This is a genomic window from Pseudomonas svalbardensis, from assembly GCF_030053115.1.
Lineage (GTDB): Bacteria > Pseudomonadota > Gammaproteobacteria > Pseudomonadales > Pseudomonadaceae > Aquipseudomonas > Aquipseudomonas svalbardensis.
The window spans coordinates 5,721,254-5,778,924 of sequence record NZ_CP125619.1 but is presented as its reverse complement, the minus strand read 5'-3'; the positions used below and the strand labels follow the sequence as shown (position 1 = coordinate 5,778,924).

Sequence of the window (57,671 nt, the reverse complement as noted above, 5' to 3'; positions counted from 1 at the left end):
AGGTCAACCACCGGATCTACGTCACCGATGCCAAGGGCGTTGTGGTGCTGGATTCGAGCGGTGTGGCAGTGGGGCAGGATTACTCGCGCTGGAACGACGTTTTACTGACCCTGCGGGGCGAATACGGCGCTCGTTCCAGCCGCAGCGATCCGGACGATCCGAACTCCTCAGTGATGCACGTCGGCGCCCCGATTCGCGACAACGGCCAGATTATCGGCGTGGTTACCGTCGCCAAACCCAACAGCTCGTTGCAGCCATACGTTGATCGCACTGAACGGCGATTGCTTGCCTGGGGCGCCGGGCTGATCGGCCTCGGTCTGCTGTTCGGCGCGTTGTTGTCGTGGTGGTTGAGCGCTGCGCTGCGACGGCTGACTGCTTACGCTCAGGCAGTCAGTGAAGGCCGGCGGGTCGAGGTTCCGCACTACCGTGGCGGCGAGCTGGAACTACTGGCGACGGCGGTGGAGCAGATGCGCACGCAGCTCGAAGGCAAAGCCTACGTCGAGCGTTACGTGCACACCTTGACCCACGAACTGAAAAGCCCGCTGGCGGCGATTCGCGGTGCGGCAGAGTTGCTGCAAGGCGAGATGCCGCTGGCCCAGCAGCAGCGTTTTGTCAGCAACATCGACAGCGAAAGCGCGCGGATGCAGCAGTTGATCGAGCGCCTGTTGAATCTGGCCCTGGTCGAGCAACGCCAAGGGCTGGAAGAGCGGGTGGCGGTGCCGCTGGCGAAGTTGGTGGATGAATTGCTGAGCGCTCAGGCGGCGCGCATCGAAGGCAAGCAGTTGCGCGTGGAACAAACCATTGCCGCGGATCTGGTGCTGACCGGTGAACCGTTCCTGTTGCGTCAGGCGCTGGGCAATCTGCTGGAGAACGCTTTGGATTTCACCCCGGCTCAGGGTTTGTTGCAATTCAGTGCCGAGCGTATTGGGGAGCAAGTTGAGTTCAGGCTGTTTAACCAGGCAGAAGCGATTCCCGACTATGCGCTGCCGCGATTGAGCGAGCGCTTTTACTCACTGCCGCGGCCGGACAGCGGGCGCAAGAGCACGGGGTTGGGGCTGAATTTTGTTGAAGAGGTGGTGAAGTTGCATGGTGGGTCATTGAACATCGGCAATGTTGACGGCGGTGTTCAAGTCAAATTGCGTATACCTGCTTAGAACCACCCCTCACCCCAACCCTCTCCCCAGAGGGGAGAGGGGAAAGGGAGCCGATCTCCATGGTTTTCAAATCCTGAGTTCGACTTGATATCTCAGGTCGCCAATTTTCTACATAACACATCGGTCAGTCCCCTCTACCCCTTGGGGAGAGGGCTAGGGTGAGGGGTGGTTCTCCCCGCTGAAACACTCTCCACAAAGTCTCCACATTCCTCCCACACACCCTCCACATACAAATCCCAGACTCTCCCCATCCAAACAGGGAGAGTCCCATGAACCGCAGCCTGACCATAAAACTCGGGGCAATTGCCCTTCTGATTCTGTTGTTGCTGATCCCGCTCCTGATGATTAACGGCGTGATCCAGGACCGCCAGCAACTGCGCGACGGTGTTCTCGAAGACATCGCCCGCAGTTCCAGCTACAGCCAGCAACTCAGCGGGCCGCTGATGGTGGTGCCGTATCGCAAAGTGGTGCGCACCTGGAAGCTCAACGAGAAAACCAACGAGCGTTACCAGGAAGTGGGTGAAGAGCGCGGCCGTTTGTATTTCCTCCCGGAACGCTTCGAACTCGACGGGCAGGTCCAGACTGAACTGCGGTCCCGGGGCATTTATGAGGCGCGTCTATTTCATGCGGACAACCGCATCAGCGGGCATTTCTCGCTCCCGGCTCAATTGGGTATCAAGGACGATTTCGCCGATTACCAGTTCGACCAGCCGTTTTTGGCGGTCGGGATCAGCGATATTCGCGGCATCGAAAACGCTCTGAAACTCGAACTCAATGGCCAGAAACTCGACTTCGTCCCCGGTAGTCAGGTGGGCTGGTTGGGGGAGGGCGTGCATGTCACCCTGCCGGCGCTCGACGCGAAGCAAGCCACGGAATTGGCCTTCGGTTTCGACCTGCGACTGCAAGGCACTGGCCAGTTGCAGATTCTTCCGGTGGGCAAGACCAGCAAGGTTTCGCTGGCCGCCAATTGGCCGCATCCGAGTTTCATCGGCAACTACCTGCCGGCCCAGCGTGAAGTCAGCGATCAGGGTTTCACCGCCAACTGGCAGACCTCGTTTTTCTCCACCAATTTGCAAGAGGCCTTGAGCAGCTGTGTGTCCGGCGGCGGTTGCGAAGCCTATACCGGCCGCAGTTTCGGGGTGAGCTTCATCGACCCGGTGGATCAGTACCTGAAGAGCGATCGGGCAATCAAGTATGCGTTGCTGTTTATCGTCCTAACCTTCGCCGGTTTCTTCCTCTTCGAAGTGCTGAAAAGCCTCGCGGTACACCCGGTGCAATACGCGCTGGTGGGCGTGGCCCTGGCGTTTTTCTATCTGCTGTTGCTGTCGCTGTCCGAGCACATCGGCTTTGCCCTGGCGTACCTGCTGTCGGCGGGCGGCTGTGTGTTGTTGATCGGTTTTTATGTCTGCCATGTACTGCGCAGCGTGCGTCACGGCTTGAGTTTTTCGGCGGGATTGGCGGCGTTGTATGGCTTGCTCTATGGCTTGCTCTATGGCTTGCTCAGTGCAGAGGATTACGCGTTGTTGATGGGTTCGCTGCTGTTGTTCGGGTTGTTGGGCGTGTTTATGGTGCTGACCCGCAAGCTGGACTGGTATGGGATTGGGCAGAAGTCGGCGAAGCCGTTGGTGTTTGATATGGGAGCGGTGGAATGAGCCGGTCGTTGGGGTTGCGCGAGGATCAGCGGGAGGGAGAGGTGTTGGCGACGCGGATTGCGGTGTTGTTTCCGTTAGATCCGGTGTGGTGCCATCGCGAGCAGGCTCGCTCCCACAAGGGATCTCCAGTGAACACAGGGCTTGTGCAAATCGAAGATCAAATGTGGGAGCGAGCCTGCTCGCGAAGAGGCCCTGACAGCCAGCGAAGTTCTAAACCTTCGGCATAGTCGCCAGCATTGAAGGCCGCTGACTCACCTCGAAGTACCAGTTCGCCAGCTTCGGGTTCGTCGTGCGCCATTCCAGATCCGGATGGCGCAAATCCAGGTAGCCCAACGCACAGGCAACGCTGATCGCCGCCACATCGAAATGGCTGGTCAGCTCGGCAATCGCGTCCACTTCCAGCAATGCCAGGCCGCGACGAATCTTCTCGCGCTGGCCATCGAGCCATGTGTCCCAGTGTTTTTCCGGGGCACGCAGGGCGACTTCATAACGAATCAGCACCGCAGCGTCCATGATCCCGTCGGCCAGGGAGGCCAGGGTCAGGCGCCGCCAGCGGGCCGAGCCGTCGCGCGGTATCAGCGGGTTGCCGACGTGCTGGTGGTCGAGGTAATCAAGGATCACCCGGCTGTCATGGATGACGTTGCCATCGGCCAGGCGCAAGGCCGGAATTTTACCCAGCGGATTGTCTTCGTTGAGTATCAGGTCCGGGCTGACCGGTGTGAGCACGCAGTCTTGCAGCGCCACGCGGTCCTGTTGACCGGTTTCATGCAGCAGCACCATGACTTTGCGAACGAAGGGCGACAACGGGTTGTGGAACAGGGTCATGCTGGGGGCGGACATGGCAGCGTCTCGGAGTGGGGGAGTGCTGGGCAGCATAGCGCGTGGATCCGGGAGCTCAAACGGTTGGCAATCGAACCCAAAGCGGATGTCGTCGTGTGATTGCAGCGATCTGTAGCCCTGTAGCAGCTGCCGAGCAGCGCGAGGCTGCGTTCGGCTCGGGCCGCGTTCGGACGCAGCGGCCGCAGTCCGGCAAACGCGATTTATCTGAAGCAACTCGATCGCATGATTCACGACTGCTGCGCAGCCGGACGCAGCCTCGCGCTGCTCGGCAGCTGCTACAGGAGTCCGCCAATCGATTTGGATCAGCGGCGTAGCAGCAGGCCGCGCAGGGCAAGGGCGGCGGGAACGCCCAGGCCCAACCAGCTCAATGCGTCCCACACGCCATCGCCCAGTAGCGCGGCAAACAACCCCGCGGCACTGAGCAGGGCGATAACCGTGGGGGTGGAAAAGACCTTCCAGAAATTCGACTGCCGCGGCCTCATGCTGGACTCTCCGCGTTCTCGAGCACAGGTTTCGCAGCCTTGCGCCGCACCACCCACAGGTAAACCCCGCTACCGAGGACGATGATGGTCAGCCCATCCAGGATCGCCCAGAGGATCTTCATCGGCATGCCGCCGTAATCACCGAAGTGCAACGGTTGAGACATGCCCATGGCGTCCATGTACCACGGGCGTTCGGCCACGGCGGTGACTTGCAGGGTACTGGCGTCGATCAGCACCGGTGTCAGCAGGTGCGAGGTCAGGTGGGTGCTGCCTTTCATGAACACCGCGTAATGGTGTTCGCTGGAGAATCGTGTGCCGGGGAAGGCGATGAAGTCCGGCTGCATGCCCGGTGCGACTTCCTTGGCGATGTCGAGCAAGCGGGTCGCGGGCGCCAGTTCTGTCAGTGGCGGCGCATCGCGGTACGGCGCGACCATCGCGCTCAGGCTGTCGTTGCGCCACGCGGCGATCAGCAGGTCGGCGCAAGCGCTGATGACGCCGGTGACGCCGACCACCAAGGCCCAGGTCAGCGTCACCACACCGATCAGGTTATGCAGATCGAGCCAACGCAGGCGGGTGGATTTGTCCTGGCGCACGGTGGCGAATTTCAAACGCCGCATGAACGGCAGGTACAACACCGTCCCGGACACGATAGCCACCACGAACAGAATGCCCATGAACGCCAGCAGCAACTTGCCCGGCAGACCGGCGAACATGTCCACGTGCAGGCGCAACATGATCATCATGAAGCCGCCATTGGCCGACGGCATCTCCAGCGCTTCGCCGGTGCGGGCGTCGAGCATGAAGGTGTGAGACGAATTCGGTTCAGTGCCGGCGGTGGCCGCCATGATCGTAATCGCGGCGTTGGGCTCGTCTTCATCGAAGCCGAAATACTGCATGACCTCACCGGGACGATGCTTTTCAGCCGCCTGCACCAACTGCTGCAAATTCAGCAGCGGGGTGTCCGCCGGCATCTCCTTCAATTCAGCGGCATCGCCCAGCAAGTGGTCGATCTCGTGATGGAAGATCAATGGCAGGCCGGTCAGCGCGAGCATCAGTAGGAACACGGTGCAGATCAGGCTGGTCCAGGTATGGACGAAGGACCAGCGGCGAATTGTTTTGCTTTTCATTTCATAGCCTTCAGAAATACCAAAGCCGTCCTCGAAGGACGGCCTGGATATCAGGTGTGTCAGATCAAGCCGTTACCACTTGTAGCCGACGCTGGCCATTACGTTGCGACGGTCGCCGTAATAGCAGTAAAAACCGTCGCAGGTCGAAATGTATTCTTTATCGAACACGTTGTTGGCATTGACGCTGAGACTCACACCCTTGAGCGTATTGTTCAGGCGGCCCAGGTCGTAATGGACTGCCGCGTCATAGACGGTGTAGGAACTGCTATGGCCATCTGATGGATCGCGTACGAAGCCCATGCTGCCGATGGCGATATTGTCGGTTTCGCCGATATAGCGCACGCCGGAGCCGATTCCAAAGCCATCCAGAATACCTGTATGCCACGTGTAATCAGCCCATGCAGAAGCCTGGTTTTCTGGGGTCAGTGGTAGTGGGCGGTTTTTATCCAGAGGGTCGGTGACTTTAGTCATCTTGCTGTTGGCGTAGGTGTACGCGGCCGTCAATTTCAAGTTCTCGTTGACGTTACCGGTAGCTTCCAACTCGAACCCGCGCACATTGGCCTCACCCAGTGGGCGAGATACACCGAGGGTGTCACTGAGTACGATGTCTTTGCGGGTCAGGTCATAGGCAGCTGCGGTGAACAGGATGTCGCTGCCCGGAGGCTGGTACTTGATACCGACCTCATATTGTTTGCCAGTGCCTGGACGGAAAGCCGCGCCATTGGCACCACCGGCTTCTGCCTGGAAGGATTCGGCGTAGGAGATGTAAGGTGTAAAGCCGGAGTCGAACACGTAACTAAGCGCCGCGTTGCCGGTGAAGGCGGTGTCGTCGCGAGTGTCCTTTGCATCGTTCATGTTGTAGAAGGTCGTGTCGGTGTGCAGCCAGTCCTGACGGCCGCCCAACGTCAGGCGCCAATTATCCAGGTCCATCTGGTCCTGGAAGTACAGGCCGGTGTCATGGGTCTTCTGGTTGTAATCATTGAACGCGGTGTAGCTGACGTTGCTAAAGTCCTGGCCGTAAATCGGGTTGATGATATTGCTGGTCGGCGCACTGCCAAACAGCCATTTGTAATTGGTGTTGACGCGCTGGTGGTCCAGGCCCAGCAACACTGTGTGCTTGATCGAACCCGTGTCGAAATCCGCCTGGAAATTGTTATCGACGGCGAACTGACTGATGTCTTCGTTGACGACGTTGGCACCTCGGGCCAGGGTACCGTCGTCACTGACCGAACCGAAAAAGCCGCCTGCGGTGATGCCTTGGAAGGACAGGTCGCTCTTGGTGTAGCGCAGGTTCTGACGGAACTGCCAGACATCGTTCATCCGGTGCTCAAAGGCATATCCCAACGCGTAATAGGTCTTGTCGTAGAACTCCCACTCCGGATCACCGAGATTCTTGTGGTACTTCACTTCGCCTGCAGGCGTTGAAAGTTTGGTGCCTTGTAAAGGAAGGAACTGGCTGGTGATGCCTGTGTCGTCACGGTTGAACTGACTCAGGAGCGTCAGTTTGGTGTCGGGATCAATGTTCCATGTCAGGCTGGGGGCGATGTTGTAACGCTTGTCGTCGTTGTGCTCGATGGCTGTGTTGCTGTCCCGCACCACGCCGCTGACACGGTAAAGAAAGCGCCCTTCATCATCGATGGGGCCGGTGCTGTCGAAGCTGATCTGCTTGCGCTGATAGCTGCCGATCTGCAATTGCACTTCGTTGCTGGCAATGTCTTCAGGGCGGCGGCTGACCATATCGATCAAACCACCAGGAGGCGTCTGGCCATAGACCGACGACGCAGGGCCGCGCAGCAAGGCGACACGTTCCAGATCCCAGGTTTCCATCTTCGGCATGGTATAGGTGCCCTTGGGTAGGGGCAGTCCATCGAGGTATTGGGTGGGCTCAAATCCACGAACCTTCAACCACTCGGCGCGGCTATCGCTGCCGTAGCTGCTGGCTACGACGCCGGGCATGTAACGTACTGCGTCATCCAGGTTTTGTACGGCGCGGTCTTGCATCTGTTCACGGGTTGCAACAGAAATTGACCGCGGTGCCTCCGTCAGTGCCGTATCGGTTTTAGTCCCGGCTGCCGTACGTTTGGCGAGGTAACCTTCCACCGGTCCCCAGGCACTTTCGGTGTTTTCCACGCCAATGACGGCGGTTTCCGGCAGGGCCATTACGCCTTCGGGCACGGCCACCAGGCTATAAGTGCCAGCGCTGCTTTGTTCCAGTTGCAGACCGCTGCCGCGCAAGGCTTCGCGCAGGGCGCCGGCTGCGTCGAATTGGCCTTTGACCGGCGCCGAGGTTTTGCCCGCCGCCAGTGAAGGATTCAACGACAGCGCCAGGCCGGCCTGGCTGGCGATCTGGTTCAGGGTGCTGGCCAATGGCGCGGCCGGCAGGTTGTAGGCGCGAACGCTGGACGCCTGTTCAGCGGCGATCAGCTGATTGCTGGCCAGAGGGGCACAAAGGGCAATGGCAATCGCCAGCAAACTGGGGCGCAACAAGGTGTCTAGAGAACGGGACATACAGCGGCTCCTGAATGGAAATATTTCTCAATTGCCTAGGTGCCGAACGAGAATTCAAAAGTGATAGGGCTGATTGAAAATAATTTCGATTCAGTAAACAAGTGGTTATGGATTGTCAGATGTCATCAGGTTTGTGGTGAAGCCGATGACCCCTTCGCGAGCAGGCGTCTTACCTGGCTCAACATCACTTGGCTTCAGCCTTCGTCACCGTTACCCACCACGGCGTGTGCTGTTCGATCTGCACCGGCAGGGTCGGCAGCAGGGCGCTCAGGGCCAGATCGGTGTCATGCAGCGGGAAGCTGCCGGTGATGCGCAGGTCGGCGATTTCAGGTGCAACACCCAAATGCCCGCGTCGATAACGACCGAGTTCATGAACCAGGTCCTCCAGCCGCGTGTTGTCCACCACCAGCATGCCGCGGGTCCAGGCATCGGCGCCGAGGTTGAGCGCGACGATCGGCCCGAGGCCATTGCTGCGCATCAGGACTTGCTGGCCTTCACGCAGAATCTGCTCTTCAGGGCTCGACTCGGGGTGGGCCGCCACCGCCGATTTCAGCACGCTCAGGCGCGTGCCTTCTTCTTCGCGCTTGATCAGGAACCTTGTCCCTAACGCGCGCATGCTGCCTTCGCGGGTTTCGACGATAAATGGCCGAGCGTCTCCATGGCCGGTTTCGACGAGGATTTCCCCTTCCTGGAGGATGATCAGCCGTTGTTTTTCATCGAAACGCACATCCACGGCACTGTGGGTGTTGAGGTTGATCAGCGTGCCGTCGGTCAGGCGCAGGGTGCGTTGCTCACCGGTGGCGGTGCGCTGGTCGGCCAGCCAATAGTCGATCGGCAGATAACGATCACCGGCGAACAACGCCAACCCGATCACCGCGACGATACTAGCCATGCCGCTGCCGAGTTTGCGCACGCGCCGGCGAATGCTTTCGCGCGATTGCAGCAACGCGGTGCGTGCCGGGCCGCTGGCAACGCTGAAGCGCTGGTCGAGCATGCCCAGTTGGCGCCAGGCCCGCGCATGCTCTTCGTGGGCGGCGTGCCATTTGGCGAACTCTTCGCGTTCCACCGGGTTGCCGGCGTCCAGGGACAACTGCCAGGCAATCGCGGCATCCAGCACCTGCGCCGAGACGGGTTTGGAGCTGATCGGACTCATACCGGCTCACCGTACAGCGCGATGTAGCACTGACGAATGCCCTGGGTCAGGTATTGACGCACCCGCGGCACTGACACGCCCAGGCGCTCGGCGATTTCGGTGTGGCCGAGGCCGTCGAGACGGTTATAGAGAAACGCCGCCCGGGCTTTGCTAGAGAGCTTGCCGAGCAGGCGGTCGATGGCTTTGAGGTCTTCGAGGATCAGTTGCTGTTCTTCCACCGACGGTTGTTCACCTGCGGGGATCAGCATCAGTTCAGTGAGGTAGGCCTGTTCCAGCGCGGCGCGGCGGAAATAGTCGAACAGCAGGCCCTTGGCAATCGCCACCAGAAATGCGCGCGGCTCGCGCGGCTCCTTCAGTTCTTCACGACCCAGCAAACGCACGAAAGTGTCCTGGCTCAGGTCTTCGGCTCGTTGCGGACAGGCTACATTGCGTCGCAGCCAGGCCAATAGCCAACCGCGATGGTCGCGATACAACGCACCAACGAGCTCACTTTGAGGGCTTTGGACTGACGACACGCAGCATCACCGATTGGGAAGTGTTAACTAACGAGAATTGTTCGCGATTGCGGCAGAGGCGGGGGAGGTAAGCAATTGGCGCTGGTCGGGTTGGAATAACCAGTTTTTTTGACCCGCACGGATCTTGTAGCAGCTGCCGAAGGCTGCGTTCGGCTGCGCAGCAGTCGTAATATCAGTCACCGCGGTGCGTCAGGTGAATCTCGCGGGCAGAGTTGACGACTGCTGAGCAGCCGAACGCAGCCTTCGGTAGCGGCTACAAAGGATTGCGGTGGCTGTTAGAAAGAGGGCGCTCGCTGCCGTCGCTTCCACTGATTCATCCGCTGCTGCAAATTCAATGGGCTATGAATCTGCATCTGCCGCGCCCGGCTGAACAAAATCAACGCCAGTTCAGCGGTGGCCAACGCATCGGCACTGGCATTGTGGCGCTCGAACACTTCCAGTTTGAACCAGTCGATCCACTCATCCAGCCCGGCATCGCGAATGTGCGCCTGAGGGCAAAGCAGCGGCGCGATATCAGCTACATCCAGAAATGGATGCTGCAACTTGTAGCCCAGATGATCTTTCAAGGCGCGCCCGAGCATGTGCTGATCGAATGGCGCATGAAACGCCAGCACCGGACTGTCGCCAACAAACTCCATGAATTCGACCAGGGCCTGAGCAGGGTCGCTGCCAGCGGCAATCGCACTCGGCCCCAGGCCATGGATCAGCACGCTGGGAGCCAACTTCATGTCGGCACATTGCAACGTGCGTTCGAACTGCTGGCTGAAATCGATCGCCCCGTCCTCGATCACCACCGCGCCGATGGACAACACCCGGTCTTTGTTCAGGTTCAGCCCGGTGGTTTCCAGGTCTAGCACCACCCAGCGCTGTTCGCGCAGGCTGCATTCGCCAAGCTCTGCCGCCGAAGGCAAGCGTTGCAGACGTTGTTGAAGTTCGCCGGGAAGGCTCGGACCTGCCGGGCGCAGCCATGAAAACAGGCTCATAGCTGATACCGCAGGGCCAGGCTGCTTTGCAGGCGTTGTGCCTGGCGCAGGGATTCACGCAGGATCCGTCGATCCAGATGATTGAGGCTGTCTGGATCGACCCGGTTGGAGTAGGGCAAGTTCTCCCGGGTCTGTAGCTGATGTTGCTGCATGCGGGCTTGCTGGATGAAGTGATAGGCCTCTTCGTACGCCGCACCGTCCAGCCGTTCGATGACTTCTTTGTCCACCAGTTGGCGGAAGCGCTCCAGCGTGTTGTTCGCCTCGATCCCATGGGCCAACGCGAGCAGTCGGGCACCGTCGACAAACGGCGTCAGCCCCTGGATTTTCAAATCCAGAGTGGCTTTCTCGCCATTCTTGCGAGCCAGTACGAACTCACGGAAACGTCCTACGGGCGGACGGTTGCGCAGGGCGTTCTCGGCCATCATCCGTTGGAACAGTCGGTTGTCATTCACCTGATCGAGAATGCCCTGGCGCAGCTGCTCGCAGCCTTGCTCGTCGCCCCAGACCACGCGCAAGTCGAAATAGATGCTCGAACCCAACAGGTTCTCCGGCGTTGCCTCGCGGATAAACGCCGCAAAACGTCGCGACCATTCGGCCCGGGACAGACACAGCTCAGGGTTGCCGGCCATGATGTTGCCCTTGCACAGGGTGAAACCGCAGAGCGCCAGGCTCTGGTTGATCTGCTGGGCAATGGGCAGCAACTTGCCGCGAATCTCGGCGGCGTGGGCCGCGTCCCGGGCTTCGAACAGAATGCCGTTGTCCTGATCGGTGTGCAGCGTCTGCTCGCGTCGGCCTTCGCTACCGAAGCACAGCCAGCTGAACGGAATGCCGGGGTCACCTTTCTCGGCGAGGGTCAGTTCGATCACCCGGCACACGGTGTGGTCGTTGAGCAGGGTGATGATGTGCGTGATCTGGGTTGAAGAGGCGCCGTGGGCCAGCATGCGCTCCACCAGTTGGCCGATCTCGCCGCGCATCGCGACCAGATTTTCCACCTTCTGGGCGCTGCGGATAGTCCGCGCCAGATGCACCAGATCGACCCGTTGCAGGGAAAATAAGTCACGTTCCGAGACCACGCCGCACAGGCGATGGTCCTTGACCAGACAGACGTGGGCGATGTGCCGCTCGGTCATGGCAATTGCCGCATCGAAGGCGCTGTGGTCCGGCGACAGGTAAAACGGCGCCTGGGTCATGTGGCGCTCGATGGCTTCGTTGAAGTCGTTAGTGCCGTCGGCGACCACATGGCGCAGGTCGCGCAGGGTGAAAATCCCCAGCGGCGCTTTGTGTTCGTCGACCACCACAATGCTGCCGACCTGCTGCTCATGCATCAAGGTCACGGCTTCACGCAGTGGCGTGGTCGGGCTGCACGTCACCGGATGGCGCATGGCCAATTCGCCCAGGCGGGTATTGAGCGAGTATTGGGTGCCGAGGGTTTCCACGGCTTTTTGCTGGACTTGCTGGTTGACCTGATCCAGCAGGCTGCTCACGCCGCGTAGGGAAAAGTCGCGAAACGCGTTGGAAAGCGCGAACAGTTTGATGAACGCCTGCTTGTTCAGCTGTAGGCAAAAGGTGTCTTCGGAGGCCAGATGTTCGGTACGAGTCGCGCGCTCACCCAGCAGCGCGGCGAGGGGAAAACACTCGCCGGTGGTGATTTCGAAAGTGGTTTCGGTGCCGCCCTTGGCCGTGTGGGGCCGTTCACCCACGACCCGGCCTTGTTTGACGATGTAGAAATGTTCAACCGGACCGTCGGCGGGCTTGAGGATGCTCTCGCCGGGCGCATAAAAACGCAGTTGACACTGCTCGACCAGGTACGCCAGGTGGGCGTGTTCCATTTGATTGAAGGGCGGGAAGCGCTGAAGGAATTGCAAAGTGCCCTGGATATTCTGCAACACCGCGGTTTTCCCTGCCTGTGTGAAGGCGTCCGCTTTACTCATAACCATTACCGCAGTCTTTTTTGAATTGTTGTTGTCGGATGACTTAGCCATGGTCGGCCCCTGCGCGCAGGGTGCCCATTGGACGTAAGTCTAGGTAGGCAGTGAACCTGTCGGTATTTGGGAAATGTCTGACGCAACTGTGGGAAAAACCTCCTGCATTGGCTATAGGAAAACTTTCCGACGAAGTGCACATTGAAGGTCTGCTTAGCGATGTCTGACGGATGAGCTAGGGAATAGAAATGAAAACGTAGAGTAAGCCATGTCCGACCACGATATTTTGAGCGACGCCGAGCGCGAGGCGCTGAGTGCCGTCATGCAGGAACCTGACCTGCCGCCGCAGCGGGTGCTGATCGTCGACGACGATAAAGACGCGCGTGAGTTGCTGTCGGAGATTCTGGCGCTGGACGGGGTGCGCTGCATGACTGCCGCCAGTGGCGAAACTGCACTCAAGATGTTGGAGACGATGCCATCGATTGGCCTGGTGATTACCGATCTGCGGATGGGAAATGTCGATGGTCTGGACCTGATCCGTCAGGTCCGTGAATCGGTTCGGGCGGCAATGCCGATCATCATCGTTTCCGGTGACGCCGACGTGAAAGATGCGATCGCTGCGATGCACTTGAGTGTGGTCGACTTCCTCCTCAAGCCTGTCGATACCGGCAAGCTGTTGGCGCTGGTCAAGCATGAGCTGGGAATGGATGTGTAGGAACCGATTTGAAGCAAAAAAGCCCTGATCTTTCGATCAGGGCTTTTTTTTGTCCGGCGTCAGCGCTTAGTTACAGGCCATTGGCAGCCTTGAACTCGCGGCGACGACGGTGCAGGACCGGCTCGGTGTAGCCGTTCGGCTGCTTCGTGCCTTCGACCACCAGTTCGACCGCCGCCTGGAAGGCGATGTTGCTGTCGAAGTTCGGCGCCAATGGACGGTACAGCGGGTCATTGGCGTTTTGACGGTCAACCACTGGCGCCATGCGCTTGAGGCTTTCGATGACCTGATCTTCGGTGACGATGCCGTGACGCAGCCAGTTGGCGATGTGCTGGCTGGAAATACGCAGCGTCGCACGGTCTTCCATCAGGCCGACGTCGTTGATGTCCGGCACTTTCGAGCAACCGACGCCTTGGTCGATCCAGCGCACCACATAACCGAGAATGCCCTGGGCGTTGTTGTCCAGTTCGTTCTTGATCTGTTCCGCGGTCCAGTCTGGATTGACGGCCAACGGGATGGTCAGGATGTCATCCACCGAAGCGCGTGCACGTTTGGCCAGTTCGGCCTGACGGGCGAACACATCGACCTTGTGATAGTGCAGCGCATGCAGCGCAGCGGCGGTCGGCGATGGAACCCAGGCGGTGTTGGCACCGGCCATCGGGTGAGCGATTTTCTGTTCGAGCATCGCTGCCATCAGGTCCGGCATGGCCCACATGCCTTTACCGATCTGGGCGCGACCTTGCAGGCCGGTGCTCAAACCGATATCGACGTTCCAGTTCTCATAGGCGCCGATCCACTTCTCAGCCTTCATGTCCGCCTTGCGCACCATCGGGCCGGCTTCCATGGAAGTGTGGATTTCATCGCCGGTACGGTCGAGGAAACCGGTGTTGATGAACACTACACGCTCGCTGGCAGCCTTGATGCAGGCCTTGAGGTTGACCGTGGTACGGCGTTCCTCGTCCATGATCCCGACTTTCAGCGTGTTGCTTGGCAAGCCGAGCACTTCTTCGATGCGACCGAACAGCTCGTTGGTGAACGCCGCTTCTTCCGGGCCGTGCATCTTCGGCTTCACGATGTAGACCGAGCCGGTACGGCTGTTCTTGCGCGAGTTGTTGCCGTTGAGGCTGTGGATTGCCGCGAGGCTGGTGACCAGACCGTCGAGGATGCCTTCCGGCACTTCGTTGCCATCCTTGTCGAGGATCGCGTCGATGGTCATCAGGTGACCAACGTTGCGCACGAACAGCAGCGAACGACCATGCAGGCTCAGTTCTTTACCATCGACACCGGTATAAGTGCGGTCGGCATTCATGGTGCGGGTAAAGGTCTGACCGCCCTTGGAGACTTCTTCCGACAGATTGCCCTTCATCAGGCCGAGCCAGTTGCGGTAGATCACCACTTTGTCATCGGCATCGACGGCGGCGACCGAGTCTTCGCAGTCCATGATGGTGGTCAGCGCGGCTTCCATCAGGATGTCTTTGAGGCCGGCAGCGTCGGTCTGGCCGACCGGGGTGCTGGCATCGACCTGGATTTCGAAGTGCAGGCCGTTGTTTTTCAGCAGGATCGCGGTCGGTGCGGCGGCATTGCCGTGGAAACCGATCAGCTGTGCATCGTTGCACAGGCCGGTATTGCTGCCGCCTTTAAGGGCGACCACCAGTTTGCCGTCAACGATCTTGTAGCCGGTGGAATCGACGTGAGTGCCGGCAGCCAATGGCGCCGCTTCGTCGAGGAAGGCGCGGGCGAAGGCGATGACCTTGTCGCCGCGAACCTTGTTGTAGCCTTTGCCTTTTTCCGCGCCGTCAGCCTCGCTGATGGCATCGGTGCCGTAGAGCGCGTCATACAGCGAACCCCAGCGGGCGTTCGAGGCATTGAGCGCGAAGCGGGCGTTCATCACCGGAACCACAAGCTGTGGGCCGGCCATGCGGGCGATTTCGTCATCGACGTTTTGCGTCGTTGCCTGGAAATCGGCCGCTTCTGGCAGCAGATAACCGATGTCTTGCAGGAAGGCTTTATAAGCCACGGCGTCGTGCGCCTGACCGGCGCGTTCCTGGTGCCAGGAATCAATACGAGCCTGGATATCATCGCGTTTGGCGAGTAGGGCTTTGTTCTTCGGCGCCAGGTCATGAATGACCTTGTCGGCACCGGCCCAGAACTTATCGGCGGTGAGGCCGGTACCGGGAATGGCTTCGTTGTTCACGAAGTCGAACAGGACTTTGGCGACCTGCAGGCCCCCGACTTGAACGTGTTCAGTCATTGCTTGCCTCACTCTGCTCAGCTATTTCGCTTTTCAGCTCTTCAATTTTGACAATGAAGCCTCTGGCCATTTAAACCACAAACCCGTCTGCCAGTACATGCCCGTTCGGGCGGCTGGGTTCGGTCCAATCAACGGCTTGGATGCCTTGCTGACGGGGCTTTCAGGGTTGCGACTGTGCCTGTGGCAGACATCGATCCAACGTTATGTAGTGCGCGCTGCGGCATACTACATGATGAGTTGCGGTTGTGAAAATTAGACTAATTACGTCGTTCTGCGACCCCATGACGCATTGCAGTCATGTCGGGGAACTGGATGTTCTCAAAAAACTGTTGGATTGTTCCAGTTAAATATAAAAACTTGTACACATAATCTTCATTGCCCTGCTATGGGGCTTTGGTTTTCTGAGACGCCGAGCCGATTCCGGTCCCTTGCCTATACTTGGTCTTCCATAACAAAAGTCATGACAAGAGGGCTGCGCCATGGACCACCTCGTACTCACTGTTTTCGCTCCGGACAAGCCAGGGCAGGTCGAGCGCATTGCCCAATGCATCGCCGAGCACGGCGGCAACTGGCTGGAGAGCCGCATGTCACGCATGGCCGGGCAGTTCGCCGGGATTCTTCGCGTGGGCGTGCCGGCTGAGGCCTACGATGAATTGGTCGATGCCCTACAGGCGTTGTCCGCCCATGGCATTCGCGTGCTGATTGCCGAAAGCGGTATCGAGCAATCCTGCACCTGGAAACCGATTGCCATGGAATTGGTGGGCAATGACCGCCCGGGGATCGTACGCGACATCACGCGTCTGCTGAGTGAACAGGGGGTGAACCTGGAGCGTCTGGTGACCGAAGTACGTCCGGCGCCGATGAGCAGCGAGCCTTTGTTTCACGCTGAAGCGATTCTCGCCGTGCCGCTGACGCTGTCTCTGGACGTGCTGCAATCGCGCCTGGAGACCCTGGCGGATGATTTGATGGTCGAATTGGTACTGCGCAGTGAACCCTGAAAAGGTTATCCAAGTTATACGTGCACCTGCCTGTGGATAACCTGTAGAGACAGCCCGCCAGGCCACGTCAGCCGGGGCTCTTCAGATTCTGATCAAAAAACCAGCAGTTTCAGGGACTTGCGCACAAACGCCGGGGATCACGCTGTGGATAACCTTGGGAAGGATCGGTGCAGGCCACATAGAACGTGGCCTGTGGAGATTTGTACGTTTTTTGATCAGCGGCGGCGACGCAAACTTATCACCGCATCGACGCTGTAAACCGCCAGGCCAGCCCAGATAAAGATGAATGCCGCGAGGGTGCTGGATGACAAGTGTTCATCAAACAGCAGAACGGCTTGCAGCAATACCAACGTCGGCGCCAAGTACTGGAGAAAACCCAGCGTCGTGTAGGGCAAATGCCGTGCAGCGGCGTTAAAACACACCAGCGGCACCAGTGTCACCGGACCGGCGGCCACCAGCCACCAGGCTTCGGACGTGGTCCAGAATTCGGCTTGAGCGCTGCTCGCGGTGGGGTTGAACAGCAACCACGCGACGGCAATCGGCACCAGCATCCAGGTTTCCACCACTAGCCCCGGCAACGCTTTGACCGGTGCCTGCTTGCGGATCAGTCCGTAAAAACCAAAGGTCAGCGCCAGCACCAGGGACACCCACGGCAGGCTGCCGACTTGCCAGACCTGTTGCGCGACGCCGACCGCCGCCAGGCCAACCGCCAGCCATTGCATGCGCCGCAGTCGTTCACCAAGGATCAGCATGCCCAACAGCACGTTCACCAGCGGGTTGATGTAGTAACCAAGACTGGCTTCGAGCATGCGCCCGTTGTTCACCGACCAGACGTAGGTCAGCCAGTTGGCCGCAATCAGCGTGCCGCTCAGGGCCAGGATTGCCAGGCGTTTCGGGTTGTCACGCAACTCGCGCCACCAGCCCGGATGTTTCCACACCATCAGTAGCAAGGCGCCGAACAGCGCGGACCAGAGCACGCGGTGGATGATGATCTCCACGGCAGGCACGTTGGCGATGGCTTTGAAGTAGAGCGGGAAAAGTCCCCAGATGATGTAGGCACTCAGGCCCAGGATGTACCCGCGACGCGGGTTGGCGGCTTGCATGCAGAATCCTTGCTTAGGCAGCTAACAAAGAGGGGATTGTAAGGAGATTTGTCTACGAATGTCGTACCTGAATAGGTTGGTTAATTGTGAACACGAACAACTGTGGGAGCGAGCCTGCTCGCGAAAGCAGTAGTTCATTCAGCATCACTGTTGAATGTGAAACCGTATTCGCGAGCAGGCTCGCTCCCACATGGGGATCTGTGTTCGTCAGAAGAGCTTCAGGGGTTCTTCATTGAGCGCAGCCAGTTGTTCGCGCAACGCCAACACCTGATCGCCCCAATACCGTTCCGTACCGAACCACGGAAAACTGTGCGGGAACGCCGGGTCGTCCCAGCGGCGGGCCAGCCAGGCGCTGTAGTGCATCAGGCGCAAGGCGCGCAGCGGTTCGATCAACGCCAGTTCCCGTGGATCGAAGTCGTGGAACTCGCTGTAGCCGTCCATCAATTCCGACAACTGACCGAGACATTCCTGACGATCACCCGCCAGCATCATCCAGATGTCCTGCACCGCCGGGCCCATGCGGCAGTCGTCGAGGTCGACGATGTGGAACATCTCGTCGCGGCACATCATGTTGCCGGGGTGGCAGTCGCCGTGCATGCGGATGTTCTTGTGCGGCGTAACGTTGTAGACCTCTTCCACACGCTTGAGCAGGTCGCGGGCCACGGACTCGTAGGCCGGCAGCAGACTTTTGGGTACGAAATTGCCTTCGAGCAATGTCGTCAACGAGTCATGACCGAAGTTCTTCACGCCCAGCGCTTCGCGGTGTTCGAACGGTTTTGTAGTGCCGACGGCGTGCAGGCGACCGAGCAGTTGCCCCAGGCGATACAGCTGATCGAGATTGCCGGGCTCCGGCGCTCGGCCACCACGGCGGGGGAACAGGGTGAATCGGAAACCATTGTGTTCGTGCAGGCTGGCACCGTTGTGAATCATCGGCGCGACTACCGGTACGTCGCATTCGGCGAGTTCGAAGGTGAATTGATGCTCTTCGAGAATCGCTTCGTTGGTCCAGCGCTGCGGACGGTAGAACTTGGCGATCAGCGGCTCGGAGTCTTCGATGCCGACCTGATAGACACGGTTCTCGTAGCTGTTGAGCGCCAGAATGCGCGCGTCGCTGAGAAAGCCGATGCTTTCGACGGCATCGAGCACGAGGTCTGGGGTGAGGGTTGCAAACGGGTGGGCCATGCTGACTCCTGCGCGCAGCAGGCTGCCGCGTCCGGCCAAGCATGGTAGCGCAGACGGGGTGTCTTTAGGGCCTTGCCTTGAGATGAGTGTTGTCTGGGCGGACGCTTTCGCGAGCAGGCTCGCTCCCACACTGGGTTTGCGGTGTGTCACAAATCCAGTGTGGGAGTGAGCCTGCTCGCGATGGGGCCTGATCAGGCGCCGACGACCCCGCCATCTTCCCGGGAAATCGCCATCACCGAAGACCGCGGCTTGCCATTCGGCAGATGCTCAGGGAACGTTGACCCGCCGTTTTCCCCCGGATGCTGAATCCCGACAAACAAGGTCTTCTGGTCTGGTGAGAAGCTGATCCCCGTCACCTCGCAGCCTACCGGCCCGACCATGAAGCGGCGGATTTCCCCGGTGACCGGATCAGCACACAGCATCTGATTGTTGCCCATGCCCGCGAAGTCGCCGGCGTTGCTCGAATCGCCATCGGTGAGAATCCACAACCGCCCAGCCTTGTCGAAACCCAAGCCATCCGGACTGTTGAACATGTTCTGCGGCGTGATGTTCGACGAACCGCCCTTCGGCGTGCCGGCGTGGACACCCGGGTTGCCGGCGACCACAAACAGGTCCCAGGAAAAGCTTTTGGCACCGTGATCATCGCGGTCAGTGCGCCAGCGCAGAATCTGCCCGTAGACGTTCTTCTCGCGCGGGTTCGGTCCGCCCACCGGCTGACCATCCTCGCCTCGCTTGGCGTTGTTGGTCAGCGTGCAATAGACCTGGCCATCCTTGGGGCTGACGACGATCCATTCCGGACGGTCCATGCGCGTAGCTTTCACCACGCTGGCCGCGAGGCGGGCGTGAATCAACACTTCGGCCTGATCGGCGAAACCGTTGCTGGCGTCGATGCCGTTTTTGCCGTGGGTCAGTTCGATCCATTCGCCCTGGCCTTTTGGGTGATCGGCGTTGCCGTCGCCCGCGTCGAAACGCGCCACGTACAAGGTGCCGTGGTCCAGCAGGTCGCGGTTGGCCTTGGGGTTTTGGTGGTTGATCTTGTCGCGGCTGACGAATTTGTAGATGAACTCGCCGCGCTCATCGTCGCCCATGTACACCACGGCGTGACCGTCACTGGTTTCGGCCAGGGCGGCGTTTTCATGTTTGAAGCGGCCCAGCGCGGTGCGTTTGACGGGCGTCGATTGCGGGTCGAACGGGTCGATTTCCACCACCCAGCCGTGACGGTTGAGTTCGTTGGGGTTTTTCGCCAGGTCGAAGCGCTCGTCGTGTGGGTGCCAATTGATCTCTTTGCTGGCCGCCACTGCGCCGTAGCGTTTCTGCGCGGCGTCGAATTTTTGTTCGGCATTGCTGCTGCCGAAGCAATCGGTGAAGTTCTCTTCGCAGGTCAGATACGTGCCCCACGGCGTCTTGCCGTTGGCGCAGTTCTGGAAGGTGCCGAGGACGTTCTTGCCGTGTGGGTCGGCGCTGGTTTTTACCAAGGCGTGACCGGCGGCTGGGCCGCTCAAGCTGATCGGCGCGTTGCCGTGAATGCGCCGGTTGTAGCGCGAGCCCTGGACAAAATGCCACTGGCCGTTCTTGCGCTGTACTTCGATTACCGACACGCCTTCGCAGGCCAACGCCTTGCGCACGTCAGCAGCCGATTGCGGCATGCCGCCGTGGGCGTAGAGGTAGCGATAGTTGGTGTACTCGTTGTTGATCGCCATCAGCGCCCGGTTTTTATCACCGGGAAACTCGAACAGGCTCATGCCGTCGTTGTTGTCGCCGAACTGGACTTCCTGATGTTCGGCGGAGCCGTTGCCACTCGGGTCGAACGCCGGGCCGTTCTTCTGCAGGGGTTGCCCCCAGCTGATCAACACCGAAGATTTGTAGCCTGGTGGCAGGGTTATGGCGTCGCTGGTGGCGGCGGGGATACTGTCAAAACCCAACAGTTTGCTGGAGCCGGCGCTGACACTGGCGGCCAGTACGCTGCGGCTCAGCAGGTTGCCGCCCAGGAACATCGCTGCACCGCAAAGGGCGCCGGCGCTGATGAAGCCACGACGGCTGAGGCCGACCATTTTCTCGAGGTCGGTGGATTGGTTGTCTTCTAATAGGCTCACATCAGGCTCCCTGCGGGTTTTTGCAGTCACCTTAATGAGCGTTAATGACACTTGTGTTTCAAAGCGGTGTACCGAGTAAAACGTTGGATGGCGCGAACTGCACCAACACCGGTTTGTCAGTGGCGAGGCCGAGGGTTCTCAAGTGCAGCGGTTCGGCCAGCGCGCAGAGTGTCTGGCCATTGGGCAGACCGATGCGCACTTCACTGGGGCCGTCCTCGGCGTCGAGAATTTCCTCGATGATGCCCTTCAGGCAATTATTGCCGGGTGTTGCCACTTGATTGATGCCCAGTAACTCCAGCCAACCGGCCTTGATCAGTGCGACCACTTCGGTGCCGGTTTCGAGGTCCAGACGCAGGGTGCTGTCGTGAGTGATCTGAGCATCGATGCTCAAGCCTTCGGCCAATTCGAGACGAATCCGGTCGTTGTGCCCTTGGTTATCAATTGCCACAACCTTGCCATGCAGTTGATTGCGGGCGCTGGTTCTGAGCATCAGTCGGCCGAGCAGGCCGAGATCGCTGGCATCTTCGGCGGCTTCCAGCACCTGAGCCTGCAAGGCTTGCAGCTTTTGATACAGGCGCAATACGCGCTCGCCTTCGCTGGAGAGTTTGGCGCCACCGCCGCCCTTGCCGCCGACACTGCGCTCCACCAACGGTTTTTGCGCAAGGTTGTTCAGCTCATCGATGGCGTCCCAGGCCGCTTTGTAACTCAGCCCCGCGCTTTTCGCGGCGCGGGTAATCGAGCCTTGTTCGGCTATGTGTTGCAGCAACGCGATGCGCTGCGGACGACGGACAATGTGCTGCGACAACAACGTAGGCAAGGACATGGCAAGACGCTTTGGGCTGTGGCGATGGGAAGGACGTTGGCCGCTGGAAGCCTGGGAGTCAAGTCAGGGCGCATCGCCGGGTTTGGGTGTGCGGGCCAGGCAATAGACGTCGACACGTGCGGCGCCGGCGTCCATCAACAGGCGAGCCAGGGCCTGGGCCGTGGCGCCGGTGGTCAGTACGTCATCCACTAGCGCCAGGTGACGACCGTTGATGACAGCATCGGGTGCCAGAGCGAAGGCGTTGCGCAGGTTCTTTTTGCGGGCCTCGGCATTCAGGTCCTGTTGTGCGCTGGTGTCCTGAATCCTCAGCAACAGCGTTTCATCGCTCGGAATGTCGAGGCGGGTGCTGAGCCAGCGGGCGAGCATCGCGGCCTGGTTGAAACCCCGTTTACGCAGTCGTTTGGAGGCCAGCGGAACCGGGATGAGCGCGTCGGGTCGATTCAGGTCTTCATCGAAGCGATGTTGCAGGAACTGAGCGAGAAGTTCGGCGAGCAGGCGACCAAACGGCCACTTCGCAGAGTGTTTGAAGCGTGTGATCAACGTGTCCACCGGAAAACTGTAAGTCCAGGGCACGGCAACTCGCTCGAAGGCTGGCGGTTGTTTCAAACATTGGCCGCAGGTCAGGCCGGCAGTGGGCAACGGCAGAGCGCAGGTTTGGCATTGATCGCCAAGCCAGGGCAACTCCGTTTCACAGGCCATGCAGATGGGTGTGCATTCATCGGCGGGTTCTGAACAGAGCAAACAGAATTGGTCGTTTTTTAACCAGATGTAAACCGGTCCTTCGTATCGTGGTTGACAGCGCATGAGTCTTCCTTAAATATGCCGAACATCCGTGTCGCGTCTGTGGGTATTCCATTCCCCAGCCGCTTGCCAAGCATAAAACAAAGGAAACACCCATGAGCGCCAGCACCACTGCAACCCTGCGTCATGACTGGTCTTTGGCCGAAGTCAAAGCACTCTTCGTTCAGCCATTCAATGACCTGTTGTTTCAGGCGCAGACGGTGCACCGCGCGCATTTCGACGCCAATCGGGTCCAGGTGTCGACGCTGCTGTCGATCAAGACCGGTGCCTGCCCGGAAGATTGCAAATATTGTCCGCAGTCCGGTCACTACAACACCGGCCTGGAAAAAGAAAAGCTGATGGAAGTGCAGAAGGTTCTCGAAGAGGCCGCTCGCGCCAAGGCCATCGGTTCGACCCGTTTCTGCATGGGCGCGGCGTGGAAACATCCGTCGGCCAAAGACATGCCTTACGTGCTGGAAATGGTCAAAGGCGTGAAAGCCATGGGCCTGGAAACCTGCATGACCCTCGGTCGCCTGGATCAGGACCAGACCGTTGCGTTGGCCGACGCCGGCCTCGACTACTACAACCACAACCTCGATACCTCGCCTGAGTTCTACGGCAGCATCATCACCACCCGTACTTACAGCGAGCGCCTGCAAACCCTGGCCTACGTGCGTGAATCGGGGATGAAGATCTGTTCCGGCGGCATCCTCGGCATGGGCGAGTCGCTTGATGACCGCGCCAATCTGCTGATCCAGCTGGCCAACCTGCCAGAGCATCCAGAGTCGGTGCCGATCAACATGCTGGTGAAAGTCGCCGGTACACCGCTGGAAAATGCTGATGACATCGACCCGTTCGACTTCATCCGCATGCTGGCTGTCGCACGCATCCTGATGCCGCAATCCCACGTGCGCCTGTCCGCCGGCCGCGAAGCGATGAACGAGCAGATGCAGGCCCTGGCGTTCTTCGCCGGTGCCAACTCGATTTTCTACGGCGACAAACTGCTGACCACCGCCAACCCGCAGGCCGACAAGGACATGCAACTGTTTTCGCGCCTGGGCATCCTGCCGGAAGCGCGCGAAGAGCACGCTGACGAAGTGCATCAGGCCGCGATCGAACAAGCGCTGGTTGAGCAGAAGAGCAGCGAGCAGTTCTATAACGCTGCTGTTTAATCGCGCCACCGATACCTCTGATTGAAATGCAAAACACTGTGGGAGCGAGCCTGCTCGCGAATGCGATTTGATATTCAACATAGATGTTGAATGTTATGGCCTCTTCGCGAGCAGGCTCGCTCCCACAAGGTACAGCGATCGCTACTGAATTCTGATCCACGAGGCCTGCATGTCTTTCGATCTCAGCGCGCGCCTTGCTGCCCGTCGTGCCGAAAATCTCTACCGCCAACGCCCATTGCTCGAAAGCCCTCAAGGCCCGGAAGTGGTGGTCGATGGTCAGCCGTTACTGGCGTTCTGTAACAACGACTACCTGGGCCTGGCCAATCACCCGCAAGTGATCGAAGCCTGGCGCGCCGGTGCGGCCCGTTGGGGCGTCGGCGGCGGGGCGTCGCATTTGGTCATCGGCCACAGCAGTCCGCATCACGCGCTGGAAGAGGCTCTGGCCGACTTCACCGGTCGACCGCGTGCGCTGTTGTTCACCACCGGTTACATGGCCAACCTCGGCGCAGTCACCGCGCTGGTCGGGCAGGGCGATACGGTGCTGGAAGACCGGCTCAATCACGCTTCCCTGCTGGATGCGGGTCTGTTGTCCGGAGCGCGCTTCAATCGCTATCTGCACAACGACGCGGCGAGTCTGGCCAAGCGTCTTGAGAAGGCGACCGGCAACACCCTGGTGGCCACCGACGGCGTGTTCAGCATGGACGGCGACATCGCCGACCTGCCGGCGCTGGCTCGGGAGGCGAAAGCCAAAGGCGCCTGGTTGATGGTCGATGACGCTCACGGGTTTGGTCCGCTGGGCGCCAATGGTGGCGGGATCGTTGAGCATTTTGGCCTGAGTCAGGAAGACGTGCCGGTACTGGTCGGCACCCTCGGCAAGGCGTTCGGTACCGCCGGGGCTTTTGTGGCTGGCAGCGAAGAGCTGATCGAGAGCCTGATCCAGTTCGCCCGTCCCTACATTTACACCACTAGCCAGCCGCCGGCGCTGGCCTGCGCGACGCTGAAAAGCCTCGAATTGCTGCGCACTGAACACTGGCGACGTGAGCATCTGAAAACGTTGATCAGCCAATTCCGCCACGGTGCCGAACAAATCGGCCTGGAGTTGATGGACAGCTTCACGCCGATCCAGCCGATCATGATTGGCGATGCCGGGCGTGCGGTTCGACTGTCGCAGATGCTGCGTGAACGCGGTCTGATGGTCACTGCGATCCGTCCACCGACCGTGCCCGCCGGCAGCGCCCGACTGCGGGTGACCCTGACTGCCGCGCACAGCGAGGCGCAGGTGCAGCTATTGTTAAATGGACTGGCCGATTGTTTTCAACAACTAGGACCGGAGCCAAGCCATGCGTGATCGCCTGATTTTGCTGCCCGGCTGGGGCCTCGGAATTTCTCCCCTGGAGCCCTTGGCGGCAGCGTTACAAGGACTGGATGAACACTTGCGGGTCGAGATCGAGCCGTTGCCGGAACTGGAATCAAGCGATCTTGAGGAGTGGCTCGATGAGCTGGACTCGACGTTGCCTCAGGACGCCTGGCTCGGCGGCTGGTCGCTCGGCGGCATGCTCGCTTCCGAGTTGGCGGCCCGGCGCGGCGATCGTTGCTGCGGCTTGCTGACGCTGGCGAGCAATCCAAGCTTCGTGGCCTGGGCTGGCTGGACCAATGCCATGCACGAAGAGGATTTCACTGCGTTCCTTAACGCCTGTCGTCTTGACCCAGGCGCGACCTTGAAACGCTTCAGCCTGCTTTGCTCCCAAGGATCTACTGACCCGCGGTCGCTTGCTCGGCTTTTATTAGCGGCAGCCCCCAAAACTACGGCACCTGTGCTGCTCAGTGGCTTGGAACTGTTGGGTGGGTTGGGCACGCGTCAGGCCTTACTGGACTTTCAAGGGCCGCAACTGCATTTGTTCGCCGGCCTCGACGGGCTAGTCCCGGCAGAAGCTGCCGGGGAGCTTTTGGCGCTACTGCCGGACGTCGAAATCGGTCTGATTGAACAGGCCAGCCACGCGTTTCTTCTGGAAGACCCTCACGGTGTGGCGGGGGCGATTCAGGCCTTTTTGCATGAGTCCGGTGATGACTGATTTATCCCTTCCCAACCTGCCCGGCGGTTTGCCCGACAAACGCCAGGTGGCGGCATCTTTTTCCCGTGCGGCGGCAAGCTATGACAGCGTGGCCGAATTTCAGCGCGACGTTGGCAGTGAATTGTCGAGTCGATTACCGGAGGACTTCGTGCCGGGTGTGTGGCTGGATCTGGGCTGCGGCACCGGGCATTTCAGTCGTGCATTGGGCGAGCGATTTCCTGCCAGTCACGGCCTGGCACTGGACATCGCCGAAGGCATGCTCAATCACGCCCGGCCGTTGGGTGGTGCAACGCATTTCATCGCAGGCGATGCCGAGCGGTTGCCGTTGCAGGACTCGACCTGCGATCTGATCTTCTCCAGCCTGGCGGTGCAGTGGTGTGCGGACTTCGCTTCGGTGCTCGGTGAAGCCAATCGCGTATTGAAACCTGGCGGAATTTTCGCGTTTGCTAGTCTGTGCGTGGGCACACTGTTCGAGCTGCGTGACAGCTGGCGTCAGGTGGATGGCATGGTGCACGTCAACCGCTTTCGCGAGTTCGGGGTTTATCAACAGCTTTGCGCGGACAGTGGGTTGAGCGTCGCGAGTCTGGAAACTCGACCTCACGTGTTGCATTACCCGGATGTGCGCAGCCTGACCCATGAACTCAAGGCACTGGGTGCCCACAACTTGAACCCCGGTCGTCCGGGTGGTTTGACCGGCAGGGCGCGGATCCTCGGATTGATCGAGGCGTATGAGCAATTTCGTCAGGCCCAAGGCCTGCCGGCGACTTATCAAGTGGTCTACGCCGTGTTGGAGAAACCTTTATGAGCGCAGCCTATTTCATCACTGGCACTGACACCGATGTCGGCAAGACCACCATTGCCGCAGCTTTGCTGCATGCCGCGCGGTCAGCCGGTTTGAGCACGGCGGCGGGCAAACCGGTCGCCTCCGGTTGCGATGTGACGCCCAAGGGCTTGCGCAACGCTGATGCATTGGCGCTGTTGGCGCAGTGCTCGTTGCCTTTGACTTATGCGCAGGTCAACCCAGTGGCATTCGAACCACCGATCGCACCGCATCTGGCGGCGCGGGAGGCCGGCGTGGCATTGACGGTGCAATCACTGTTGACGCCCATGCAGGAAATTCTCGATATGCAAGCGGACTTCACCTTGATCGAAGGTGCTGGAGGCTGGCGAGTGCCTTTGGCGGATCAGGACAATCTGTCGGACCTGGCGATGGCGCTGGGTCTGCCGGTGATCCTGGTGGTGGGTGTGCGCCTGGGTTGCATCAACCATGCGCTGCTGACGGCCGAGGCGATTGCTCAGGACGGTTTGCAGTTGGCGGGGTGGGTGGCCAATATCATCGATCCGAAGACTTCGCGTCTGGAAGAAAACCTTGCGACTCTTGCTGAGCGGATCCCGGCACCGTGCCTTGGGCGAGTGCCGAAACTCAAGGTGGTGACGGCTGAAGCGGTGGCGGAGTATCTGCAGCTGGATCTACTGGACTGAGTTTTCTGGCAGGGGTTTTAACTATGACAAGGCACTGTGCTATTAGTGTTTTTGTCGGGCCTTTTGTCAGTGGGTCTGATTCAATGGCCGCTGTTGATCCTTTGTAGGACGAGTTCTCCCATGGAAATCTCAGGAAACACCGCTTTTTATGCCGGTCTGAGCACTATTCAGACAGGGCAGAACCGTGTCGATCAGGCCTCTGGGCAGATCGCCAACACGACGATCGAGCGTTCGGTGACCAGCCAGTCTTCCGAGGCGCAGGTTGATCGTCTGCGCTCGGTGGATCGCAGTCAGCAGTCGGACCTGGCCAGCAATATGGTCGAGATGTCCCAGGGCAAATTTCAGGTTGAACTGGGCGTCAAAGTCGCCAAGGCATCCGATGAAGTGCTCGGTACGCTGATTGATACCTACGCTTGAATCCTCGCTGAACCCGCTCCCTCAACGCCGCGACTATTCGCGGCGTTTTTTTGTGTAAGTCCTTCTCGCTCAACTAATCTTTCCTCCACAGCGCATTGCTCAGGCGACGGTGTTGCGTTGCTGTGGGTCTGGTATTTGCCTCGGGTGATGACGAACGGCAAAAGATCGGCGCTTGACAAGATTTAGGCGTAAACGTATGTTTCAAACAACTGTTTGACCGTCACAACAAATCAATACGGTCGTTCATTCCCGGTTACATCAGCAGAGGTTTATCGCTATGCCTGACTACAAGGCCCCCTTGCGTGATATTCGCTTCGTTCGTGACGAACTGCTCGGCTACGAAGCGCACTATCAAAGCCTTCCGGCTTGCCAGGACGCAACTCCAGACATGGTTGACGCCATTCTCGAAGAAGGCGCCAAGTTTTGTGAGCAGGTGCTGGCTCCGCTGAACCGCGTGGGTGACACCGAAGGCTGCACCTGGAGCGAGTCCGGCGTTAAAACCCCGACTGGCTTCAAAGAAGCCTACAAACAATTCGTCGAAGGCGGCTGGCCAAGCTTGGCCCACGACGTAGAGCACGGCGGCCAAGGCCTGCCGGAATCTCTAGGTCTGGCCGTCAGCGAAATGGTTGGCGAAGCCAACTGGTCGTGGGGCATGTACCCAGGCCTGTCCCATGGCGCGATGAACACCATTTCCGAGCACGGCACGCCTGAGCAGCAAGAGGCTTACCTGACCAAGCTGGTTTCCGGCGAATGGACCGGCACCATGTGCCTGACCGAACCGCATTGCGGCACGGACCTGGGTATGCTGCGCACCAAGGCTGAACCTCAGGCCGACGGTTCCTACAAAGTATCCGGCACCAAGATCTTCATCTCGGCCGGTGAACACGACATGGCCGACAACATCGTCCACATCGTGCTGGCACGTCTGCCGGATGCGCCGGCTGGCACCAAAGGCATTTCGCTGTTCATCGTTCCCAAGTTCATGCCGAACGAAGACGGTTCGGTCGGCGCACGCAACGCTGTGACCTGTGGTTCCCTGGAACACAAGATGGGCATTCACGGTAACGCGACCTGCGTGATGAACTTCGACGCGGCCACCGGTTACCTGATCGGCCCGGCGAACAAAGGCCTGAACTGCATGTTCACCTTCATGAACACCGCACGTCTGGGTACTGCGTTGCAAGGTCTGGCCCACGCCGAGATCGGCTTTCAGGGCGGTCTGAAATACGCTCGTGATCGCCTGCAAATGCGCTCCCTGACTGGCCCGAAAGCGCCAGAAAAAGCCGCTGACCCCATCATCGTTCACCCTGACGTACGTCGCATGCTGTTGACTATGAAGGCGTTCGCCGAAGGCAACCGTGCGATGGTTTACTTCACTGCCAAACAAGTCGACATCGTCAAATACGGCGTGGACGAAGAAGAGAAAAAGAAAGCCGACGCATTGCTGGCCTTCATGACTCCAATTGCCAAAGCCTTCATGACTGAAGTCGGCTTCGAATCCGCCAACCACGGCGTGCAAATCTACGGCGGCCACGGCTTCATCGCCGAGTGGGGCATGGAGCAGAACGTTCGCGACAGCCGTATTTCGATGCTGTACGAAGGCACCACCGGTATCCAGGCACTCGACTTGCTGGGCCGTAAAGTGCTGATGACTCAAGGCGAAGCCCTGAAAAGCTTTACCAAGATCGTCCACAAGTTCTGCCAGACCAACGAAGGTAACGACGCGGTTAAAGAGTTCGTCGAACCATTGGCTGCGCTGAACAAGGAATGGGGCGAGCTGACCATGAAGGTCGGTATGGCTGCCATGAAAGACCGCGAAGAAGTCGGCGCGGCGTCGGTGGATTACCTGATGTACTCCGGTTACGCCTGCCTGGCTTACTTCTGGGCGGACATGGCGCGTCTGGCTGCCGAAAAACTGGCTGCCGGCACCACCGAAACGGCGTTCTACACCGCCAAGCTGCAGACTGCGCGCTTCTACTTCCAGCGCATCCTGCCGCGTACCCGCACTCACGTTGTCACCATGCTGTCGGGGGCTAATAACCTGATGGACATGAAAGAAGAAGACTTCGCGCTGGGTTACTAAGTCCCACGCTGTCGCTTCATAAAGCCGCTGCTTCCTCGGGAGCAGCGGCTTTTTTGTGCGCGATATCTGCGCGTAAAAATTCCTGACTAAAACGCTAAGAAGAATGCCTTTGCTGCCGTTAAAGAGGGTGGCGATGTGACATGTCGCCCGAATAGGAGGCACAATGCCATCCTTGTTTGCCGGGTCGGAGCTTTACCCTTGCCGCGTTCTTCCGCTGTACGTTTCAGCCACTTCCTGCCGTCATTACTGCTTTTGATCGCGGGGCTGGCGGCTGCGTACGTGAAGGATCTGAACGTCTTTTTCACCTCGCTGTTCAACGTGCTGCCAACCTTGGTGTTGTTGCTTGGCGGTGCTTACTGCGCGGTTTACCGACGCCAGCGTGAGCTGTTTCTGATGGTCACGGTGTACATCGCCTACTTTTTGCTCGACACCCAAACCGACTATTACCGCGACAACGGCAAGGTTCGTGAAGACGCCGCGGTGGTCTTCCATCTGTGCTGCCTGTTGCTGCCACTGCTATTTGGTGTGTTCGCCGCCTGGCAGGAGCGCACCCACCTGTTCCAGGACATGGTGGCGCGCTTCGCCGTGTTGCTGGCCTTCGGTAGCGTGGCGTTGGGGCTGGAACAAAGTTACCCGCAGGCGCTGTTGATGTGGCTGTCGGAGATCCGTTGGCCAGCGTTGCATGGCGCCTGGATGAGCCTGATCCAGTTGTCTTATCCCGTGTTCATCGCCTCGTTTGTGTTGCTGGCCTGGCAATACTGGCGCAACCCGAGACCCTTGCATGCTGCCCAACTGGTGGGCTTGCTCGGGTTGTTCTGGATGTTGCCGAAAACCTTCATTCTGCCGTTCACCCTGAACATCATGTGCAGTCAGGTGATGTTGATGATTGCCGCAGCGGTCGCCCATGAGGCCTATCAAATGGCCTTCCGCGATGAACTCACCGGTCTGCCGGGCCGCCGCGCCTTGAATGAGCGGATGCAGCGGTTGGGGCGCAATTACGTGCTGGCGATGAGCGACGTCGATCACTTCAAGAAATTCAATGACACCCATGGTCACGATGTCGGCGACCAGGTGCTGCGACTTGTCGCCAGCAAGCTGTCGAAAATCGGCGGAGGCGGTAGGGCGTATCGCTACGGCGGTGAGGAGTTCGCCCTGGTGTTCGCAGGCAAGACCCTCGAAGAGTGCATGCCGCACCTGGAAGTCATCCGCGAGTCCATCGCCACCTACAACATTCAGCTGCGTAATCAGGACAGCCGCCCTCAGGACGACCAGCAAGGTCGTCAACGTCGCTCAGGCTCGGGCGCCTCAAGTGTGTCGGTCACTGTCAGTATTGGTGTCGCGGAGCGGCTGGAGCAGCGCACCCCCGAAAAAGTGCTCAAGTCCGCTGACGAGGCGCTCTACAGCGCCAAGGGCGCGGGGCGCAACTGTGTGGTGGCGTTCGGTCAAAACCGTCGTGGCGCAGTGCGCATGGACGCCGCTACTGATTGAGTGATGATGGCGCATTCAGCGTCTGGACTGTGATTGTGAGGCCCGGTGCGCGGCAGTAGGTTTGGGGAATCTGCTGCCGGAGAAATCACCATGCCTGAGTACAAAGCTCCCCTGCGCGACATGCGCTTTTTGATCGACCACGTCTTCGATTTTCACAGCAACTACGCCGCGCTGGGCGCCACCGATGCCAGCCCGGACATGGTCAATGCGATCCTCGAAGAAGGTGCAAAGTTCTGTGAGAACGTTCTCGCACCGTTGAACCGCAGCGGCGACGAAGAAGGCTGCCATTTCGACAATGGCGCGGTGACTACGCCTACAGGCTTCAAGCAGGCCTTCGCACAATACGTTGAAGGCGGTTGGCATGGTCTGGCGGCTGATCCGGTTTACGGTGGCCAGGGTTTGCCAAGTTCACTGGGGTTGGTCATCAGCGAGATGGTCGGCTCCAGCAACACCTCCTGGGGCATGTACCCCGGCCTGACCCACGGCGCGATGTCGGCGATCCATGCCCATGGCACTGAAGAACAGAAGCAGACTTACCTGAGCAAACTCACCGCTGGCCAATGGACCGGCACCATGTGCCTGACCGAAGGCCATTGCGGCACTGACCTGGGCATCATCAAAACCCGCGCAGTGCCTGCGGCTGACGGCAGCTACGCGATCTCCGGCAGCAAGATCTTCATCTCCGCCGGCGAGCACGACATGAGTGAAAACATCATTCACCTGGTGCTGGCGAAACTGCCGGACGCTCCGGCCGGGACCAAGGGCATTTCACTGTTCATCGTTCCTAAATTCCTACCCAACGACGAAGGTGAGGCGGGAGAGCGCAACGGTGTTTCCTGCGGTTCCATCGAACACAAAATGGGCATCAAGGCCTCGGCTACCTGCGTGCTGAACTTCGACGGCGCCAAGGGCTTCTTGATCGGTGAGCCGAACAAGGGCCTGAACTGCATGTTCACCATGATGAACCATGCTCGACTGGGCACCGGCATGCAGGGTTTATGTCTCGGGGAGGCGAGCTTTCAAGGCGCGATCAAGTACGCCAATGATCGTCTGCAAATGCGCGCGCTGACCGGCCCGAAAGCGCCGGAAAAAGCCGCCGATCCGATCATTGTTCATCCTGACGTGCGCAGGATGTTGCTGACGATGAAGGCTTTCAACGAAGGCAACCGGGCGCTGACTTACTTCACTGCTCAGTTGCTCGACGTGGCGCATCTGAGCCCGGATGTGACGGCGCGTCAGGATGCCGAAGACCTGCTGGCGTTCCTCACGCCGATCTGCAAAGCCTTCATGACCGATACCGGGCTGGAAGTGACCAACCACGGCATGCAGGTGTTCGGTGGTCACGGATTCATCCGCGAGTGGGGCATGGAGCAGCTGGTACGCGACTGCCGGATTGCACCGATCTACGAAGGCACCAACGGCATTCAGGCGCTGGACTTGCTTGGCAGAAAAGTCCTCGGCAGCCAGGGGAAATTGCTGCGCGGCTTCACCAAAATCGTCCACAAGTTCTGTGCGGCAAACGCGGGGCATCCGCAACTCGCCAGCTACGTGGCGCAGCTCAACGACCTGAATCAGCAGTGGGGAGAGGTGACCACCAAGGTCGGCATGGCCGCGATGAAAAATCCGGATGAAGTCGGCGCGGCTTCGGTGGATTACCTGATGTACAGCGGTTACATCATCCTCGGCTATCTGTGGCTGCGCATGGCGCTGGTCGCTCAGGCGCAGCTCGATTCGGGCTGCGACGATGCTGATTATTGCCAGGCAAAACTGGCAACCAGCGAGTTTTACTTCAAGCGTTTGCTGCCCCGCACGGCGGCTCATCGGGCGGCCATCGAGGCGGGCAGCGATTGTCTGATGAACCTGCCTGCGGAGTTATTCGCACTATAGTGTTTCAAGCCGACGTAAAAGAGCCCGCCTGGTTGCGGGCTTCTTTAATGGTCGGATTCGGTGACTAAAAATAACAAAACGGTCACGTGCTGACCCTATGTGTCGTAAAAGTTGTTGGGTTACACTCGAACCCAACGAAAGCATCACTCCTACGAATCACCTGTTTAGATCTTGCGAGGTTTGCCATGGCTGACTACAAAGCGCCCCTGCGCGATATGCGCTTCGTCCTCAATGAAGTTTTCGAGGTCGCCAAACTCTGGGCCGAGTTGCCTGCACTCGCCGAGACTGTCGATGCTGAAACGGTCGAAGCCATTCTCGAAGAGGCCGGCAAGGTCACCAGCAAAAGCATCGCGCCCCTGAGCCGTGCGGCTGACGAAGAAGGTTGCCATTGGGCGGACGGTGCCGTCACCACGCCGGCAGGTTTCCCACAGGCCTATCAGACTTACGCTGAAGGCGGTTGGGTCGGTGTCGGCGGCGATCCGACCTACGGCGGCATGGGCATGCCCAAGGCTGTTTCGGCTCAGGTCGAAGAAATGGTCAACTCCGCCAGCCTATCGTTCGGCCTGTACCCGATGCTGACCGCAGGCGCCTGCCTGTCGATCAACGCCCACGCCAGCGAAGAGCTGAAAGCTGCGTACCTGCCGAACATGTACGCCGGCGTCTGGGCCGGCTCCATGTGCCTGACCGAGCCGCATGCCGGCACGGACCTGGGGATTATCCGCACCAAGGCCGACCCTCAGGCCGATGGTTCCTACAAAGTCAGTGGCACCAAGATTTTCATCACCGGCGGTGAGCACGACCTGACCGAGAACATCATCCACCTAGTGCTGGCCAAACTGCCGGATGCACCCGCAGGCCCGAAAGGCATCTCGTTGTTCCTGGTGCCGAAGTTCATGGTTAATGCCGACGGCAGCCTGGGCGCGCGCAACCCGGCTAACTGCGGTTCGATCGAGCACAAGATGGGCATTCAGGCGTCCGCGACCTGCGTGATGAACTTCGATGAGGCCGTGGGTTATCTGGTCGGCGAGCCGAACAAAGGCCTGGCCGCGATGTTCACCATGATGAACTACGAGCGTCTGGGCGTCGGTATCCAGGGCCTGGCCACCGGCGAGCGCTCCTACCAGAACGCCGTCGAATACGCCCGCGACCGTCTGCAAAGCCGTTCGCCGAGCGGCGCGCAGAACAAGGACAAGGTCGCTGACCCGATCATCGTCCACCCGGACGTGCGTCGCATGCTGCTGACCATGAAAGCGTCGAACGAAGGCGGTCGTGCCTTCTCGACCTACGTCGCCATGCAACTGGACACCGCCAAGTTCAGCGAAGACGCCACGACCCGCAAACGCGCGGAAGATTTGGTGGCCTTGCTGACCCCGGTGGCCAAGGCGTTCCTGACCGACCTGGGGCTGGAAACCACGATTCACGGCCAGCAGGTTTTCGGCGGCCACGGATACATCCGTGAGTGGGGCCAGGAGCAATTGGTCCGCGACGTGCGCATCACCCAGATCTACGAAGGTACCAACGGCATTCAAGCGCTGGACCTGGTAGGACGCAAGATTGTCGGCACCGGCGGGGCGTTCTACAACCTGTTTGCCGACGAGATCCGCCATTTCACCGCGACTGCCAGTGCTGATCTGGCCGAGTTCACCAAACCGCTGAACGATGCCGTGACCACCCTCGACGAACTGACCGCTTGGCTGCTCGATCGGGCGAAAAGCAACCCGAACGAAATCGGCGCTGCCTCGGTCGAGTACCTGCAAGCATTCGGTTACGTGTCGTATGCGTATATGTGGGCACTGATGGCCAAGGCCGCTTTTGGCAAAGAGGAGCAGGACGATTTCTATGCGAGCAAGTTGGGCACGGCGCGCTTCTATTTCGCACGTCTGCTGCCGCGCATTCACTCGTTGAGTGCATCGGTGAAGGCCGGTAGCGAGTCACTATTCCTGCTGGACGCAGGACAGTTCTGACAATGTAACGTCATGTAAGTATTCTCTTACATGACGTGCTGCTCTTCTCCCATAGATGAAGATTGGATCCACGGCTAATCTACTTCACATGGACGTCGCGCAGGAAGCGCAAAGCAACAACACGGACACGTAGGATTCTGCCAGGACGGCGGAGTGAAAGGGATGTCAGGGAAACAGTCTGCAAAGCCCCGCTTCGGCGGGGTTTTCTTTTGCCGGCAGAAAAGTGCTTAACTCATCTCATCCAGTGTTGCCGGGCTAATCAAACGCCCATCCGAGCCATTCATCACTTCCTCCAGCAACGTACGCAGTAAGGCCAGAGAGGCCTGTTGCCGCTGCACATCCCGACACACCAAGCCAACTTTAAGCGGCACCCTCGGCTCGCTCAGTGGTTTCCACAACAGTTCCTTGTTGCCGTGTGCCTGTTGTGAGCGTCCGGGCAACACCGTCGCCAGTCGCGTGTGCGGCAAACTGTCGAGAATCCCCGCCATGTTGTTCAGTTCTGCCTGTACCTGCGGACGTCGTCCCAGATTGGCCAGTTGCGCCTGCCAAATCTGCCGTACTTGAAACTCTTCACCCAGTAGCAACATCGGTAATTCGGCGGCCTGACTCATCGAGACTTTCTTGAATTCCCGCAACGGGTGATCCGCCGGGATGACCAGGGTCAGTTCGTCTTCGTACAGCATCACGCCGTGCAATCCCGGCTGACGAGGCGGCAGATAGCTGATGCCGATGTCCAGCGAGCCATTGAGCAAGCGCCGCTCGATTTCCAGCCCCGTCAGTTCATAGATCTGCACCACCAAATGCGGCTGCGCCTTGCGCACGCGCTCGAGCATCTGCGGCACCAGACTGGTGTGGACGGTTTGCAATACACCGATGGCCAACGTCCGCAGTGCCTGGCCCTTGAAATTCCCCAAGGCTTCCCGCGCCCGCTGCAAGCCATCGAGCAAAGGCAGGGCATGGTTGTACAAAGTATGAGCAGCCAGGGTTGGCAGCAGCCGTTTGCTGCTGCGTTCGAACAAGCTCACCTCGAGGTTTTGTTCGAGGTGGCGGATCTGCTGGGACAGTGCCGGTTGGGAGATTGAAAGCCGCTCGGCGGCCCGGCCCACATGACCTTCTTCGTAGACCGCGACGAAGTAACGCAGTTGCTTGAAATCCATAAGGTGTGCTTATCGAAAATGCTGGGAAATCGAAATGGCTCAAGGCCTTGGCTGAGCCTAGTCTAACCGCATTCACAAGGCTTACAGGGCCACAGAGTGCGATGAATACTGTTTGCTTCGAGGGTGTTTACATAGGTAAGGCAAAAAACCTCGCGCGAGGTTTGATCAGATGAACTTGTTTAATTTGCGGCGCAATCCTCCGAGTCTTGATGACCTGGCGGTGGGCACCTTCTTGCCGTCCAAAGGCGACAATCTTTCCAGCGAGTGCCTGATGCTCAGTGTCGAGCGACCGAAACAGATATTCGTGCGCGGCCAGGGCTCATGGTTGTGGGACAGCGATGACCGCGCTTATCTGGATTTCTCACAGGGTGGCGGGGCGAATAGCCTCGGACACAGCCCTTCGGTACTGGTTAACGCCATCGCGGCGCAGGCTGAGTCGTTGATCAATCCCGGCTTCGGTCTCAATAACCGCGGCATGCTCAATCTTGCTGAGCGGCTGTGTTCCAGCACCGGCAGTGATCAGGCGTACTTGCTCAACAGCGGCAGCGAAGCCTGTGAAGCGGCGATCAAACTGGCGCGCAAATGGGGCCAACGGCATCGCGGCGGGGCTTCGCGGATCATCGTTGCCAACAACGGCTGCCATGGTCGTAGTCTGGGGACGATTTCGGCATCGGACAGTTCGAATCTGACTAACCGATTCGAGCCGCTGCTTCCGGGCTTCAGTCACGTGCCGTTCAATGATCTTCCGGCCTTGCATGCGGCCGTCGACGCCCAGACCGTGGCGATCATGCTCGAACCGATCCAGAGCGAAGCCGGGGTGATACCGGCCACCGAGCATTACCTCAAAGGCGTCGAGCACCTGTGCCGTGAGCTGGGCATTCTGCTGATCTTCGACGAAGTGCAAACCGGTTTAGGGCGTTGTGGCACCTTGCTCGCCGAAAAATCCTACGGCGTGCGGGCAGATATCGTCGTTCTCGGCAAAGGGCTGGGCGGTGGCGTGCCATTGGCAGCGTTGCTGGCGCGGGGTAAGGCCTGCTGTTTCGAGGTCGGCGAAGTGACAGGTACTCATCATGGCAATGCACTGATGACGGCTGCCGGTCTTGCCGTCCTCGACAGCGTTCAGGACAAGGGGTTTCTCGATCATGTCGGGGAAACCGGTCAGCACCTGAGCGAAGGTCTGCAGCGTTTATCCCATCGCTATGGCCACGGCGAGTTGCGCGGGCAAGGACTGTTCTGGGGTCTTACCTTGTCCGACGAATCGGCTGACGCTGTCGTCAAAGCGGCGTTGTACGAAGGCTTGCTGCTCAACGCTCCGCAGCCCGATTGCCTGCGCTTTACCCCGGCACTGACCGTCAGCAAAGCCAATATCGACGAAATGCTCCTGCGCCTGGCCCGTGCCTTCTCCCGCGTGCGCACTGCGCAACTGCAGTGCAGCAAAGGGATTACCGTCTGATCAGACCTGCCCTACACGAATTCCCGAACCGTCTCGCGGTATAACGCATCGCCCCATGCCTGATTCTTTTGGCGTGGGGCGTTTTTTTGTCTCTGCGTTTTGCCAAATGCATTTCAGTGCTTGAGCCGTACCGGGATCAATGGCTTTTTAGAGGGTGTTGGCGGATTGACCGAGATGCAAGTCCAGCACCTGCTGGACACTAAGGAGTTTGTGGAGATACCCCATGAGTAAAAAACTCAAAAGCGAAATATCGGAATCGATACACGAGTCAGCCAGTGCATTGTTTGCCATCGGTGCAATCAGCAAGGCAACCATGCGCGAATTCGATGAATCATGTCTTGCAACGGTTCCAGACGCGATTCCCGCTGAGCAGATCAAAGCGCTGCGCGAACGCAACAACGTAAGCCAACCAGTGTTCGCTCGTTATCTGAACACAAGCGCCTCGACGGTCAAACAATGGGAAGCGGGAGACAAGCACCCCAGCGGCATGGCGCTGAAGTTGCTGAGCATCGTTCAGAAACACGGTCTTGAGATACTGGCCTGAATAACCGCACTGAACCCTGACGAACGGCAAAGGTCGATTAGCTGTAGGTTCACACGAGCCAACTTTAATCAGGAGCTGACCCCATGGACTTTATTCGCATCATCATCGCCATTCTGTTGCCGCCACTGGGTGTGTTTCTGCAAGTCGGTTTCGCCGGGGCGTTCTGGTTGAATATTCTGCTGACGCTATGCGGTTACATCCCCGGAATCGTGCATGCGGTGTACATCATCGCCAAACGCTAAGTTTCGCGGCGCCAGTTAGACCGCTTTCGCGAGCAGGTCGAATCGTCGCACCGTCGCTCCCACAATGAATCTGTGGTGTACAGAAATCCCTGTGGGAGCGACGGTGCGACGATTCGACCTGCTCGCGAATGGGGCGACACAATTCCTGCTCGGGCCGCAGACTTCAGTCCGCGAACGCCATCACTCTTCGATAAAACAACCACTCCTGCTCCAGCGCATGGGCCTGATTGCCGGCCTTGCGAAAGCCATGGCGTTCGTCAGCGTAGTAATGCGCTTCAACCAGAATGCCGTTGTCCTGCAACGCCGTGACCATGTCGCGGGTCTGTTGTGGCACCACTACGGCGTCCAGTTCACCCTGAAAGAAAATCACCGGCTTACTGATGTTGCCCGCGTGCAGCAACGGCGTTCGAGCGGCGTAGCGTTCGGCATCCTGCACCGGGTCGCCGATCAGCCAATCCAGATAATCGCCTTCGAACTTGTGGGTTGTTCGGCCCAGTGCCGCAGGGTCACTGACGCCATACAGGCTGGCGCCGGCGCGAAAGACGTTGTGGAAGGCCAATGCGCACAGTGTGGTGTAACCACCGGCACTGCCGCCGCGAATAAACGCCTTGTTGCCGTCGATCAGTCCGCGATCGGCGAGATGAGCGACGACTGCGCAGGCGTCCTCCACATCCACTTCGCCCCAGCTCAAATGCAGCGCTTGTCGATAAGCCCGGCCATAGCCACTGCTGCCGCGGTAGTTGAGGTCGGCCACGGCGAAGCCGCGTTGTGCCCAATACTGGATGCGCGGATCGAGCATGGGGTAACAGGCCGAAGTCGGGCCACCGTGGATAAACACCACCAGAGGCGGTGTCGCATCACCGGTCATCGCTGGATAGAAGAAGCCGTGTGCCTCGCCCGAACCGCTCGGGTAGCGCAGGGTTTGCGGGACGCTGATCTGCTCGGCAGGCAACGGTGCAATACCGCCAGCCAGTGTTTTGACTTTCCGGGTCTGGCGGTCGATGGCAATGACTGACGACGAACTGACTGGCGAAGCGGCGATGCAGTAAATGAACTGCTCATCCAGTGCGAGAGAGCGGAAACGGCTGTAATCACCCGTGAAGTCTTCACCGGAGTCGCCACAAAGACCCAGTCTGCCAAATCCGTCTTCGGTCCAGCTTGCCAGATACCGGCCTTCGCTCAGCGGCAACCAGGTGCAGCCACCCAGCTGCCACGGCGCTGGTCCATGATCCGCTGCGGTACTCGGCAGCGGGCTCGGACCGTCTGCCGATTCCACCCAAGGCTGCCAGTAGCCGCCGCGATCAGTCAGGCAAAACAGACGGCCGCTGGTATCGAACCTCGGTTGTTGCAGCGATTCCTCAGCGTCTTCGCCCGCCACGCAACGCGGCAGAGCAAAACGGCCATCGTTCTGGCGTTCGGCAACCATCAGGCGAGTCGCGGTCCATGGCTGATCCGGGCGGCTCCACTCGATCCACGCCAGTCGTTGCGCGTCGGGACTCAACGTCGGCGCGGCATAGAAGTCGGCGCCTTCGGCCAGCAGATGACGTACTCGGTCAGCCACATCGATAGCCACCAGACGATGCCGATCGCGGTTTTCTTCAACCGCCAATACCTGCCCGTTTGCGAACTGCAGATCGCCGTATCGGCATTCGCCAGAGCTCAGTAACTCCGGTGTCTCGCCGGCCAGTGACTGCCGATACAGCTGTTGGTCCGCCTCGTTGACGAACACTATCCCGTCATCGGTCAGACAAAACGCGCCGCCCCCGTATTCGTACACCCGACTGCGCACACTGAAGCCCGCAGGCGTCAGACAGTGCGCCTGGCCGTCACGCCAATGCCAGATTCGGCAGGCGGCGTCCTCGGGGCGGTACTCGTTCCAGAACAAGCCATGTGGGCCGACCTGCAACTCGGCGAAGTCGATGCCGGCCGCAACAGCCTTGGCAGCACTGAAGGGTTCAGCTTTTAGCGATGAGTCGTGAATTTCGTTCATTGCGAAAGGCCAGTTGTTCAATGGTCTGGGTCGCGTGCTCGGCTTCTTCGCGAGCCTTGAGGATCACGCCGTGATGTTCCGACTTGCTGCACACCGGGTCGGCGTTGCTCGCGTCCCCCGTGAGCATGAATGCCTGGCAGCGACAGCCGCCGAAGTCTTTTTCTTTCTCGTCGCAGGAACGGCAGGGCTCGGGCATCCAGTCGTAACCGCGGAAACGGTTGAAGCCGAACGAGTCGTACCAGATGTGTTGCATGCTGTGGTCGCGCACGTTGGGAAACTGCACCGGCATCTGTCGGGCGCCGTGACACGGCAGGGCAGTTCCGTCCGGCGTGACTGTCAGAAAAATACTGCCCCAGCCGTTCATGCAGGCTTTCGGGCGCTCTTCGTAATAGTCCGGGGTGACGAAAATCAGCTTGCACGGATGCCCTTCGGCTTCCAGTTTGGCGCGGTATTCGTTGGTGATGCGTTCGGCGTGGACCAGTTGTTCCTTGGTCGGCAACAGACCGACCCGATTGAGCTGCGCCCAACCGTAGAACTGGCAAGTGGCGAGTTCGACGAAGTCCGCCTCAAGGGCGATGCACAGCTCGATGATCCGGTCGATCTTGTCGATGTTGTGCCGATGGGTCACGAAGTTCAGCACCATCGGATAACCGTGGGCTTTCACCGCGCGAGCCATTTCCAGCTTCTGGGCGAAGGCCTTTTTCGAGCCGGCCAGCAAGTTGTTCACTTGCTCGTCGCTGGCCTGAAAGCTGATCTGAATGTGGTCCAGGCCGGCCTTCTTGAAGTCGCTGATTTTCTGCTCGGTCAGGCCGATGCCCGAGGTGATCAGGTTGGTGTAGAACCCCAGCTTGCGCGCCTCGGTGATCAGCTCGGCGAGGTCCTGGCGCACCAGCGGTTCACCGCCGGAAAAGCCCAGCTGCGCCGCGCCCATTTCCCGCGCTTCGCGGAACACTTTGATCCACTGCTCGATACTCAGTTCTTTGCCTTGCTCGGCGAAGTCCAGAGGATTGGAGCAGTACGGGCATTGCAGCGGGCAGCGATAGGTCAGCTCGGCCAGCAGCCACAATGGCAGGCCGATTTCCGGTGTGGGCGGTAACTTGTCTGACGCGGAATCAGGCAAGTTCGATCCAGTGCTGAGCACGGGCGACCTCCATGAATTGCTCGATGTCGTCACCGAGCTCGGGCACGTCGGGGAACTGCGCGTCCAGTTCGGCGATGATTGCCGCGACGTCACGCTCGCCGTCGATCAAACCGCCGATCAGTGCGGCGCTTTCGTTGAGTTTGATCATGCCTTCCGGGTAGAGCAGCACATGACCTTTCTGCGCCGGTTCGTACTGGAAGCGGTAGCCGGTACGCCAGCTCGGGGTCTTGCTGCGATCAAAACTCATAAGGTGATTCCTTTATGCCAGACCCGTTCCTCGGTCACGCTGTGATACGGCGGGCGTTTCAGTTCGTAGGCCATGCTCATGGCATCGAGCATGCTCCAAAGAATGTCCAGTTTGAACTGGAGAATTTCCAGCATGCGCTCTTGGCCGGCCCGCGTCGTGTAGTGCTGCAAAGTGATCGCCAAGCCGTGTTCCACGTCGCGACGTGCCTGACCCAGACGCGTGCGGAAATACTCGTAACCGGCCGGATCGATCCACGGGTAATGCTGCGGCCAGCTGTCCAGGCGCGACTGGTGGATCTGCGGCGCGAACAGTTCGGTCAGCGAGCTGCTGGCGGCTTCCTGCCAACTGGCACGGCGGGCGAAGTTGACGTAGGCATCGACGGCAAAACGTACACCAGGTAGCACCAATTCCTGCGAGCGCAGCTGATCCGGGTCGAGGCCGACGGCTTGGCCCAGGCGCAGCCAGGCTTCGATGCCGCCGTCTTCGCCGGGGGCGCCGTCATGGTCGAGCAAACGCTGAATCCACTCACGACGAATCTCGCGGTCCGGGCAGTTGGCGAGGATTGCGGCGTCCTTGAGCGGGATGTTCACCTGATAATAGAAGCGGTTGGCGACCCAGCCCTGGATCTGCTCGCGCGTTGCCCGGCCTTCATACATCGCCACGTGATACGGATGATAGATGTGGTAATAGGCGCCCTTGGCTCGCAAGGCTGCTTCGAACTCGGCGGGGGACATTGCTGTGTCAGTCATTTCGGTTCTCCGGGTACGACCGGTGGGTTCTTTGGTGTCTGGTCGGACGCCTTCGCGGGCAAGCCTCGCTCCTACAGAGATAGCGCCGAACCTGTAGGAGCGAGGCTTGCCCGCGAAGAGGCCATCCGCTACAACACAATACTCATGCCGTCATACGCCACTTCAACATCACGCAGAACCAGTTCTACACGCTCCGGCGAATCCTCATCAAGAATCGGGTTGGTGTTGTTGATGTGGATAAGTATTTTGCGCTGGTTGGGCAGCTGTTCCAGCACTTCCAGCATGCCACCGGGGCCATTCTGCGCCAGGTGGCCCATTTCCCGACCGGTGCGGGTGCCGACGCCACGGCGCTGCATTTCGTCGTCATCCCACATCGTGCCGTCCACCAGCAGACAATCGCTGCCCGCCATGATCTCCAGCAGCGGTGCGTCGACCTTGCCCAAGCCCGGTGCGTAGAACAGTTTGCCACCGGTGTTGAGGTCTTCAACGATCAGGCCGATGTTGTCGCCGGGGTGCGGGTCGAAGCGGTGCGGCGAGTACGGTGGTGCGGCGCTGCGCAACGGCAGCGGGGTGAAGCGCAGACTCGGGCAGGCCGGGATGATGAAGCTGCGGTCGAGCTCGATCTGGTTCCAGGTCAGCCCGCCGTTCCAGTGGGTCAGCATGGTGAACAGCGGGAAACCGGTGCTCAGGTCTTCGTGGACCATGTCGGTGCACCAGACCTGGTGCGGGCAACCTTCGCGTAGGCTGAGCAGGCCGGTGGTGTGGTCGATCTGGCTGTCCATCAGGATGATCGCGTTGATGCCGGTATCGCGCAGGGCGCGGCCCGGTTGCATCGGGGCGAAGCTCTGGAGCTGGGCGCGAATGTCCGGCGATGCGTTGCACAACACCCAGTTCACGCCGTTATCGGAAATCGCGATGGACGACTGGGTCCGCGCCTTGGCGTTCAGGCTGCCATCGCGAAAACCGGCGCAGTTCACGCAGTTGCAGTTCCACTGGGGGAAACCACCGCCGGCGGCGGAACCTAGAATCTGGACAAACATGGCCGCTCCATCATTCGAAAACTGAAAATAAAAACGCCTCGGCGAGCCGAGGCGTTGCACTGCGCTACAAAAAGATTAGCGGCTTGCGAAGTACATGGTGACTTCAAAGCCGATACGCAGGTCGGTGTAAGCAGGTTTGGACCAGGACATAGAAGCGCTCCTTCAGGTGATGGGACAGTTGAGATCTATACATATAGTCCACCTCCAGCCGGAGATGTTCAGATAGTTAGGTGGCTATGTTACTCAAAATTACAGGGCGATTGGCCGGGAATCTTTGAGAAAGCTAATTGCAGCACCGGTAATGATCATTTTGCCGCTTGCCAAGGAGAGGTTGGGCACGGACCGCTGGCCAGACAGCGCCAACCGCCTCCGGCCTGATTCAGTCGTTGTGCTGCGGCCAGTAACGTTTCGCGGTCGATCATCAGAATCGTCTGAGGTAGAAGCTTCAGATAGTCCGACGAGCGGCCGGCCAGTTTGCCCTGCCAGAGCAGTTCGGCGGCCTGCGCATTGGGCAGTGCCGCGCTATCGAATTGATCGGCCAGCGCCTGGCGCTGGTCGATGAAGGTCTCGTCATTGATGTCTTCGATCATCCCGGCCAATCCGCTCAGGAAGTGTTCGATGTGTTCCAGCAGATCCAGAGGGGCGACGCTGGGTGATTGCACGCCGAACAGCAGCCCGGTCTGCCCATGGACCTGCCGCAGGGCGCTGAACACCGCATAGCCGAGCTGCAGTTCTACCCGCAGGCGTTGGTAAAACGGCGTCTGGCAGAAGTGAGCTAGTAAGCGCCAGGCGGCTTCATCAGCGATGTCCGCAGTTGCGGTCGGACAGAAGAGCAACAACGCGTGTTCGCTAGACCCGGTGTCGACAGTGCTCCACAGTTGCTGCGCGCTTATCGGGGAGGGCGGCGTCAGTTGATTGTCCGCAGTGCCGGGCACACGACTCAAGGCAAGGCCCATCGCCGCTTGTGTCTGAGCGGACAGGCCGGTCCCCAGACCATCCCAGCGTGCGTTTGACCAAAGCTGCATCAAATCGTCCGAGTCAGCGGTGCGGTCAAGGCAGTGATCGGGCAGCGCTTTAAGCAACTGTCGAATCGGCATCAACGCAACGCTTGGCAGCTCTTCTTGCGAGAAACTGGCATCAGGTGTTGTCAGTTCTTTCAGCGCGTGCTCGAGGATGGTCGGCATCGGCTCCTGCAACCCGGCCATTTTCAGCAGCCATTCATTGCCTGATGCGCTGAAGGAAAAATCGACACCTGCCTGACGAGCGTCTTCACGCAACGGCTGAAGGCGGTTTTCCAGGCTCGCCTGAAGGTTGCTGCGAGGTGCCAAGTCCAGACGCCAGCGCAGGTAAACGGCACCTTCGGCATTGTTATCGGGCAATGCCTGACTGAACTGCATGGGCGAACGTTCACGACGACCGCGTGAGCGATCCTGGGCAAACGTCCGCAAGCCTCGGTGTTTGCTGGTCTGGCCGCGGATCAGTCCGGCACTCGAGGCTGGAGCCTCGGCGCGTAAAAACGGATTAGGTGTTGGCAGTTGCCATTGACCGTTGAAGTTATCCACAGCGCCGATTTGTTTCAGGACTTCCTTGAGGGCTGCAACGCCCGATTCGGATAACCCGGCTTCACGCTGTTCACTGTCAAGTCGGGCCAGTTGCAGGGCGCCGCTGACTTGTTGCTGACGTTGCAGCAGTGCGGCGTATTCTTCGCGCAACCCGGTCCAGGGTTGCTGCGAGGCAAAGAATCCAAGCCAATCCAGTAGCTGTTCGCGGATCCCGTCGGGCGTCGTGTTGGCGGGCAACGTGAACTCGATGTGCAACAAAGCCTGGCCGGCGAATTGATACAGCGGCGCAGCTTTCAGGCTGTCCGCCAGCCCGCGCTCGCGCAATTGCGCCAGCAGGCCACCGGGTTTCGTGGCGTTCAGCCAATGACACAGGAACGCCAGCGCCTCAGGCGATGAATCGGGCAACGCGTCGAAGGCAAACAGCAGATCCAGTCGACGTGCTCCAGCCTGTTGATAACTTTTGTCCGAAGAATCCATCAGCGATGTAGGCGCTTGTTGCGGGACTTTTTCCTCTACGGGAATTGCAGCGCCAAAGCGCTGAGCCATCGCCCTCAACTCATCGAGACTCTGCGGTCCTGCCAGGCTCAAGGTCATCTGTCCGGTCTGATAAAACCGCTGATAAAAATCCTGCAAGGCTTGCTGAAACTCAGGTTGCGGAACCGGCAGGCTGTAGCGGTTGCCGGCATGAAACGCTCGGAGTGGATGCGCCGCTGAAAGGCCATCGAACAGCGCGAATTGCTGTTGAGCGGTCGTATCCCGCGACCAGGAGACAAATTCTGCGTGCAGCACTTCCCGTTCCCGCCGCTGATCGTCCGGATTCATACGTGGATGAGCGAGCATGTCCGACAGGCGCTCCAGTCCCCCGGCAAACGACTGAGGCGGTAACTCGAAAAAGTAGTCCGTGGTGCGTTCGCTGGTCCGCGCATTCACCTGACCGCCATGGCCCTGAACGTAGGCCATCAGCCCTTGGCTTGCGGGAAAGCGCTCTGTACCGAGAAACAGCAGGTGTTCGAGAAAGTGCGCCAGCCCGGGCCATGCCAGCGGCACGTCATGGCTGCCAGCCGCGACCCGCAACACAGCAGCACTGCGCTTCAAATCGGGAACATGACGCAGCGTCACCCGCAGACCGTTGGCCAGGGTTTCAGTGTGAAGGAGGGGGTGATTCAGCGCAGGCATGAGCACTTCCAGAGCAGAGAAGCGCTAATGCTAGCGGATTAGGGGTGGTCAGCGCTTGTTCAGCTCGCTGTAAAGCTCGGGGCGACGATCGAGGAAGTAGCGATTGGCGGCGCGGGAGTCGATCATCAACTGACGATCCAGCTCGCCGACAATCAGTGCTTCATCAAGGCCTGCCTGGGCGATGCGATTGCCATCCGGCGCGGCGATGCTGCTCTGGCCGCAATACTGGATCTCGCCTTCGTGACCGCAATAGTTGGCGTAAGCCACATAGCACTGGTTTTCGAAGGCCCGGGCGCGAACGGTGACGTCGGCAATGAAGTCGTAAGGAATCATGTTCGCCGTCGGCACCAGAATCAGCTCGGCGCCGGCCAGGGCCAGGCGTCGGGCGTTTTCCGGGAATTCCAGGTCGTAGCAGATCAGGAAACCGAGCTTCCAGCCATTGAGTTCAACCAGCGGGAACTCATCCGGTCCGGCGCTGAACATCGAGTGATCGAGGTCGCCGAACAGGTGAGTCTTGCGGTAGTTGCACAGGCGCTCACCATTGGCGTCGATCAACTGCACGGCGTTGTAGATCTGCCCATCCTCGGTGCGCTCGGGATAGCCATACAAAATGGCGATCCCGGCCGTCTTGGCGATGCGCGCGATCTGCTGCGCCGACTCACCGTTGTGCACCTCCGCCAGCACGCTGACCGCGTCGAGGCCGATGTTGTAGCCGGTCAAAAACATCTCCGGCAGCACCAGCAAATCCGCGCCCTTGGCCTCCAGCGCCAATTGATGCAGACGTTGCAGATTGCCGGCGACATCCAGGGGCAGCGGTGGACATTGGTAAAGGGCTACGCGCATTCGGGATTCCTCTTACTCGTGCAGGGCGATCGGACCGATCTCGTTGAACACATCTCCTGGACCCGGGTTCTCGGCGTGAGTTTCACCGCCGAAGTGTTTCATGATGCCCCACACCGCATTGAGCGAGGTCTGCACCGCGCCTTCGACCCACGCCGGCGTCCACGAAACGTCGTCGCCGGCGATGAAAATCCCGCGCTGCTCGGCCGGCATGTCAGCCTGCATGAAGTGCGCGTACATGCGCTGGTTGTAGCGATAGTGGCCGGGCAGGGCGCCTTTGAAAGCCCCAAGGAAATGCGGGTCGGCTTCCCAGGACACGGTGATCGGATCGCCGATGATCCGCGCCGCGATGTCGACTTTCGGGTAGATCTTCTTCAACGCATCCAGTGCCAGCTTCACGCGCTTTTCTACCGGGTGTGGGAGCATTTTCAATGCGTCGCTCATCCACGAGTACGACAGGCAAATCACGCCTGGCTTGTCGTCGCCGTTGTCGAACAGGTAGGTGCCACGGGTCAGGCGATCGGTGAGGGTCATGCTCATCAGGTCGCGGCCGGTTTCCGGATCCTTGTCCTTCCAGAATGGCCGGTCGACCATCACGAAAGTTTTCGACGATTGCATGTAGCGCGTACGGTCGAGGGCCATCCACATCTTTTGCGAGAACAGGGATTCGTCGCATTCGATCTGGGTGGTCAGCAGCCAGCTCTGGCAGGTGGTCAGAACAGCGGCGTATTCGCGGGTGTCGCCGTAGTTGTCAGTGACCGTAAAACGGCCGTTCGGTGCGTGGGCGATTTTTTTCACACCGGAACGTGGTGCGCCGCTATGCAGCGAGCTGAGGCTGGTGCCTTCTTGCCAGTGCACGCAACGTTCCGGCACATGACGCCAGATCCCCAATGGCACTTGTTCGACGCCGCCGACCACCAAGTGTTGGTGATCGTCGCAGTTGGTCATGACCACACGGAAGATTTCCAGCATTGAGTTCGGGAAGTCCGAGTCCCAGCCGCCGGTACCGAAACCGACCTGACCAAACACTTCGCGGTGATGGAACGAGAGTTTGGCGAAGGCTTTGGAAGTGGCAACGAAGTCGTAGAAGGTGCGGTCGTCCCACAGCGGAACGAGGGTGTTCCACAGCTCTTTGAGGCGCGGCACATCGCGGTCGCGGATCGCTTGCTGGATGTCAGAGAACTGCGAACCGGCTTCCAGCGCATCGGCCCAGGCGTCGGCGACTTCCTGGAACAGTGCAGGAAGATCCGCCAGTTTCTGTGCGTAATGAGTCTGACCTTCGAGGTCGATCACCGTGCTGCCCGAGGCAGGTGTCAGCGGGTTCGGGAAAGGTTTGGTTTCAAGGCCGAGCTTGTCGACGTAGTGATAAAACGCGGTGGACGACACCGGGAAGCGCATGCCGCCGAGTTCGGCGATGATGCCTTCAGCGCCATTGAATGCCTGGGAGCGCAGACGGCCGCCCATTTTCGAGGCTTCGTAGACGACGGGTTTGAGGCCCAGTTTCATCAATTCGTACGCGGCCACCAGACCTGCGATGCCAGCACCGACGATCGCAACCTCGGCGCCATGATTGTAACCAGGGATACTGCCCAGGCCGGCCGGGTGCTCGATCCAGTCGTCGAAGGCGAAGGGAAAGTCCGGACCGAAAATGGTGACTGGTTTTTTACCGTCTGCAGGATGGCGATTGTTCTTGTTCATGGCTGACCTTGCTGGCGACCGGACGCGGCATGCGCGTCTGAGTATAGGAAAAGATGGCAGCCATTCTAAAGAGCGTAGAACACGTTAATAAGATGCAATGTGTCGTCGTTTTGCTTGTTTATGCTTCAATTTGACGAGCGCGACGAACAGATTGGATTAAACCGGCTGGCCCCGATCAATCTTGCTGCTGAGAATGATCGAGGTCGTGGTCTTCTCCACCCCATCCACACTGCCGATCTGATCCAGCAACTGATCCAGCTGCTCAGGTGAGTCGGTGCGCAACCACGCCACGTAATCAAATTCGCCACTGACCGCACACAACTGCTGCACCTGAGCCATCGCGCTGAGACGTCGCAACACTTCCTTGCCCGAGCGCGGTTGCACGGTGATCCCGACGTACGCCTGCAAGCCGCCATCCACGACACGTTGACCTAAACGCACGCCGTAACCGGTGATTACTTTGGCCTTTTCCAGCCGAGCCAATCGCGAAGTGACGGTGGTGCGAGCGATGCCCAATTGTCGCGCGAGCATGGCCACGCTCTCGCGGGCATTGATTTGCAGGGCTGCGATCAACTGGCGGTCGATTTCGTCAAGAACGGGTGGGCGAGTTTCAGGCAAAGGTCGTCTCCAGCGGCGTAGATCAATGGGTTGGCATGTTACAGGCACATCTCGTATCGCGGATGTTTGATCTCGCCTCAGTACCGTTCATACCGTTTTCTACATCTCGGGTTTTTCTTTGGCTTGAGCAAGGCGCGATCGACAGGATGGACACCAACAGTCAGTCGTAGTCGAATGAGAAATCGAGGGATGCGAGGCAATGGAAATGACAAACAAAATGCCTCCCGCATTGCGGGACCATGCATTGCAGATTGCACATCACGAAATGGGGCACTACGTCGTAGCCCGCGCCTTGGGTTTTGCAACAGGCGGCGTCAGTCTGACAGTGACCATGGATTTAAGGCATCAAGGCGGGGCGTCCATAAGCTTGGCGCGGTCGATTTCGTCGATGGAAGCCATGAGGGAACATCTGGAAGCGCGGATGATGGTCCTGTTTGCTGGCGCAATGGGGCAGGCATTAGTTTCAAAGCATTCGCTCGACAAACGCGTCGATAAGTCGAAAGCGACAGCCATCCTCAAAGGAGAGCTCGGGGCGGAACAGGATTACGCAAAAATAAGGGAGTTACGGCAATTGCTGCGCAATATCGCCTACCCCGATACTGTTCCAACGTCGTCTGACCGCATCACGGCCGAGCTGAAAGAGATTACTGATCGTGTGTGGTTTCGGACTCAAACGATCGTAGAGAAATTGGCCGATACGATTACCGAATTGGGACGCGTGCTGGTCGACGGCATGGTCATGGTGGAGCAGTGGGGTAGGGCGGCGGATACGTATGAGATCGTGTTGACGGGTGCAATGCTTGAGCGGCTGCGACCCGTGCAGGCCATTCCTGCGTTAACGGTTGCTTCTAATAGTTGAGGGTGATGTGCGCTTATGAAGATTGGAAGCCCCGAAAAGTCGGGGCGTATTTCAAGGAAGAGCTGCCGGTATTCTTCGGACTTCGCCGTAGCCCGAGCCGGTCACCGTGTCGGCACCTTCACCACATCATCAATCACCGCCTTACTCATCGCCGTCAGATAATGCGCAGCCCATGCATGGCGGTCGGTGTCTTTTGCGTAGGCGGCATCCACGGTAAGCGCTTTGGCCAGGAAAAGAAAATCAGAAGCCTGTGCCAGCGCGTCGCTGATAGGGACGCCACCGCGGACGTTGAACAGCGCTTGATTCGAGCAAAAAATCAACGGGGTGAAGCCGATGGTTTTCAGTTCTGAAGGTTGGGACGAGTCTGTTTTGCTCATGGTGTATCTCCTAAGCTTGAGGAGCTGCCACGTTCGTTTCCAAGCGAATGGGTGGCAGCTGTGCGCAGGTTGGAAACCGGGAGCCCAGGAAACCGGCACGTCCGAAGACGTCCCACGCACAGCCGCCATGACACAGGGATTGCCGCCGTAAACGTCTGCGGTCATGTTGGGCGCGTTGTTGCGATTCGCTCGTCGGGTTTCCAAGCCCGATCTCTGAATGGTCAGCGACGTCCGGAAAGTATCCCGTCGAAGAAAAGCACAACATGGCAGCAAAGCGCCCAAATGCAAGTTTCAGAGTTTGCCTACAAGGTCTGCGGGCGTCATCCGACTTTGCGACACGTGAAGCAAACTGAATTAGAGAGCAGGCACGAAAAAGCCGCGCATTGCGCGGCTTTCTTGTTTGGTGGGCCCACACGGACTTGAACCGTGGACCAAAGGATTATGAGTCCTCTGCTCTAACCAACTGAGCTATAGGCCCTCAGTAGGTCGCGGATTATAGCGACGGTTTCTCGGCTGTGCTATCCGAAAAGTCTGAAATGGCTATACGAAGAAACGTCGCGGCAAATTCTTCTGGTGGCAAGGGCAGGCTGACGATATAGCCCTGGATCTGTTCACAGCCTTCGGCAGCGAGGAATTGCTGCTGTGCGAGGGTTTCCACGCCCTCGGCAATGATGGTGAATTGCATGCTGCGGCCCAGGGCGATGATGGCGCGAACGATGGCTGCGTCGTGGGGATCATCCGGCAGGCCGCGGACGAAAGACTGGTCGATCTTGAGAATGTCCAGTGGCAGACGTTTGAGGTAACTCAGGGACGAGTAACCGGTGCCGAAGTCGTCGATCGCCAGTTGCACACCCAGGTGTTTGAGTTGATGCAGCACTGCCAGCGCCTCTTCAGCCTGGCTCATGATGAAGTTTTCAGTAATTTCCAGTTGCAGGAAACCGGGTTTGAGGCGGTTGTCCTTGAGCAATTGTTCGATCCGGCCGAGCAGGTTCGGCTGGCGCAACTGAGCGCCCGCGAGGTTGACCGACAGCGGGCCGACGGGCTCGTAAACCTGATTCCACTCAAACATCTGCCGGCAGGCGGTTTCGAGAACCCAATCGCCGATTTGCAGGATCATGCCGTTTTCTTCGGCCAGCGGAATGAAGTGCTCCGGTGGCACATCGCCGAAGGTCGGGTGGCGCCAGCGAATGAGCGCTTCTGCTCCGACCAGGCGATGGTCGACCAGGCTGATCTTCGGTTGATAATGGAGGTGCAGTTCGTTGCGCTCGATAGCGCGTCGTAGTTCATGCTCCAGTGCCACTCGCTCGCTGGCTTGAGCGGTGAGATCGCGGGTGTAGCTTTCAACCCGGTTGCGACCCTTGGCTTTTGAGCGGTACATCGCCGCGTCGGCGTTCTTGACCAGCGTGGCGACGTCGCAGCCATCCTTGGGATATAGGCTGGTGCCGATACTGGCGCTGATAAAAAACTCATGTTCGCCAGCCTGGAACGGTGCGCCGAAGCAATTGAGCAATTTGGTCGCAATGTTGTCGGCGTCACTGGATTGCTGAAGCCCGGGCAACAAGATGATGAATTCGTCGCCGCCCAGGCGCGCCACGGTGTCGATGTCGCGCAACTGCTCCTTGAGGCGCACGGCAATGCCCTTGAGCAGGAGGTCACCGACCGGGTGACCCAGGCTGTCGTTGATGTGTTTGAAACGGTCCAGGTCCAGGAACAACACCGCGCCCTGGCCGCCGTTTTCCTGTTGGTTGTTGAGCGCGGTCAGCAATCGGCTCTCGAACAGCGTGCGATTCGGCAGACCGGTCAGCGGGTCGTGATGTGCCTGGTAATCGAGCTTGGCCTGGGCGTGTTTGAGGCTGGAAATGTCTGCGAACACCGCGACAAAGTGGGTGACGAATCTGTCCCGGTTGCGCACCGCACTGATGGTCAGCCAGCTCGGATAGAGCTCGCCATTCTTGCGCCGGTTGGAAATTTCGCCCTGCCAATGACCTTCGGCGGTCAGTTGATGCCACATGGCGGCATAAAACGCGCTGTCGTGCAGGCCCGAGGCGAGTAGGCGAGGGGTGTGGCCCAATGCTTCGCTCTCGCTGTAGCCGGTGATTTCGGTAAACGCACGGTTGACCGCGCTGATGTGCTGTTGAGTGTCGGTGATCAATACACCTTCGGCGGTGCTCTCGAATACCGTGGCGGCCTGCTGCAGCTTCTCCTGCATCAGGTGTCGCTCGGTGATGTCCCGGGCGATGGTCAACATGCAGTCTTCATCGCCGATCGGCAGCGGACGGCTGGACACCTCGCAGAGGCGGATCTGCCCGTCGCTGCGGCGTATATGGCAACTGAAGTCGCGGACGAAACCGTCTCGGTGCAGCAAATCGAGCATCTGTTTGCGTTCGTTGAGATTGACCCAGATCCCCAGATCGAGGACGGAGCGATCCACGGACATCGCGCTGTTGAAACCGGTAATGCGACTGAAACCCTCGTTGACCTCTAGCAGTAAGCCGTCGCTCTGCCGGGACAATAGCAAGCCGTCGGGTGAGGCATGGAAGGCCTTGGCGAATTTCTCTTCGGAGGTTTGCAGCTGTTTCTGGGTTTCCTTGAGCTGGCTGATGTCCCGCACGACCACGACCAGCGCAGGGGTTGTATCGAGGTCGAACGGTTCAGCGGAGATCAGGCCGGTAAACACTTGGCCATTGTTGCGGCGAAAGGGCATCTCCAGGTTACGGATGCTGCCGGCCTGCAACCGTTGCAACAAGCCAGGCCCGACGGCGGGTATGCCCCAGATGTTCAGGTCGGTGGCCGTCTGGCCGATGACGTCTTCGGCCTTGAGACCGATCTGTTCTTCGAACGCTTCGTTGACCTCCAGCAGGCAGCCGTCGGAGAGTCGCGCGATGACTAGAATGTCCGGGCATTGCTGGAACACCGAGGCGAACTTCTGTTCCGACAGGCGCAACGCCTCTTCAGTGCGCTTGGCTTCGCTGATGTCGATCATCAGCCCGCGCATCACCGGTTCATGGCCGTGCTCGATCAGGCTGACGATATCGCGCACCCAAATGCAGCGGCCATCGGCGGTTATGACCCGGTAATCGAGGCTGTGATCGCGTCCGGCCAGTACTTCGTGATCGCAGAAGGTCTGGGCGCGGGTCAGGTCGGCCGGGTGGATAATGTTGCGCCAGAAGCCCGGAATCAGCCAATGAGACAAGGGGTAACCGAGCAGATCCTCGGCATGGGGGGACACATAGCTGTAGGTGAAATCGCTGATCCGCGCTTCCCAGGCGATGGCCGAAAGGCTCTCCACCAGCCCGCGGTAATGGTATTCGCTGCTGCGCAGTTCTTGCTCTAGGTCGACCCGGCGGGCAATTTCTGAACTCAGCCGGCGGTTGATACGGATAACCATCGCCAGCACGATGATCAGCAGCAGCAATCCCGGCAGACCGTAAACAAGCAGATCGTTCCAGAATGTTCGATGATCGAGGACGTTGCCGACCCAGTGCTCCTGAATCTCATTGATTTCGTCCGTGGTCATGTCCGCCAGGACTTTATCCAGAATGCCGACCAGTATCTTGTTGTCCCGGGGCACGCCCATCGCCAATTGATAGCGATAGGGGGTTTCGCCGCTGACGTAGAGCCCGTCGAGCTTGAGCTGACGCAGGCTCCAGACGCTGGAGGCGAGATCGCCGACCACCGCATCCACTTCATCGGTAGCCAGCGCCTGCAGCGCTGAGCTGACGTTAGGCATCGCCACCAGGTTGAGGTCGGGATTGTGGGTGCGTAACAGCTCGTGGGGTGCGTAGTTTTCCACCACGGCGACTTTCAGCCCGTACAGGTCTTCGAGTTTGCGTGGCTGGGCGCCTCCGACATGGGCAAGGATGACAATCGGAAAGTCCAGGTAGGGCCGGGTGAATGACAGGTAAGTCTGGCGCTCCGGGGTCGACATGATGCCGGGCAACAGGTCCAGCTTGGCTTGTTTTGCCTGCTCCAGGACGACGGTCCAGCTGACGGGCTCGATGGGCGTGAGCTTGATGGCCAGGCGTTGACGGATCCGGTCGATATAGTCCGCCGCAAGGCCCTGATAACGGCCCTGATCGTCGCGAAACTCGAAGGGTGGCCATGACGCATCGACACCCAGGCGCAAGTCCGGGTGAGCCGCCAGCCAGCTACGTTCTTCGTCGGTCAGAGTCAGCGCGCCAGCCGTTGCGGTCCAGGTCAATAGCGACAGCAAAAAAAGCACGGTCGGCAGTCTGGGCATAACGGTCTCGTTATGGCTCGGGGAATGTTTCGAGTGTAGACGGGCAATTCGGAGGGAGGGAGGTGCGGGGGATTTAATCTGTATAAAAGCAAAACCCCCGGCCTGGGCCGGGGGTTTAGTTGTTACTCGTCGAGGAAGGAGCGCAAATGCTCGCTTCTCGTCGGGTGGCGCAGCTTGCGCAGCGCCTTGGCTTCGATCTGACGAATCCGTTCACGGGTCACGTCGAACTGCTTACCAACCTCCTCGAGGGTGTGGTCGGTATTCATGTCGATACCGAAGCGCATGCGCAGAACCTTGGCTTCACGGGCAGTGAGGCCGGACAGAACTTCGCGAGTCGCTTCTTTAAGGCTCTCAACAGTGGCGACATCGATCGGCGACTGCATGGTCGAGTCTTCGATGAAGTCACCCAAATGGGAGTCTTCGTCATCACCGATCGGGGTTTCCATGGAGATCGGCTCTTTAGCGATCTTCAATACCTTGCGGATCTTGTCCTCAGGCATTTCCATGCGTTCGCCCAGCTCTTCCGGGGTCGGTTCGCGACCCATTTCCTGCAACATCTGGCGGGAAATGCGGTTGAGCTTGTTGATCGTCTCGATCATGTGCACCGGAATACGGATGGTGCGGGCCTGGTCGGCGATCGAGCGAGTGATCGCCTGACGGATCCACCAGGTGGCATAAGTCGAGAATTTGTAGCCGCGACGGTATTCGAACTTGTCTACCGCTTTCATCAAACCGATGTTGCCTTCCTGGATCAGATCGAGGAATTGCAGACCACGGTTGGTGTACTTCTTGGCGATGGAGATCACCAGACGCAAGTTCGCTTCTACCATCTCTTTCTTCGCGCGGCGGGCCTTGGCCTCACCGATCGACATGCGACGGTTGATGTCCTTGATCTCGGCGATCGTCAAACCGGTTTCGGTTTGCAGCGCGGTCAGCTTCTGCTGGCAACGAATGATGTCCGGTTGCAGGCGACCAATGGCTTCAGCGTATTTGCTTTTGCCTTTGGCCAGTGCGTCGGTCCAGCTTTCGTCGACTTCGTTGCCCGGGAACTGGCGCAGGAAGTCGGCACGCGGCATGCGGGCATCACGAACGCACAGTTGCATGATCGCGCGCTCTTGCTGACGCAGACGATCCAGGGCACTGCGAACACGCTCGACCAGGCCTTCGAATTGCTTCGGAACCAGTTTGATCGGCATGAACAGCTCAGCCAGAAGCACCAACTCGGCAATTGCCAGCTTGTTGCCACGACCGTGCTTTTTCAGCGCCTTGCGGGTGACTTCCATCTGATCGGAGACAGCACCAAAGCGCTGTGCAGCGATGACCGGGTCCGGACCGCTTTCGGCTTCTTCTTCGTCATCAGTGCTGGCTTCAGCGTCGTCGTCGTCGGTGTCGTCGTCCGCTTTCACGGCTTTCGGGTCGACAGGCGGCGGCACTTCTGCAGCAGGCGGCGCAATGCCGTCGTCCGGGTCGATATAACCGCTCAGGACGTCGGACAGGCGGCCACCTTCGGTGGTGACGCGAGTGTACTCGGAGAGAATATGGTCAACCGTGCCAGGGAAGTGCGCAATTGCGCCCATCACTTCACGGATGCCCTCTTCAATACGTTTGGCGATTTCGATTTCGCCTTCACGTGTGAGGAGCTCTACCGTACCCATTTCACGCATGTACATGCGCACTGGGTCGGTAGTGCGACCAATGTCGGTCTCGACCGCTGCCAACGCTGCTGCTGCCTCTTCGGCCGCGGCTTCGTCGGTATCGGCGTCGGCCAGCATAAGGGAATCCTTATCTGGCGCAACCTCGAATACGTTGATCCCCATGTCATTGATCATGCGGATGATGTCTTCCACCTGTTCCGGATCTGAAATATCCTCCGGCAGGTGGTCGTTGACCTCCGCGTAAGTCAGGTAACCCTGCTCACGACCAAGTGTGATCAACTCTTTGATACGAGACTGCTGTTGCGCTTTTCCGGACATAACACCCTATCCACTGAAGGTCTTGGCGGGCAAAAAACAAGCCGAGGATTATACCTGAGCTATGACCTCACGCGCCAGTTGAGGTCGGGCTTGTTGCGGAAACATTGCGACTTAATAGGTCGCGCAGTTGATTTTTCTCTTCGGTACTCAGTTCACTTTGACGTGCTTTCCTGAGAAGTTGTTCCAGGTTTCGCTCGCGTTGGCGGGCTGACAAGCTAGTAATGGTGTCGAAAAACTGTTGTTCAAGGTTATCTCCGTCAATCAGCCATTCCTTTTCCGCCAGCGCCTTGAGCAAACGTCCTTGCTCCGTACCGTGCCAGCGTGCAATCAACTGAAATGAGTTTAGCTTGGGATTCTTCTGGACGGCTTCGAGAAGGGCCACCAGTAATTGCGTGTTGGTGTGATCCTCTGCAGCAAAGTGCCCGGCATCCTCGACTTTCTCGGCCAATTGCGGGTGATGCAACAGCGTGCGCAAGGCGGCCAGGGTCGGCGGTTCTACAGCGGCCGGCACCCGTGGCGCGCGGGGTTGATCGTGATCACCACCGCGTTTGCCGTTTTTGTCCCACGGTTTTTTGTCCCATTTTTTGCCGCCGGCGCCGGGTTTCTTCGGCGTCCAATCCTGTTGCGGCACATACATCTCTTGTGCCTGCGGCTGATGGTAGTCGCTGTAATCGGGCATGGCGTCGTAATCGATGCCCGGGTCGTACGCCGGCGGTGCTTCCTGAGGTGCACTTTGTACCAGTTGGCTCACGGCTTCACCGCTAAGCCCGGTAATTTCGGTCAGGCGCTGACGCATCAGGATGCGCAGGTTTGCACCCGGGACTTTGTCGATCAGTGGCGCGGCGAGGGTGGCCATGTGGGCCTTGCCTTCGAGCGAGCGTGGGTCCGATTCCTCGGTCAGCTGTTGAAAAAAATAATCCGC

47 protein-coding genes and 1 tRNA gene (2 of these 48 running past the window's edge) are annotated in these 57,671 nt (G+C 59.2%); 18 read left to right on the top strand and 30 right to left on the bottom strand.

Translation table 11 applies throughout. The features are described 5' to 3' along the window. Both creC and creD read left to right on the top strand, forming a co-directional pair. Window positions 1-1,154, top strand: partial view of a two-component system sensor histidine kinase CreC gene (creC, locus tag QFX16_RS26765; RefSeq protein WP_283181949.1) — the 3' portion only. 268 nt of this gene lie to the left of the window's left edge; the window shows 1,154 of its 1,422 coding nt (coding positions 269-1,422); the start codon falls outside the window, past its left edge; it ends in the stop codon at window positions 1,152-1,154. Between the two features lie 269 nt (window positions 1,155-1,423). Continuing rightward, window positions 1,424-2,806 carry a cell envelope integrity protein CreD gene (gene creD, locus QFX16_RS26760; protein WP_283181948.1) on the top strand — a complete coding sequence of 461 codons (1,383 nt, stop codon included), beginning with the start codon at window positions 1,424-1,426 and terminating at the stop codon, window positions 2,804-2,806. Between the two features lie 210 nt (window positions 2,807-3,016). Here the strand turns inward: creD and QFX16_RS26755 are convergent, their stop codons facing one another. From QFX16_RS26755 to QFX16_RS26720, 8 genes are all read right to left on the bottom strand, one after another. Beyond that, on the bottom strand, window positions 3,017-3,646 hold the full coding sequence (locus QFX16_RS26755) for a glutathione S-transferase (RefSeq protein ID WP_283181947.1): 630 nt from the start codon (window positions 3,644-3,646) through the stop codon (window positions 3,017-3,019). 302 nt (window positions 3,647-3,948) lie between these two features. Next, window positions 3,949-4,128: a hypothetical protein gene (locus QFX16_RS26750; protein ID WP_283181946.1), complete on the bottom strand. Its 180-nt coding sequence runs from the start codon at window positions 4,126-4,128 to the stop codon at window positions 3,949-3,951. Further along, window positions 4,125-5,255 carry a PepSY-associated TM helix domain-containing protein gene (locus tag QFX16_RS26745; protein WP_283181945.1) on the bottom strand — a complete coding sequence of 377 codons (1,131 nt, stop codon included), beginning with the start codon at window positions 5,253-5,255 and terminating at the stop codon, window positions 4,125-4,127. Before QFX16_RS26745 ends, QFX16_RS26750 begins: the two co-directional genes overlap by 4 nt. A gap of 72 nt (window positions 5,256-5,327) precedes the next feature. After that, window positions 5,328-7,763: a TonB-dependent siderophore receptor gene (locus tag QFX16_RS26740; protein ID WP_283181944.1), complete on the bottom strand. Its 2,436-nt coding sequence runs from the start codon at window positions 7,761-7,763 to the stop codon at window positions 5,328-5,330. A gap of 184 nt (window positions 7,764-7,947) precedes the next feature. Beyond that, window positions 7,948-8,916 carry a FecR domain-containing protein gene (locus tag QFX16_RS26735; RefSeq protein ID WP_283181943.1) on the bottom strand — a complete coding sequence of 323 codons (969 nt, stop codon included), beginning with the start codon at window positions 8,914-8,916 and terminating at the stop codon, window positions 7,948-7,950. Next, the gene (locus tag QFX16_RS26730; protein WP_283181942.1) at window positions 8,913-9,431 is read right to left on the bottom strand and encodes an RNA polymerase sigma factor; all 519 of its coding nucleotides are present in this window, start codon (window positions 9,429-9,431) and stop codon (window positions 8,913-8,915) included. Before QFX16_RS26730 ends, QFX16_RS26735 begins: the two co-directional genes overlap by 4 nt. A gap of 275 nt (window positions 9,432-9,706) precedes the next feature. Beyond that, a complete protein-coding gene (locus QFX16_RS26725) occupies window positions 9,707-10,414 on the bottom strand; it encodes a 3'-5' exonuclease (RefSeq protein WP_283181941.1) in 708 nt (235 codons plus the stop codon). Next, a complete protein-coding gene (locus QFX16_RS26720) occupies window positions 10,411-12,351 on the bottom strand; it encodes a putative nucleotidyltransferase substrate binding domain-containing protein (protein ID WP_283184641.1) in 1,941 nt (646 codons plus the stop codon). Before QFX16_RS26720 ends, QFX16_RS26725 begins: the two co-directional genes overlap by 4 nt. A gap of 253 nt (window positions 12,352-12,604) precedes the next feature. Between QFX16_RS26720 and QFX16_RS26715 the strand changes: the two genes are divergently transcribed. After that, window positions 12,605-13,051, top strand: a complete 447-nt coding sequence (locus tag QFX16_RS26715) for a response regulator (protein ID WP_134420510.1) — start codon at window positions 12,605-12,607, stop codon at window positions 13,049-13,051. A 70-nt stretch (window positions 13,052-13,121) separates the two neighbouring features. On the opposite strand, the gene QFX16_RS26710 is transcribed toward QFX16_RS26715, so the two are convergent. Beyond that, a complete protein-coding gene (locus QFX16_RS26710) occupies window positions 13,122-15,299 on the bottom strand; it encodes a malate synthase G (protein WP_283181940.1) in 2,178 nt (725 codons plus the stop codon). A gap of 479 nt (window positions 15,300-15,778) precedes the next feature. Here QFX16_RS26710 and QFX16_RS26705 point away from each other — a divergent pair, with 479 nt between their 5' ends. Then, on the top strand, window positions 15,779-16,297 hold the full coding sequence (locus QFX16_RS26705; RefSeq protein WP_007947710.1) for a glycine cleavage system transcriptional repressor: 519 nt from the start codon (window positions 15,779-15,781) through the stop codon (window positions 16,295-16,297). A 215-nt stretch (window positions 16,298-16,512) separates the two neighbouring features. Here the strand turns inward: QFX16_RS26705 and rarD are convergent, their stop codons facing one another. The 5 genes from rarD to QFX16_RS26680 form a co-directional block, all read right to left on the bottom strand. Then, window positions 16,513-17,400: an EamA family transporter RarD gene (gene rarD, locus QFX16_RS26700; RefSeq protein ID WP_283181939.1), complete on the bottom strand. Its 888-nt coding sequence runs from the start codon at window positions 17,398-17,400 to the stop codon at window positions 16,513-16,515. 207 nt (window positions 17,401-17,607) lie between these two features. Continuing rightward, window positions 17,608-18,582 carry a serine/threonine protein kinase gene (locus tag QFX16_RS26695; protein WP_129440587.1) on the bottom strand — a complete coding sequence of 325 codons (975 nt, stop codon included), beginning with the start codon at window positions 18,580-18,582 and terminating at the stop codon, window positions 17,608-17,610. A 191-nt stretch (window positions 18,583-18,773) separates the two neighbouring features. Continuing rightward, window positions 18,774-20,675 carry a PhoX family protein gene (locus QFX16_RS26690; protein ID WP_283181938.1) on the bottom strand — a complete coding sequence of 634 codons (1,902 nt, stop codon included), beginning with the start codon at window positions 20,673-20,675 and terminating at the stop codon, window positions 18,774-18,776. Between the two features lie 58 nt (window positions 20,676-20,733). Beyond that, a complete protein-coding gene (locus tag QFX16_RS26685) occupies window positions 20,734-21,498 on the bottom strand; it encodes a TOBE domain-containing protein (protein WP_283181937.1) in 765 nt (254 codons plus the stop codon). A 63-nt stretch (window positions 21,499-21,561) separates the two neighbouring features. Then, on the bottom strand, window positions 21,562-22,302 hold the full coding sequence (locus QFX16_RS26680) for a ComF family protein (protein ID WP_283181936.1): 741 nt from the start codon (window positions 22,300-22,302) through the stop codon (window positions 21,562-21,564). A 92-nt stretch (window positions 22,303-22,394) separates the two neighbouring features. Here QFX16_RS26680 and bioB point away from each other — a divergent pair, with 92 nt between their 5' ends. The 10 genes from bioB (at window position 22,395) to QFX16_RS26630 (ending at window position 34,843) form a co-directional block, all read left to right on the top strand. Beyond that, on the top strand, window positions 22,395-23,450 hold the full coding sequence (bioB, locus tag QFX16_RS26675; RefSeq protein WP_059407420.1) for a biotin synthase BioB: 1,056 nt from the start codon (window positions 22,395-22,397) through the stop codon (window positions 23,448-23,450). Window positions 23,451-23,619: 169 nt separating this feature from the next. Continuing rightward, window positions 23,620-24,798: an 8-amino-7-oxononanoate synthase gene (gene bioF / locus QFX16_RS26670; protein WP_283181935.1), complete on the top strand. Its 1,179-nt coding sequence runs from the start codon at window positions 23,620-23,622 to the stop codon at window positions 24,796-24,798. Next, entirely contained in the window at window positions 24,791-25,522 is a 732-nt protein-coding gene (locus QFX16_RS26665) for an alpha/beta fold hydrolase (RefSeq protein ID WP_283181934.1), read from the top strand. The genes bioF and QFX16_RS26665 overlap by 8 nt, the downstream gene beginning before the upstream one ends. Next, on the top strand, window positions 25,515-26,327 hold the full coding sequence (bioC, locus tag QFX16_RS26660; RefSeq protein WP_283181933.1) for a malonyl-ACP O-methyltransferase BioC: 813 nt from the start codon (window positions 25,515-25,517) through the stop codon (window positions 26,325-26,327). The genes QFX16_RS26665 and bioC overlap by 8 nt, the downstream gene beginning before the upstream one ends. After that, a complete protein-coding gene (gene bioD, locus QFX16_RS26655; RefSeq protein ID WP_283181932.1) occupies window positions 26,324-27,004 on the top strand; it encodes a dethiobiotin synthase in 681 nt (226 codons plus the stop codon). The genes bioC and bioD overlap by 4 nt, the downstream gene beginning before the upstream one ends. Before the next feature lie 120 nt (window positions 27,005-27,124). Then, window positions 27,125-27,421, top strand: a complete 297-nt coding sequence (locus tag QFX16_RS26650; RefSeq protein WP_129440603.1) for a pyrroloquinoline quinone biosynthesis protein PqqE — start codon at window positions 27,125-27,127, stop codon at window positions 27,419-27,421. A 277-nt stretch (window positions 27,422-27,698) separates the two neighbouring features. Continuing rightward, window positions 27,699-29,504 carry a phenylacyl-CoA dehydrogenase gene (locus tag QFX16_RS26645; protein ID WP_283181931.1) on the top strand — a complete coding sequence of 602 codons (1,806 nt, stop codon included), beginning with the start codon at window positions 27,699-27,701 and terminating at the stop codon, window positions 29,502-29,504. Window positions 29,505-29,702: 198 nt separating this feature from the next. Then, window positions 29,703-30,992, top strand: coding sequence for a GGDEF domain-containing protein (locus QFX16_RS26640; RefSeq protein WP_283181930.1), 1,290 nt, complete (start codon window positions 29,703-29,705; stop codon window positions 30,990-30,992). A gap of 90 nt (window positions 30,993-31,082) precedes the next feature. Further along, entirely contained in the window at window positions 31,083-32,879 is a 1,797-nt protein-coding gene (locus QFX16_RS26635; RefSeq protein WP_283181929.1) for an acyl-CoA dehydrogenase C-terminal domain-containing protein, read from the top strand. A 185-nt stretch (window positions 32,880-33,064) separates the two neighbouring features. Then, window positions 33,065-34,843, top strand: a complete 1,779-nt coding sequence (locus tag QFX16_RS26630; protein ID WP_283181928.1) for an acyl-CoA dehydrogenase C-terminal domain-containing protein — start codon at window positions 33,065-33,067, stop codon at window positions 34,841-34,843. Window positions 34,844-35,070: 227 nt separating this feature from the next. On the opposite strand, the gene QFX16_RS26625 is transcribed toward QFX16_RS26630, so the two are convergent. Continuing rightward, window positions 35,071-36,000 carry a LysR family transcriptional regulator gene (locus tag QFX16_RS26625; protein WP_283181927.1) on the bottom strand — a complete coding sequence of 310 codons (930 nt, stop codon included), beginning with the start codon at window positions 35,998-36,000 and terminating at the stop codon, window positions 35,071-35,073. Window positions 36,001-36,169: 169 nt separating this feature from the next. On the opposite strand from QFX16_RS26625, the gene QFX16_RS26620 reads away from it, so the two are divergent. From QFX16_RS26620 to QFX16_RS26610, 3 genes are all read left to right on the top strand, one after another. Then, complete coding sequence (locus tag QFX16_RS26620; protein WP_283181926.1) at window positions 36,170-37,453, top strand: aspartate aminotransferase family protein; 1,284 nt, start codon at window positions 36,170-36,172, stop codon at window positions 37,451-37,453. Window positions 37,454-37,676: 223 nt separating this feature from the next. After that, on the top strand, window positions 37,677-37,997 hold the full coding sequence (locus QFX16_RS26615) for a helix-turn-helix domain-containing protein (protein ID WP_283181925.1): 321 nt from the start codon (window positions 37,677-37,679) through the stop codon (window positions 37,995-37,997). Between the two features lie 83 nt (window positions 37,998-38,080). Then, window positions 38,081-38,239 (top strand): YqaE/Pmp3 family membrane protein, encoded by a 159-nt coding sequence (locus QFX16_RS26610; RefSeq protein WP_007904205.1) that lies wholly within the window; start codon window positions 38,081-38,083, stop codon window positions 38,237-38,239. Window positions 38,240-38,402: 163 nt separating this feature from the next. Here the strand turns inward: QFX16_RS26610 and QFX16_RS26605 are convergent, their stop codons facing one another. From QFX16_RS26605 to QFX16_RS26560, 10 genes are all read right to left on the bottom strand, one after another. Continuing rightward, window positions 38,403-40,229: an alpha/beta hydrolase family protein gene (locus QFX16_RS26605; protein ID WP_283181924.1), complete on the bottom strand. Its 1,827-nt coding sequence runs from the start codon at window positions 40,227-40,229 to the stop codon at window positions 38,403-38,405. Further along, window positions 40,195-41,349 carry a pyrroloquinoline quinone biosynthesis protein PqqE gene (pqqE, locus tag QFX16_RS26600; protein WP_283181923.1) on the bottom strand — a complete coding sequence of 385 codons (1,155 nt, stop codon included), beginning with the start codon at window positions 41,347-41,349 and terminating at the stop codon, window positions 40,195-40,197. Before pqqE ends, QFX16_RS26605 begins: the two co-directional genes overlap by 35 nt. After that, window positions 41,342-41,617 carry a pyrroloquinoline quinone biosynthesis peptide chaperone PqqD gene (gene pqqD, locus QFX16_RS26595; RefSeq protein ID WP_283181922.1) on the bottom strand — a complete coding sequence of 92 codons (276 nt, stop codon included), beginning with the start codon at window positions 41,615-41,617 and terminating at the stop codon, window positions 41,342-41,344. Before pqqD ends, pqqE begins: the two co-directional genes overlap by 8 nt. After that, window positions 41,614-42,366, bottom strand: coding sequence for a pyrroloquinoline-quinone synthase PqqC (pqqC, locus tag QFX16_RS26590; RefSeq protein WP_283181921.1), 753 nt, complete (start codon window positions 42,364-42,366; stop codon window positions 41,614-41,616). The genes pqqD and pqqC overlap by 4 nt, the downstream gene beginning before the upstream one ends. Window positions 42,367-42,494: 128 nt before the next feature. Continuing rightward, entirely contained in the window at window positions 42,495-43,406 is a 912-nt protein-coding gene (gene pqqB / locus QFX16_RS26585; RefSeq protein WP_283181920.1) for a pyrroloquinoline quinone biosynthesis protein PqqB, read from the bottom strand. Window positions 43,407-43,481: 75 nt separating this feature from the next. After that, entirely contained in the window at window positions 43,482-43,556 is a 75-nt protein-coding gene (pqqA, locus tag QFX16_RS26580; protein WP_009045898.1) for a pyrroloquinoline quinone precursor peptide PqqA, read from the bottom strand. A 155-nt stretch (window positions 43,557-43,711) separates the two neighbouring features. Further along, window positions 43,712-46,144, bottom strand: a complete 2,433-nt coding sequence (gene pqqF / locus QFX16_RS26575; RefSeq protein WP_283181919.1) for a pyrroloquinoline quinone biosynthesis protein PqqF — start codon at window positions 46,142-46,144, stop codon at window positions 43,712-43,714. A gap of 48 nt (window positions 46,145-46,192) precedes the next feature. After that, window positions 46,193-46,987, bottom strand: a complete 795-nt coding sequence (locus QFX16_RS26570) for a carbon-nitrogen hydrolase family protein (protein WP_283181918.1) — start codon at window positions 46,985-46,987, stop codon at window positions 46,193-46,195. 12 nt (window positions 46,988-46,999) lie between these two features. Then, complete coding sequence (locus tag QFX16_RS26565; RefSeq protein WP_283181917.1) at window positions 47,000-48,682, bottom strand: flavin monoamine oxidase family protein; 1,683 nt, start codon at window positions 48,680-48,682, stop codon at window positions 47,000-47,002. Window positions 48,683-48,838: 156 nt separating this feature from the next. After that, window positions 48,839-49,300, bottom strand: a complete 462-nt coding sequence (locus QFX16_RS26560) for an Lrp/AsnC family transcriptional regulator (protein ID WP_283181916.1) — start codon at window positions 49,298-49,300, stop codon at window positions 48,839-48,841. Between the two features lie 205 nt (window positions 49,301-49,505). Between QFX16_RS26560 and QFX16_RS26555 the strand changes: the two genes are divergently transcribed. Then, on the top strand, window positions 49,506-50,159 hold the full coding sequence (locus tag QFX16_RS26555; protein ID WP_283184640.1) for a peptidase M41: 654 nt from the start codon (window positions 49,506-49,508) through the stop codon (window positions 50,157-50,159). A 101-nt stretch (window positions 50,160-50,260) separates the two neighbouring features. Here QFX16_RS26555 and QFX16_RS26550 read toward each other — a convergent pair whose 3' ends face one another. The 5 genes from QFX16_RS26550 to dnaG form a co-directional block, all read right to left on the bottom strand. Further along, window positions 50,261-50,536 (bottom strand): DUF3077 domain-containing protein, encoded by a 276-nt coding sequence (locus tag QFX16_RS26550; RefSeq protein WP_283181915.1) that lies wholly within the window; start codon window positions 50,534-50,536, stop codon window positions 50,261-50,263. A 401-nt stretch (window positions 50,537-50,937) separates the two neighbouring features. Further along, a tRNA-Ile gene (locus QFX16_RS26545) sits at window positions 50,938-51,014 on the bottom strand. 15 nt (window positions 51,015-51,029) lie between these two features. Then, window positions 51,030-54,776, bottom strand: coding sequence for a bifunctional diguanylate cyclase/phosphodiesterase (locus QFX16_RS26540; RefSeq protein WP_283181914.1), 3,747 nt, complete (start codon window positions 54,774-54,776; stop codon window positions 51,030-51,032). 122 nt (window positions 54,777-54,898) lie between these two features. Then, a complete protein-coding gene (gene rpoD / locus QFX16_RS26535; protein WP_283181913.1) occupies window positions 54,899-56,749 on the bottom strand; it encodes an RNA polymerase sigma factor RpoD in 1,851 nt (616 codons plus the stop codon). Between the two features lie 67 nt (window positions 56,750-56,816). Continuing rightward, window positions 56,817-57,671, bottom strand: the final stretch of a protein-coding gene (gene dnaG, locus QFX16_RS26530; protein ID WP_283181912.1) for a DNA primase. It continues 1,113 nt past the right edge of the window; only the last 855 of its 1,968 coding nucleotides appear in the window; its start codon lies off the right edge, out of view; its stop codon occupies window positions 56,817-56,819.

Bases quoted from the DNA above. Each gene is read 5' to 3' on its own strand.
- bioC (WP_283181933.1), top strand. From the start codon at position 25,515: ATGACTGATTTATCCCTTCCCAACCTGCCCGGCGGTTTGCCCGACAAA.
- rpoD (WP_283181913.1), bottom strand. From the start codon at position 56,749: ATGTCCGGAAAAGCGCAACAGCAGTCTCGTATCAAAGAGTTGATCACA.
- rarD (WP_283181939.1), bottom strand. From the start codon at position 17,400: ATGCAAGCCGCCAACCCGCGTCGCGGGTACATCCTGGGCCTGAGTGCC.
- pqqD (WP_283181922.1), bottom strand. From the start codon at position 41,617: ATGAGTTTTGATCGCAGCAAGACCCCGAGCTGGCGTACCGGCTACCGC.
- pqqC (WP_283181921.1), bottom strand. From the start codon at position 42,366: ATGACTGACACAGCAATGTCCCCCGCCGAGTTCGAAGCAGCCTTGCGA.
- QFX16_RS26605 (WP_283181924.1), bottom strand. From the start codon at position 40,229: ATGAACGAAATTCACGACTCATCGCTAAAAGCTGAACCCTTCAGTGCT.
- bioD (WP_283181932.1), top strand. From the start codon at position 26,324: ATGAGCGCAGCCTATTTCATCACTGGCACTGACACCGATGTCGGCAAG.
- QFX16_RS26620 (WP_283181926.1), top strand. From the start codon at position 36,170: ATGAACTTGTTTAATTTGCGGCGCAATCCTCCGAGTCTTGATGACCTG.
- QFX16_RS26725 (WP_283181941.1), bottom strand. From the start codon at position 10,414: ATGAGCCTGTTTTCATGGCTGCGCCCGGCAGGTCCGAGCCTTCCCGGC.
- QFX16_RS26745 (WP_283181945.1), bottom strand. From the start codon at position 5,255: ATGAAAAGCAAAACAATTCGCCGCTGGTCCTTCGTCCATACCTGGACC.
- QFX16_RS26565 (WP_283181917.1), bottom strand. From the start codon at position 48,682: ATGAACAAGAACAATCGCCATCCTGCAGACGGTAAAAAACCAGTCACC.
- QFX16_RS26610 (WP_007904205.1), top strand. From the start codon at position 38,081: ATGGACTTTATTCGCATCATCATCGCCATTCTGTTGCCGCCACTGGGT.
- QFX16_RS26645 (WP_283181931.1), top strand. From the start codon at position 27,699: ATGCCTGACTACAAGGCCCCCTTGCGTGATATTCGCTTCGTTCGTGAC.
- QFX16_RS26570 (WP_283181918.1), bottom strand. From the start codon at position 46,987: ATGCGCGTAGCCCTTTACCAATGTCCACCGCTGCCCCTGGATGTCGCC.
- QFX16_RS26680 (WP_283181936.1), bottom strand. From the start codon at position 22,302: ATGCGCTGTCAACCACGATACGAAGGACCGGTTTACATCTGGTTAAAA.
- QFX16_RS26615 (WP_283181925.1), top strand. From the start codon at position 37,677: ATGAGTAAAAAACTCAAAAGCGAAATATCGGAATCGATACACGAGTCA.
- QFX16_RS26755 (WP_283181947.1), bottom strand. From the start codon at position 3,646: ATGTCCGCCCCCAGCATGACCCTGTTCCACAACCCGTTGTCGCCCTTC.
- QFX16_RS26720 (WP_283184641.1), bottom strand. From the start codon at position 12,351: ATGGTTATGAGTAAAGCGGACGCCTTCACACAGGCAGGGAAAACCGCG.
- QFX16_RS26735 (WP_283181943.1), bottom strand. From the start codon at position 8,916: ATGAGTCCGATCAGCTCCAAACCCGTCTCGGCGCAGGTGCTGGATGCC.
- QFX16_RS26540 (WP_283181914.1), bottom strand. From the start codon at position 54,776: ATGCCCAGACTGCCGACCGTGCTTTTTTTGCTGTCGCTATTGACCTGG.
- QFX16_RS26740 (WP_283181944.1), bottom strand. From the start codon at position 7,763: ATGTCCCGTTCTCTAGACACCTTGTTGCGCCCCAGTTTGCTGGCGATT.
- QFX16_RS26710 (WP_283181940.1), bottom strand. From the start codon at position 15,299: ATGACTGAACACGTTCAAGTCGGGGGCCTGCAGGTCGCCAAAGTCCTG.
- pqqF (WP_283181919.1), bottom strand. From the start codon at position 46,144: ATGCCTGCGCTGAATCACCCCCTCCTTCACACTGAAACCCTGGCCAAC.
- QFX16_RS26625 (WP_283181927.1), bottom strand. From the start codon at position 36,000: ATGGATTTCAAGCAACTGCGTTACTTCGTCGCGGTCTACGAAGAAGGT.
- QFX16_RS26555 (WP_283184640.1), top strand. From the start codon at position 49,506: ATGACAAACAAAATGCCTCCCGCATTGCGGGACCATGCATTGCAGATT.
- QFX16_RS26665 (WP_283181934.1), top strand. From the start codon at position 24,791: ATGCGTGATCGCCTGATTTTGCTGCCCGGCTGGGGCCTCGGAATTTCT.
- QFX16_RS26715 (WP_134420510.1), top strand. From the start codon at position 12,605: ATGTCCGACCACGATATTTTGAGCGACGCCGAGCGCGAGGCGCTGAGT.
- bioB (WP_059407420.1), top strand. From the start codon at position 22,395: ATGAGCGCCAGCACCACTGCAACCCTGCGTCATGACTGGTCTTTGGCC.
- creD (WP_283181948.1), top strand. From the start codon at position 1,424: ATGAACCGCAGCCTGACCATAAAACTCGGGGCAATTGCCCTTCTGATT.
- QFX16_RS26630 (WP_283181928.1), top strand. From the start codon at position 33,065: ATGGCTGACTACAAAGCGCCCCTGCGCGATATGCGCTTCGTCCTCAAT.
- bioF (WP_283181935.1), top strand. From the start codon at position 23,620: ATGTCTTTCGATCTCAGCGCGCGCCTTGCTGCCCGTCGTGCCGAAAAT.
- QFX16_RS26705 (WP_007947710.1), top strand. From the start codon at position 15,779: ATGGACCACCTCGTACTCACTGTTTTCGCTCCGGACAAGCCAGGGCAG.
- QFX16_RS26750 (WP_283181946.1), bottom strand. From the start codon at position 4,128: ATGAGGCCGCGGCAGTCGAATTTCTGGAAGGTCTTTTCCACCCCCACG.
- QFX16_RS26650 (WP_129440603.1), top strand. From the start codon at position 27,125: ATGGAAATCTCAGGAAACACCGCTTTTTATGCCGGTCTGAGCACTATT.
- pqqB (WP_283181920.1), bottom strand. From the start codon at position 43,406: ATGTTTGTCCAGATTCTAGGTTCCGCCGCCGGCGGTGGTTTCCCCCAG.
- QFX16_RS26635 (WP_283181929.1), top strand. From the start codon at position 31,083: ATGCCTGAGTACAAAGCTCCCCTGCGCGACATGCGCTTTTTGATCGAC.
- QFX16_RS26685 (WP_283181937.1), bottom strand. From the start codon at position 21,498: ATGTCCTTGCCTACGTTGTTGTCGCAGCACATTGTCCGTCGTCCGCAG.
- QFX16_RS26695 (WP_129440587.1), bottom strand. From the start codon at position 18,582: ATGGCCCACCCGTTTGCAACCCTCACCCCAGACCTCGTGCTCGATGCC.
- QFX16_RS26550 (WP_283181915.1), bottom strand. From the start codon at position 50,536: ATGAGCAAAACAGACTCGTCCCAACCTTCAGAACTGAAAACCATCGGC.